Origin of the sequence: Salinibacterium sp. SWN248 (assembly GCF_015864575.1) — a bacterium.
GTDB lineage: Bacteria > Actinomycetota > Actinomycetes > Actinomycetales > Microbacteriaceae > Rhodoglobus.
On the sequence record NZ_JADYWW010000001.1, the window covers coordinates 1,080,080 to 1,136,900 of the forward strand.

53 protein-coding genes (2 of these 53 cut by a window edge) are annotated in these 56,821 nt (G+C 61.0%); 35 read left to right on the forward strand and 18 right to left on the reverse strand.

The window, feature by feature from the left end; translation table 11 throughout:
• On the reverse strand, positions 1-200 hold the beginning of the coding sequence (locus I6E73_RS05115) for a nucleoside triphosphate pyrophosphatase (protein WP_197123591.1). The gene continues 445 nt to the left of window position 1, outside the view; only the first 200 of its 645 coding nucleotides appear in the window; the start codon lies at positions 198-200; the stop codon falls past the left edge of the window.
• 21 nt (positions 201-221) lie between these two features.
• Here I6E73_RS05115 and I6E73_RS05120 point away from each other — a divergent pair, with 21 nt between their 5' ends.
• From I6E73_RS05120 to I6E73_RS05135, 4 genes are all read left to right on the forward strand, one after another.
• Positions 222-1,454, forward strand: coding sequence for a class I SAM-dependent RNA methyltransferase (locus I6E73_RS05120; RefSeq protein ID WP_197123593.1), 1,233 nt, complete (start codon positions 222-224; stop codon positions 1,452-1,454).
• Between the two features lie 81 nt (positions 1,455-1,535).
• Positions 1,536-2,246 carry a response regulator gene (locus I6E73_RS05125; protein ID WP_197123595.1) on the forward strand — a complete coding sequence of 237 codons (711 nt, stop codon included), beginning with the start codon at positions 1,536-1,538 and terminating at the stop codon, positions 2,244-2,246.
• Entirely contained in the window at positions 2,236-3,525 is a 1,290-nt protein-coding gene (locus I6E73_RS05130) for a sensor histidine kinase (RefSeq protein WP_197123597.1), read from the forward strand. Before I6E73_RS05125 ends, I6E73_RS05130 begins: the two co-directional genes overlap by 11 nt.
• Positions 3,522-4,571: a hypothetical protein gene (locus I6E73_RS05135; protein WP_307784227.1), complete on the forward strand. Its 1,050-nt coding sequence runs from the start codon at positions 3,522-3,524 to the stop codon at positions 4,569-4,571. Before I6E73_RS05130 ends, I6E73_RS05135 begins: the two co-directional genes overlap by 4 nt.
• 487 nt (positions 4,572-5,058) lie before the next feature.
• Here the strand turns inward: I6E73_RS05135 and I6E73_RS14585 are convergent, their stop codons facing one another.
• Positions 5,059-5,295 (reverse strand): acyl-CoA carboxylase epsilon subunit, encoded by a 237-nt coding sequence (locus I6E73_RS14585; protein WP_197123599.1) that lies wholly within the window; start codon positions 5,293-5,295, stop codon positions 5,059-5,061.
• Entirely contained in the window at positions 5,292-6,863 is a 1,572-nt protein-coding gene (locus I6E73_RS05145; RefSeq protein WP_197125145.1) for an acyl-CoA carboxylase subunit beta, read from the reverse strand. Before I6E73_RS05145 ends, I6E73_RS14585 begins: the two co-directional genes overlap by 4 nt.
• Positions 6,864-7,015: 152 nt before the next feature.
• Between I6E73_RS05145 and I6E73_RS05150 the strand changes: the two genes are divergently transcribed.
• From I6E73_RS05150 to I6E73_RS05160, 3 genes are all read left to right on the forward strand, one after another.
• Entirely contained in the window at positions 7,016-7,792 is a 777-nt protein-coding gene (locus tag I6E73_RS05150; protein WP_197123601.1) for a biotin--[acetyl-CoA-carboxylase] ligase, read from the forward strand.
• Between the two features lie 3 nt (positions 7,793-7,795).
• Entirely contained in the window at positions 7,796-8,335 is a 540-nt protein-coding gene (locus I6E73_RS05155) for a PH domain-containing protein (RefSeq protein ID WP_197123603.1), read from the forward strand.
• 84 nt (positions 8,336-8,419) lie between these two features.
• Complete coding sequence (locus I6E73_RS05160; protein ID WP_197123605.1) at positions 8,420-9,721, forward strand: UDP-glucose/GDP-mannose dehydrogenase family protein; 1,302 nt, start codon at positions 8,420-8,422, stop codon at positions 9,719-9,721.
• Here the strand turns inward: I6E73_RS05160 and I6E73_RS05165 are convergent.
• Entirely contained in the window at positions 9,620-10,237 is a 618-nt protein-coding gene (locus I6E73_RS05165) for a GtrA family protein (RefSeq protein WP_197123607.1), read from the reverse strand. The genes I6E73_RS05160 and I6E73_RS05165 overlap by 102 nt on opposite strands.
• 103 nt (positions 10,238-10,340) lie before the next feature.
• Between I6E73_RS05165 and I6E73_RS05170 the strand changes: the two genes are divergently transcribed.
• Genes I6E73_RS05170 through I6E73_RS05180 form a run of 3 tightly spaced genes read left to right on the forward strand, consistent with a single transcriptional unit; the run spans position 10,341 to position 13,326 of the window.
• Positions 10,341-11,459: a 5-(carboxyamino)imidazole ribonucleotide synthase gene (locus I6E73_RS05170; protein WP_197123609.1), complete on the forward strand. Its 1,119-nt coding sequence runs from the start codon at positions 10,341-10,343 to the stop codon at positions 11,457-11,459.
• Positions 11,460-11,467: 8 nt separating this feature from the next.
• A complete protein-coding gene (gene purE / locus I6E73_RS05175) occupies positions 11,468-11,971 on the forward strand; it encodes a 5-(carboxyamino)imidazole ribonucleotide mutase (RefSeq protein ID WP_197106210.1) in 504 nt (167 codons plus the stop codon).
• Positions 11,968-13,326 (forward strand): LCP family protein, encoded by a 1,359-nt coding sequence (locus tag I6E73_RS05180; protein WP_307784229.1) that lies wholly within the window; start codon positions 11,968-11,970, stop codon positions 13,324-13,326. The genes purE and I6E73_RS05180 overlap by 4 nt, the downstream gene beginning before the upstream one ends.
• Before the next feature lie 35 nt (positions 13,327-13,361).
• On the opposite strand, the gene I6E73_RS05185 is transcribed toward I6E73_RS05180, so the two are convergent.
• Genes I6E73_RS05185 through I6E73_RS05205 form a run of 5 tightly spaced genes read right to left on the reverse strand, consistent with a single transcriptional unit; the run spans position 13,362 to position 18,307 of the window.
• Positions 13,362-14,492, reverse strand: coding sequence for a glycosyltransferase family 1 protein (locus I6E73_RS05185; RefSeq protein ID WP_197123611.1), 1,131 nt, complete (start codon positions 14,490-14,492; stop codon positions 13,362-13,364).
• On the reverse strand, positions 14,489-15,343 hold the full coding sequence (gene rfbD / locus I6E73_RS05190) for a dTDP-4-dehydrorhamnose reductase (RefSeq protein ID WP_197123613.1): 855 nt from the start codon (positions 15,341-15,343) through the stop codon (positions 14,489-14,491). The genes I6E73_RS05185 and rfbD overlap by 4 nt, the downstream gene beginning before the upstream one ends.
• The gene (rfbB, locus tag I6E73_RS05195) at positions 15,340-16,323 is read right to left on the reverse strand and encodes a dTDP-glucose 4,6-dehydratase (protein ID WP_197106207.1); all 984 of its coding nucleotides are present in this window, start codon (positions 16,321-16,323) and stop codon (positions 15,340-15,342) included. Before rfbB ends, rfbD begins: the two co-directional genes overlap by 4 nt.
• A complete protein-coding gene (locus I6E73_RS05200; RefSeq protein ID WP_197123615.1) occupies positions 16,320-17,333 on the reverse strand; it encodes an NAD(P)-dependent oxidoreductase in 1,014 nt (337 codons plus the stop codon). Before I6E73_RS05200 ends, rfbB begins: the two co-directional genes overlap by 4 nt.
• 35 nt (positions 17,334-17,368) lie before the next feature.
• Positions 17,369-18,307, reverse strand: a complete 939-nt coding sequence (locus tag I6E73_RS05205; protein ID WP_197123617.1) for a glycosyltransferase family 2 protein — start codon at positions 18,305-18,307, stop codon at positions 17,369-17,371.
• Positions 18,308-18,373: 66 nt separating this feature from the next.
• Here I6E73_RS05205 and I6E73_RS05210 point away from each other — a divergent pair, with 66 nt between their 5' ends.
• From I6E73_RS05210 to I6E73_RS05235, 6 genes are read left to right on the forward strand one after another with little or no spacing between them, the layout of a single operon-like run.
• Complete coding sequence (locus tag I6E73_RS05210; protein WP_197123619.1) at positions 18,374-19,366, forward strand: glycosyltransferase family 2 protein; 993 nt, start codon at positions 18,374-18,376, stop codon at positions 19,364-19,366.
• A 53-nt stretch (positions 19,367-19,419) separates the two neighbouring features.
• Entirely contained in the window at positions 19,420-20,031 is a 612-nt protein-coding gene (locus tag I6E73_RS05215) for a dTDP-4-dehydrorhamnose 3,5-epimerase family protein (RefSeq protein WP_197109607.1), read from the forward strand.
• Positions 20,031-20,900, forward strand: coding sequence for a glucose-1-phosphate thymidylyltransferase RfbA (gene rfbA / locus I6E73_RS05220; RefSeq protein WP_197123621.1), 870 nt, complete (start codon positions 20,031-20,033; stop codon positions 20,898-20,900). The genes I6E73_RS05215 and rfbA overlap by 1 nt, the downstream gene beginning before the upstream one ends.
• A complete protein-coding gene (locus tag I6E73_RS05225; protein WP_197123623.1) occupies positions 20,897-22,252 on the forward strand; it encodes a glycosyltransferase family 4 protein in 1,356 nt (451 codons plus the stop codon). The genes rfbA and I6E73_RS05225 overlap by 4 nt, the downstream gene beginning before the upstream one ends.
• 47 nt (positions 22,253-22,299) lie before the next feature.
• Positions 22,300-23,832: a DUF2142 domain-containing protein gene (locus I6E73_RS05230; protein WP_231600562.1), complete on the forward strand. Its 1,533-nt coding sequence runs from the start codon at positions 22,300-22,302 to the stop codon at positions 23,830-23,832.
• A 14-nt stretch (positions 23,833-23,846) separates the two neighbouring features.
• Positions 23,847-25,436 (forward strand): DUF2142 domain-containing protein, encoded by a 1,590-nt coding sequence (locus tag I6E73_RS05235; RefSeq protein WP_197123626.1) that lies wholly within the window; start codon positions 23,847-23,849, stop codon positions 25,434-25,436.
• Between the two features lie 166 nt (positions 25,437-25,602).
• On the opposite strand, the gene I6E73_RS05240 is transcribed toward I6E73_RS05235, so the two are convergent.
• The 3 genes from I6E73_RS05240 to I6E73_RS05250 all read right to left on the reverse strand — a co-directional run bounded on the left by I6E73_RS05240 (position 25,603) and on the right by I6E73_RS05250 (position 28,054).
• Positions 25,603-26,901, reverse strand: a complete 1,299-nt coding sequence (locus tag I6E73_RS05240) for a nucleotide sugar dehydrogenase (RefSeq protein ID WP_197123633.1) — start codon at positions 26,899-26,901, stop codon at positions 25,603-25,605.
• Between the two features lie 69 nt (positions 26,902-26,970).
• The gene (locus I6E73_RS05245; protein WP_197123636.1) at positions 26,971-27,336 is read right to left on the reverse strand and encodes a DUF2304 domain-containing protein; all 366 of its coding nucleotides are present in this window, start codon (positions 27,334-27,336) and stop codon (positions 26,971-26,973) included.
• A gap of 10 nt (positions 27,337-27,346) precedes the next feature.
• The gene (locus tag I6E73_RS05250; RefSeq protein ID WP_197123638.1) at positions 27,347-28,054 is read right to left on the reverse strand and encodes a glycosyltransferase family 2 protein; all 708 of its coding nucleotides are present in this window, start codon (positions 28,052-28,054) and stop codon (positions 27,347-27,349) included.
• 74 nt (positions 28,055-28,128) lie between these two features.
• Between I6E73_RS05250 and I6E73_RS05255 the strand changes: the two genes are divergently transcribed.
• From I6E73_RS05255 to I6E73_RS05275, 5 genes are read left to right on the forward strand one after another with little or no spacing between them, the layout of a single operon-like run.
• Positions 28,129-28,737 carry an acyltransferase gene (locus I6E73_RS05255; RefSeq protein WP_307784230.1) on the forward strand — a complete coding sequence of 203 codons (609 nt, stop codon included), beginning with the start codon at positions 28,129-28,131 and terminating at the stop codon, positions 28,735-28,737.
• On the forward strand, positions 28,734-29,834 hold the full coding sequence (locus I6E73_RS05260; RefSeq protein WP_197123640.1) for a DegT/DnrJ/EryC1/StrS aminotransferase family protein: 1,101 nt from the start codon (positions 28,734-28,736) through the stop codon (positions 29,832-29,834). The genes I6E73_RS05255 and I6E73_RS05260 overlap by 4 nt, the downstream gene beginning before the upstream one ends.
• The gene (locus I6E73_RS05265) at positions 29,834-30,820 is read left to right on the forward strand and encodes a Gfo/Idh/MocA family protein (protein WP_197123642.1); all 987 of its coding nucleotides are present in this window, start codon (positions 29,834-29,836) and stop codon (positions 30,818-30,820) included. The genes I6E73_RS05260 and I6E73_RS05265 overlap by 1 nt, the downstream gene beginning before the upstream one ends.
• A gap of 3 nt (positions 30,821-30,823) precedes the next feature.
• Complete coding sequence (locus tag I6E73_RS05270; RefSeq protein WP_197123644.1) at positions 30,824-32,071, forward strand: glycosyltransferase family 4 protein; 1,248 nt, start codon at positions 30,824-30,826, stop codon at positions 32,069-32,071.
• The gene (locus tag I6E73_RS05275; RefSeq protein ID WP_197123646.1) at positions 32,068-33,846 is read left to right on the forward strand and encodes an ABC transporter ATP-binding protein; all 1,779 of its coding nucleotides are present in this window, start codon (positions 32,068-32,070) and stop codon (positions 33,844-33,846) included. Before I6E73_RS05270 ends, I6E73_RS05275 begins: the two co-directional genes overlap by 4 nt.
• 15 nt (positions 33,847-33,861) lie before the next feature.
• On the opposite strand, the gene I6E73_RS05280 is transcribed toward I6E73_RS05275, so the two are convergent.
• Complete coding sequence (locus I6E73_RS05280; RefSeq protein WP_197123648.1) at positions 33,862-34,368, reverse strand: hypothetical protein; 507 nt, start codon at positions 34,366-34,368, stop codon at positions 33,862-33,864.
• Entirely contained in the window at positions 34,365-35,687 is a 1,323-nt protein-coding gene (locus I6E73_RS05285; protein WP_197123650.1) for a glycosyltransferase, read from the reverse strand. Before I6E73_RS05285 ends, I6E73_RS05280 begins: the two co-directional genes overlap by 4 nt.
• A gap of 79 nt (positions 35,688-35,766) precedes the next feature.
• Between I6E73_RS05285 and I6E73_RS05290 the strand changes: the two genes are divergently transcribed.
• The 5 genes from I6E73_RS05290 (at position 35,767) to galE (ending at position 42,294) form a co-directional block, all read left to right on the forward strand.
• Positions 35,767-36,867: a hypothetical protein gene (locus tag I6E73_RS05290; RefSeq protein ID WP_307784231.1), complete on the forward strand. Its 1,101-nt coding sequence runs from the start codon at positions 35,767-35,769 to the stop codon at positions 36,865-36,867.
• On the forward strand, positions 36,864-38,093 hold the full coding sequence (locus tag I6E73_RS05295; RefSeq protein ID WP_197123654.1) for a glycosyltransferase: 1,230 nt from the start codon (positions 36,864-36,866) through the stop codon (positions 38,091-38,093). Before I6E73_RS05290 ends, I6E73_RS05295 begins: the two co-directional genes overlap by 4 nt.
• A gap of 146 nt (positions 38,094-38,239) precedes the next feature.
• A complete protein-coding gene (locus I6E73_RS05300; RefSeq protein ID WP_197123656.1) occupies positions 38,240-39,394 on the forward strand; it encodes a glycosyltransferase in 1,155 nt (384 codons plus the stop codon).
• 157 nt (positions 39,395-39,551) lie between these two features.
• Positions 39,552-41,237, forward strand: a complete 1,686-nt coding sequence (locus tag I6E73_RS05305; RefSeq protein WP_197123658.1) for a cell wall-binding repeat-containing protein — start codon at positions 39,552-39,554, stop codon at positions 41,235-41,237.
• A 79-nt stretch (positions 41,238-41,316) separates the two neighbouring features.
• Positions 41,317-42,294 (forward strand): UDP-glucose 4-epimerase GalE, encoded by a 978-nt coding sequence (galE, locus tag I6E73_RS05310; protein WP_231600564.1) that lies wholly within the window; start codon positions 41,317-41,319, stop codon positions 42,292-42,294.
• Here the strand turns inward: galE and I6E73_RS05315 are convergent.
• The 3 genes from I6E73_RS05315 to I6E73_RS05325 are packed head-to-tail and all read right to left on the reverse strand — an operon-like array spanning position 42,291 to position 46,111.
• A complete protein-coding gene (locus tag I6E73_RS05315) occupies positions 42,291-43,592 on the reverse strand; it encodes an O-antigen ligase family protein (RefSeq protein ID WP_197123660.1) in 1,302 nt (433 codons plus the stop codon). The two genes, galE and I6E73_RS05315, sit on opposite strands and share 4 nt — an antisense overlap.
• Complete coding sequence (locus tag I6E73_RS05320) at positions 43,589-44,917, reverse strand: O-antigen ligase (protein ID WP_197123662.1); 1,329 nt, start codon at positions 44,915-44,917, stop codon at positions 43,589-43,591. Before I6E73_RS05320 ends, I6E73_RS05315 begins: the two co-directional genes overlap by 4 nt.
• Positions 44,918-44,926: 9 nt before the next feature.
• Positions 44,927-46,111 carry an acyl-CoA dehydrogenase family protein gene (locus I6E73_RS05325; RefSeq protein WP_197123664.1) on the reverse strand — a complete coding sequence of 395 codons (1,185 nt, stop codon included), beginning with the start codon at positions 46,109-46,111 and terminating at the stop codon, positions 44,927-44,929.
• Between the two features lie 108 nt (positions 46,112-46,219).
• Between I6E73_RS05325 and manA the strand changes: the two genes are divergently transcribed.
• From manA to I6E73_RS05360, 7 genes are all read left to right on the forward strand, one after another.
• On the forward strand, positions 46,220-47,404 hold the full coding sequence (gene manA, locus I6E73_RS05330) for a mannose-6-phosphate isomerase, class I (RefSeq protein ID WP_197123666.1): 1,185 nt from the start codon (positions 46,220-46,222) through the stop codon (positions 47,402-47,404).
• A 10-nt stretch (positions 47,405-47,414) separates the two neighbouring features.
• Entirely contained in the window at positions 47,415-48,683 is a 1,269-nt protein-coding gene (locus I6E73_RS05335; protein ID WP_197123668.1) for a polysaccharide biosynthesis protein, read from the forward strand.
• Between the two features lie 114 nt (positions 48,684-48,797).
• A complete protein-coding gene (locus tag I6E73_RS05340) occupies positions 48,798-49,787 on the forward strand; it encodes a GDP-mannose 4,6-dehydratase (RefSeq protein WP_197123670.1) in 990 nt (329 codons plus the stop codon).
• Complete coding sequence (locus tag I6E73_RS05345; protein WP_197123672.1) at positions 49,784-50,731, forward strand: GDP-mannose 4,6-dehydratase; 948 nt, start codon at positions 49,784-49,786, stop codon at positions 50,729-50,731. Before I6E73_RS05340 ends, I6E73_RS05345 begins: the two co-directional genes overlap by 4 nt.
• A gap of 140 nt (positions 50,732-50,871) precedes the next feature.
• Entirely contained in the window at positions 50,872-51,198 is a 327-nt protein-coding gene (locus I6E73_RS05350) for a WhiB family transcriptional regulator (RefSeq protein ID WP_197107160.1), read from the forward strand.
• 104 nt (positions 51,199-51,302) lie between these two features.
• Positions 51,303-54,113, forward strand: coding sequence for a glycosyltransferase family 2 protein (locus tag I6E73_RS05355; protein ID WP_197123674.1), 2,811 nt, complete (start codon positions 51,303-51,305; stop codon positions 54,111-54,113).
• On the forward strand, positions 54,110-55,693 hold the full coding sequence (locus tag I6E73_RS05360; protein ID WP_197123676.1) for a DUF5719 family protein: 1,584 nt from the start codon (positions 54,110-54,112) through the stop codon (positions 55,691-55,693). The genes I6E73_RS05355 and I6E73_RS05360 overlap by 4 nt, the downstream gene beginning before the upstream one ends.
• A gap of 3 nt (positions 55,694-55,696) precedes the next feature.
• Here I6E73_RS05360 and I6E73_RS05365 read toward each other — a convergent pair whose 3' ends face one another.
• Complete coding sequence (locus I6E73_RS05365; RefSeq protein ID WP_197123678.1) at positions 55,697-56,140, reverse strand: metallopeptidase family protein; 444 nt, start codon at positions 56,138-56,140, stop codon at positions 55,697-55,699.
• Between the two features lie 63 nt (positions 56,141-56,203).
• Between I6E73_RS05365 and I6E73_RS05370 the strand changes: the two genes are divergently transcribed.
• Both I6E73_RS05370 and I6E73_RS05375 read left to right on the forward strand, forming a co-directional pair.
• A complete protein-coding gene (locus tag I6E73_RS05370) occupies positions 56,204-56,419 on the forward strand; it encodes a DUF3499 family protein (RefSeq protein WP_197106176.1) in 216 nt (71 codons plus the stop codon).
• A protein-coding gene (locus I6E73_RS05375) for a phosphomannomutase/phosphoglucomutase (protein ID WP_197123679.1) crosses the window boundary here: on the forward strand, positions 56,406-56,821 show its 5' portion. Its footprint extends 1,009 nt past the window's final position; only the first 416 of its 1,425 coding nucleotides appear in the window; it begins with the start codon at positions 56,406-56,408; its stop codon lies off the right edge, out of view. Before I6E73_RS05370 ends, I6E73_RS05375 begins: the two co-directional genes overlap by 14 nt.

A 56,821-nucleotide genomic window follows, 5' to 3' on the forward strand; every position in this document is an offset into this window, starting at 1 on the left:
CCGTTGACGAGAGCACCAACGACAGCTTCCGCCTTGGCGCGGGCCAACAACTCAACAAGTCCGGGGCCATCGAGCGGGCCAGGGGCTGCAGCAGCAACCGCTTCTTCGTCGACGCCAGAGGCCAAAAGCACGGGGTCGACGCCCGCCGCGCGCAGGGTTGCGAGTCGCGCAGGAGAGGTGGACGCAAGATAAAGGCGCACAAAGGCTCCTATGCTCAAGGGATGGGTGAATTGCTTGGCGAAATGATCGAAGTAGACGTTACCAACATTGCGCACGGGGGTGTCAGTGTGGCGCGGCACGACGGCCGTGTCGTGTTCGTCTCCGACGCGATCCCGGGTGAACGCGTGCAAGCGCGCATTACCGACGACAACAAGAAGTCGTTCTGGCGCGCCGAAACGGTGAAGGTCGTCACGCCGAGTGAGTACCGCCAAGAGCATGTGTGGTCAGCCTCGAGTGTTGACCGCGACCCCGACAATCGCGCCGGTGGCGCCGAGTTTGGCCACATCGAGCTCGGTCATCAGCGTGTGCTCAAGGCACAGATTCTCCACGAATCGCTCGAGCGCATGGCCAAAGTCATGCTCGCGCCCGTCGTCGAAGCCGTTCCCGGTGACGATGAACGCAAGGGACTCGGATGGCGCACCCGCGTCAGCCTGCACGTTGACGAACACGGAAATGTTGGCCCGTTCGCGGCCCGTTCGCACCGCGTTATCTCGGTCGCCGACCTGCCGCTCGCCACTCCAGAGCTCTCTGCCGGTGCACCGCTCGGTGAAAACTTTGATGGCTTCGAGCGCGTAGACATCCTGAATCCCAGCTCGGGCGGAGTTCGCCTGATCATGGGTAAGCAGAAGCCGCAGGTCATCACCGAAACTGTGGGGGAGCGCGAATTCACACTGCTCGATTCCGGATTCTGGCAAGTGCACCACGGCGCTGCCGCGATGCTGACGTCTGCCGTGCAAGACGCGATCGATCCCGCTCTGTTTGACCCTGCGGCATCCAACCTCGATTTGTATGGGGGAGTCGGGCTGTTCGCCGCCGCGGTGGGCGACAAATTTGGTCCAACGACCAAGATCACTACCGTCGAAGCCGAGTCGTCGGCAACCGATCACGCCGCCAATAATCTCTCGGACTGGTTGGGCGCCCATGCCGAAACTGGCCGCGTTGACCGGTGGCTGCGTCAGCACCTCAAAGAAGCTACGGCTGTTGAGCGTGACCGTCTGGAACGCTCCACGATCATTCTCGACCCGCCGCGGTCGGGTGCTGGTCGGGAAGTTGTCGACCTCGTTGCCAAGGCGCGCCCTGCGCAAATTGTGTATGTTGCGTGTGACCCTGTCGCCTTCGCGCGGGATGTTGCCTTCTTCTCCGAGCGCGGCTACGAACTCTCGGGAGTTCGAGCGTTCGATCTCTTCCCGCACACTCACCATGTCGAGGCTGTGGGAACGTTCACACGTAACTAGCTCAGTGTGTTGGGCTGACAAAGCCGCATGTTCGCGCTCTCTCGCACTACTATGGGGGACAGAAACTCAGGAGGACGCCACATGGCCCAGACAGAACCATCCGGGACAGAAACGCCCAGTGAGAGTGCCCAGCGCAATATCACCGTCGCTGTCGTCGATGACCACGAATCAGTGCGATTGGGCCTCAAGGCTGCCTTTATTGACGAGGGATACGACTTCGTTCTCGCCGCAGCAACCGTGAAAGAACTTGTAGAAGGCCTCAACGGCCGTGAAGTCGATGTCGTTGTGCTCGACCTGTCACTCGGTGATGGCTCGACCGTCACCGACAACGTCAAGAATGTTCAGGCCACTGGCTCCGCCGTGCTCGTGCACAGCATCGCTGACCGAGTCGCCAGCGTGCGAGAAGCGCTTGCTGCCGGCGCCGCCGGAGTGATCCCTAAGTCGTCGGCTACCAAGACCGTGCTCGCCGCCGCTGCAACCGTCGCCCGCGGAGAGGTGCTCAACAATCTTGAATGGGCCACCGCTATTGACGCCGACCGCGACTTCTCCAAAGCACAACTCGGTCGCCGCGAGCGTGAAATCCTGCACCTCTACGCCTCGGGACTGCCGCTCAAGCTTGCAGCCCAGCAGCTCGGCATCGGTTACTCAACCGCTCGCGAATACCTCGACCGCATTCGTGTCAAGTACGTCGAGGTCGGACGCCCAGCGCCCACCAAGGTAGATCTATTGCGCCGCGCAGTCGAAGACGGCATCCTGCCGGGACTCGATTCTGAAGGCGGCGATGGCCACTAGCCTGGCGGTGGCGCGACCCGCGCCGACGGCAAAGCAGCCGCGAAACCCGATCAGCCGCAAACAGGTTGAGCGGGTTATTTCGCGTTCCGTGGCCGTTATTGGCCTGGTCTTTGGCGCCCAAACGCTGCCGTGGCTACTCGCCCAAACGAGCGAAGCCCAGCCGTGGTGGTTGCTGATTTTTGTTCCGGCGTTGTTCGGAATGCTCATCGTGGTTGTCGTTGCCTCGTTTGCCAACAAAGCAGTGCGTGCGGCGCACGGTACGTTCGCCGTGATCTACTTTCTTGCTCTGCTGAGTTGGCCGTTCACGGTGATCCCTGGCGTGGAAGTCTTCAGCGGAATCCATTGGCTCAACTACCTCATCACGGTAGCGACGGCCATGGCAGCAATTTCGTTCAGCCGAGTGCTTGCTACGATCTACCTCTTTGCTGCGCCGTTGGTGTACCTCATCGTGCGCATTCTCCCAGTGGGCGGTGGGGCGCCGTGGCAACTTGCAGTGCTCGAAACGTTCTACGCCCTCATTCTCGGCAGCGCGATCATGATTATCGTCACGATGCTTCGGCAGGCAGCATCCAACGTCGATAGTGCGCAAGCGACGGCGCTATCGCGGTACGGCAATGCTGTGCGCCAGCACGCTACAGAAGTGGAACGCGTGCAGGTGGACTCAATCGTTCACGACAGTGTGCTCACGACGCTCATCTCAGCGGCTCGCGCCTACACACCCGAAGCTGAGCGGCTCGCGGCAGTCATGGCCGGCAATGCAATTGGCCATTTGCGTGAAGCCGCGGCAACGTCGCCCGACGACATCTCAACCGTGCAGGCCACTGATCTTGCACAACGGGTCGTCACCTCGGCAGAACTGCTCGCCTCTAATTTCACGTGCGCCGTTCGCAGCGTTGGCGCTCGCTCGCTCCCTATGGTCGCGGCAGAAGCAGTCCACTCTGCTGCGGTGCAGGCAATGATGAACAGCATCCAGCACGCGGGCGGCTCTGACATTCAGCGCAGTGTCGAGGTGCGCGGTCTTGAAGGCAATGGCATCGAAGTTCTTGTCACCGATACCGGGGCGGGATTCGATCTGGACTATGTGCCGCAAGAACGTCTCGGGGTTCGGGTATCGATTGTGGAACGAGTGGCGAATGCCGGTGGTCGAACGGCTATTGCCTCGGTTCCCGGTGCGGGAACACAAATCTGCATCCAGTGGCCGCACGGCAATCGCAGTGACGAAGTAAATACTGAAAGCGTGCGCACGATCGAGAACGACGCCCAGGGGGATGAGCTGTGAACATCGGAGTCCCTCGCTACCTGATCGTCGGCATGGCGGCGCTCTTCTCGGCGTACCACATTGTTTTGGCGAACTACACGATCGATATCCCTGACACACCCGGTCCGATCTACGTTGCCATGGTTCTTTACGGTGTGGCTACGATCGTCAGCCTGTTGCCGTGGGGCCCCGTGCGGATGCCCGTCTGGATGGCGACCTTCAACTTCGCCACCGTCGTCGCGATCTCACTGCTCGTCGCCAACGAGCTCGACTTCACTCGCGAGGGTGGCACCGGTTACGCAACGTGGTACGTCGCCGCGAGCGGAACCCTGTTGACGATCACCTCGACCCGTGGGCGCCACACCTTCGCCTGGTTAGGCATCGGGTTTCTCGTGGCACACACGTTTAGCCTTGGCCCCGTTGGGCCAGCTGGTCTCTTCAGCCTGGGCATCATCGGAAGCGCGTCCTGGGTTGCTGTCTCGCACGTGCTCTCGAGTGGACTGGCGAAGGCATCCAAGGATGCTCAGCGGTTCGTTCTCGCTGAGCAGGAAGCGACCGACTGGCAGGCGGCGCAAGATGCCCACGTGCACGAACGGCAATTCCGGCTCGAGCAGACCGGAATGATGGCGCTCGACATGCTCGAACGAATTCGGGAAACCGACGGTGATTTGTCGGAAGCCGAACGCCGAGAGTGCCTCAACCTTGAGGGAGCCATCCGCGATGAGATTCGCGGTCGCAAACTCCTGAACGATGCCGTGCGCGACCAAGTGATGATCGCTCGTCGCCGTGGAGCCACGGTGACCCTGCTCGATGAGGGCGGGATTGACGACCTGTCAGATGAGGACCTCGATCGGGTGCTCAACCGCCTTGCGCAAGCGATCCAGTCGACGAGCGCAGACAAGGTGATTGCGCGCACCGTTCCTGAGGGATCGGATGTCGCGATTACGGTGGTGGGGTTGCACAGCGCCGGCGATGGCGAATCAAGCGCTCTCGGTCTGGATTCACTCGAAGAGGATGTCGTTGACATCTGGCTCGAGATCCCGCGCGTCGACAGCATCAGCGTCTAGCGGCACTGGTCGCGCCCTCTGCGTGTGGCGGGCTGAGCGCGTTGTCGTGTGCTCAAACGTGGTTCTAACGCCGGAGAGCCCCGCTGAAGGCTCTGCGTGGTGCGTGTGCTGGCGGTGGGCCGACTGGTTAAAGGCGGAAGGACCGGAGTGGCTATAAGAAGCACTTCTCCGGTCCTTCGCTAGAACCCGGATCAGGACGATAACCCGAATACCGTCCTGATCCGCCCCCAAAGAATTGGCCCGCTTACCCTAGTCGGCCAATCTTTGGCGGTGTAACTCCTATGGAGATCCACCTAGCAGTTAATATTCTGCATCATGCAAACAACTAACAAAGTCGGTTTTTAGGGGGACTCTCGGGGGACAATTCGTCAATTCAGGTGACAAAGTGGCCCTAATTTACAGTTTTCGACGAAATCCGCACCCCGCGAACGGGGTACGACTACGAAACCACATGTTTTCGTCAAAAGGCGGTGCAAAAGCGCCGTCGCTAGCGGCGAGCGCTCGCCTTCCATGCCCCAGGACCGGGAGTGAGCGGTTGCCGAATCGGTCGTTGGCTGCGGGCCCATGCCGTGATCGGGGCCATCTCATCGGCTCCTGCAAGTTCTGCGGACTCGAGCAGGGCGGCACGAACGACCGCCGTAACTGCTGCGGCCTCCTCTGTCGTGACGTTGCGCGAGACGATGCGGATGTCGGCCGGCTCGTCCTGCGTGTGCTTGCCGGTCACAGCGGAATGTTTCCGTGCTTCTTGGGCGGCATGCTCGCGCGTTTGGTGCGCAGTGCGCGCAGTGCCTTGACGACCTGCACGCGAGTGGCAGCGGGTTCGATGACTCCATCGAGCTCTCCGCGCTCGGCCGCGAGGAACGGGCTAGCAACGTTGTAGGTGTACTCGTTGGCCAAGCGAGTGCGCACGGCTGCGACATCCTCACCAGCAGCCTCCGCGGCCTTGATCTCACCGCGGTACAGGATGTTGACGGCGCCTTGGCCACCCATGACGGCGATCTCCGCGGTCGGCCATGCGTAGTTGAGGTCGGCACCCAATTGCTTGGAGCCCATGACGATGTAGGCCCCGCCGTACGCCTTGCGAGTGATGACGGTGACGAGCGGCACTGTTGCTTCGGCGTAGGCGTAGAGGAGCTTGGCGCCACGGCGAATAACGCCGGTCCACTCCTGATCGGTGCCCGGCAGGTAACCGGGAACGTCGACGAGAGTGAGGATCGGGATGCTGAACGCGTCGCAGAAACGAACGAAGCGCGAAGCCTTCTCGCCAGCCTCGATATTGAGGGTTCCGGCCATAGCCTGCGGCTGGTTGGCGACGATGCCCACCGAGCGGCCTTCAACGCGACCGAAACCGACCACGATGTTGGGGGCGAAGAGAGGCTGGGTTTCAAGGAAATCGCCGTTGTCGACGATGTGCTCGATAATCGTCTTCACGTCATAGGGCTGGTTGGGGCTGTCGGGAATGATCGCGTTGAGCTTGCGATCCTCATCCGTGATTTCCAACTCAACTTCACTCTCGTAGATGGGAGCATCCGAGAGGTTGTTGTCGGGCAAGAAACCGACGAGGGTGCGGGCGTAGTCGAGAGCATCCTCTTCATCGCTCGCCAGGTAGTGGGCAACGCCCGAAACCTTGTTGTGGGTGAGCGCGCCGCCGAGCTCTTCCATGCCGACGTCTTCACCCGTAACGGTCTTGATGACGTCGGGGCCGGTCACAAACATTTGGCTGGTCTTGTCGACCATGATCACAAAGTCGGTGAGCGCGGGGGAGTACACGGCGCCACCGGCGGCCGGGCCCATGATGATCGAGATCTGGGGGATGACACCCGAAGCCTGAGTGTTGCGGCGGAAAATCTCGCCGTACTTGCCGAGAGCAACAACACCCTCCTGGATGCGAGCTCCACCGGAGTCGAGCATGCCGATGATCGGAACGCCGGTCTTCATGGCGTGATCCATGACCTTGATGATCTTTTCGCCGGCAACCTCACCGAGCGAACCGCCGAAGATCGTGAAGTCTTGGGCATACACGGCAACTTGGCGGCCGTGGATGGTGCCGACACCCGTGACGACAGCGTCACCGTATGGACGCTTCTTTTCCATGCCGAACGCGTGGGTGCGGTGGCGAACGAACTCGTCGAGTTCCACGAACGAGCCGTGGTCGAGCAACTGCTCGATGCGCTCTCGGGCGGTCATCTTGCCCTTGGCGTGCTGCTTTTCAATGGCCGCGTCACCGCTGGCAGTTACGGCTTCGTGGTAGCGGTTCTTGAGATCGGCGATCCGGCCGGCGGTCGTGAACATGTCTGGAGTCGAGTTGTCTTCGGTCACTGTGTCACTTTACCCACCCATCCCGTGCTTGTGTGGTTGGCGGAACCCACAAGTTTTAGGCCGGTTTCATTGAGGAAACACTAGAGACGGCATCCGCAGGCGCTTCGGCGCTCTACGCTGAAGCGATGCACTTGCCATTGAGTACCGCCGTTCTGCCGCTGCTTGAGCATGTTGATGAAATCGGCTCGACCAACCAAGAACTCTTGGCGCGCGCCGCCCGGGGCGAGACTGAACACCTTTCGGCTCTCGTGACCACCAATCAGACGGCCGGTCGCGGACGCTTGGGGCGAGAATGGGTGGCCCCTCCGGGAAAAACATTCGCCGTTTCCGTGCTGGTGGCGCCCGAAAATGCGCCCATTGAAGCACTGTCGTGGATGCCCCTCATCGGCGGGCTGGCGATGGCCCGCGCCGTGCGCAGCTTCGTCACTGACCGCGAGGTGACCCTCAAATGGCCCAATGACGTGCAGATCGAGGGTCTGAAAGTGTCGGGGTTGCTCTCGGAACTCGTGGCGGGCGGCACCGGAGTGATCGTGGGAGCGGGACTGAATCTCACCATCGAGCGCGACGAGCTGCCGACATCCGTCGCCACTTCTCTCGTGTTGGAAGGCGCCGAGCCCAGCTTCGATGAGGCGCTGAGTCGCTACTTGGCCGAACTCGCCCAACTTGTCGAACAATTTATTGCTGCTGGACTCGATCCGGTACGAAGCGGTGTCGCGGATGCCGTGCGGGCCGAGTGCGGAACTATCGGTCGTCGAGTGCGTGTGGAGTTGCCTGGCGGCGCCCGAATCTTTGGAACGGCCGAAACCGTCGACGATAAGGGCCAACTCGTGGTTAAGGATGATGCGAACGGCCTGCTGCAGCACGTCGCGGCCGGCGACGTCACTCACCTGCGGTATGAATGATCTATGCCGAATGAGATGAGCGTTCAGCGTGAGGCTATTGTTGCCCGCGTTCGCTCTCACGCGCGTGCACTGGCGTTCCCGGGCATCGTTTTCGTGGCGACGGCGGGTGCTCTCGGCTATTTCTTCGGCAGTTTCCCGGAGGATTGGCAGAATCTCGCGCTCCTCACCGCTGGGCTGCTCCTCATTGTCGTGGCGTGGTTCTTGCCCTTCTTTGGCTGGCTTGCCCGCAATTACACGATCACGACGCGGCGCGTGGTGCTCTCGAGTGGAGTCTTTGTGCGCATCCGGCAAGAGTTGCTGCACAGTCGTGGCTACGACGTCACGGTGCGTCAGTCCTGGATTCAGCGGATGTTCGGCAGCGGTGATCTGCTCATCAACGCCGGTCACGATCACCCCGTCGTGCTGCGCGACATTCCCTCTGTCGCGCTCACGCAAGCAGCTCTGCACGACCTTATGGAGAACAACCAAAACGTGGTTTCGCTGCGTCGGCAGCGGGAAGAATCGCAGGCGTCAGACGAGACCGCCGTGTGGGGAACCCGCTAAAGCGCAGCCTTTCCGGCGACGTTGGCGCGGCATCCGCGTGAGCAAGTTACTCGGCGTCAACTCTCATCAGATAGGCTGCCCGGCGTGAAGATTTCTGTAATCGGTTGTGGGTATTTGGGCGCCGTTCACGCGGCATCGATGGCAAAGCTTGGTCATGAGGTTGTCGGTATCGACATTGATGCGGCAAAAGTCGCGTCACTGTCGCAAGGACTAGCTCCTTTCTATGAACCCGGATTGCCGGAGTTGCTGAGCGAGACCGTTGCCGCTGGCTCGCTCGAGTTCTCAACGGAGATGTCTCGCGCTGGCGATGCACTCGTGCATTTTGTCGCGGTGGGAACACCGCAGATGGCCGATTCGAACGCGGCCGATCTGCGTTTCGTCGATGCAGCCTTCGACGCATTGCTGCCGTTCATCGGCCCGGGTCACGTTGTCGTGGGCAAATCGACTGTTCCCGTGGGCACTGCCCAGCGACTGGCCGATCTGGTTGAAGCCACCGGCGCACGCCTCGCGTGGAATCCAGAGTTCTTGCGTGAAGGCTTCGCCGTGCAAGACACGATTGCACCCGATCGACTCGTTTACGGCGTTCGTGACGGCGACGAGTTTGCAGCGAATGTTCTCGACGAGGCATATGCCTCTATCTTGGAGCGCGATACCCCCCGAATCATCACGGACTTTGCAACAGCGGAACTCGTTAAGGTCGCAGCGAACGCGTTCCTCGCCACCAAAATTTCGTTCATCAACGCGATGGCTGAAGTGGCCGAAGTTGTCGGTGCCGATGTCACTCAGCTTGCTGACGCCATCGGGCACGACCAGCGCATCGGTCGTCGTTTCTTGAACGCCGGTCTCGGTTTCGGCGGTGGCTGCCTGCCGAAGGACATCCGTGCTTTCATGGCGCGCGCGTCAGAGCTCGGTGCTGGCGATGCCCTCAGCTTCTTGGGCGAGGTCGACGCGATCAATCTTCGCCGACGCGAGCGCATGGTTGATCTGTGCCGCGAAGTGCTTGGCGGAACGATCAAGGGCGCACGAGTCGCCGTCTTGGGGCTCGCTTTCAAGCCTGATTCCGATGACGTTCGTGATTCACCAGCGCTCGATGTTGCAGCCAAGCTCGCGGAGCTGGGTGCTCACGTGCGGGCCACTGACCCTCAAGCAATCGAAACCTCGCGTCGAGTACGTCCCGGTCTTGACTACGTCGAGACCGTGGAAGAAGCGGCGAAGGATGCCGATGTCGTTCTCGTGCTCACCGAATGGCGCGAGTACCGTGCCATTGATCCGAGCACTCTTGACTCAATCGTTTCGGTGCGCGCGATCCTCGATGGGCGAAACTGCCTGGACCCGGTGCAGTGGCGAGAGGCCGGCTGGACCTACCGCGCGCTCGGTCGTCCCTAGCGCGGCGTCTGCCGCGGCATCCACTGCGATGTGAGCGGCATGGGTTGCGGCTCGTGCTGACTGCGCGGCGGCGTGCTCGGCAGCAAGAACACCGCGGCTGGGGCTGAATACCCACCAGCGGTAGAGCGCAAAACGGAATACCGCACCGAGAGCGAGACCGACGACGTTGGTCGCGATGTTATCGGCGAGCAGCGACGTGAAGTCGAGCACGTAGTGCGACACCCACAGGCACAGTAGGCCGATTCCCATTCCGGCGACGCTCACTACCGCGAACTCAGCACCCTCGCGCGTGGCGCCAGTGCGGCCGGTCGTGGCGAATGTCCAGCGACGGTTACCGATCCAGTTCGCGCCGATGGCGAGAGTGGTGGAAATCACTTTGGCGACCACAGGGCCTTCGTGCAGCACATCAGGTGAGAGAATTGTGAGCCGCAACAGATTGAATACTGCGACATCGATCACAAGCCCACCGAGGCCCACTACGCCGAAACGTAGAAACTGGCCGAGCAGCTTTCGCATGTGATCTCTCCAGTAGACAAGAATGGGGCAGGGCGGTTGGAAGTCTAACCCGCCAACCTAAGCCCGAAACTGGGCATCATCCTAGATAGTGCAGGAGTCTTGAATGCGACCTATCGTCGGCGTCATTGGCGGAGGCCAGTTGGCCAGAATGATGATCCCGCGTGCCATCGAGCTCGGTTTCGAGCTGCGCGTACTGGCAGAGACCGAAGGAATGTCGGCCTCCCTCGCCGCCACAGCGGTCGGCGATTACACGGATGCCGCGACGGTCCTAGAGTTTGCCCACGACGTTGATGTGATCACCTTCGACCACGAGCACGTGCCTCAGGATGTGCTTGCTGCTCTCGTGGAGGCTGGCGTCGCCGTGCATCCGGGGCCCGCTCCGCTCGCTGTTGCTCAAGACAAGATTCTGATGCGCCAGGAGCTGACGCGCCTGGGGCTGCCGGTTCCTGTCTGGGCCAGTGTCTCGAACGCAGCCGAGCTCGACACGTTTATTGCGGAAAACGGTGGTCGCGTCATCGTGAAGACACCGCGTGGCGGATACGACGGCAAGGGCGTCCGCATCGTGGCCGCCGCCTCCGAGGTGGCTGACTGGTTCGAAGCCGGCAACCCGCTGCTGGCCGAAGAACTTGTCTCGTTCACTCGCGAGCTTGCCCAACTGGCTGCTCGAAGCCCCAGCGGAGAAGTAGCGCTCTGGCCTCTCGTGGAGTCCATCCAGCTCGATGGCGTCTGTGCCGAAGTGATTGCTCCCGCTCCCCGAGCACAAGCGTCCCTCTCCGAAGCCGCCGCCGCCATTGCTCGCGCGGTCGCCGAGAAACTCGGCGTCACGGGTGTGCTTGCCGTAGAGCTCTTCGAAACGACCGACGGTGAATTGCTCATCAACGAACTCGCAATGCGCCCGCACAACAGCGGACACTGGACGATGGATGGCGCGGTCACGAGCCAATTCGAACAGCACGTGCGTGCCGTGCTCGATCTTCCGCTCGGCTCGACAGCCGCCCGCTCACCGTGGACGGTCATGATCAACGTTCTCGGCGGCCCCACTTCGGGCACTATCGCTGAGCGTTACCCGCTTGCTCTCGCCAACCAACCGACAGCAAAGTTCCACGAATACGGCAAAGCGCCGCGCCCCGGCCGCAAGGTGGGGCACGTGAATGTGAGTGGCGACGACCTCGACGACGTCATGTACCGGGCGCGTGCCGCAGCAGCATTTCTGAAGGATTGAGACCTAGCATGGGTTCCGTGACTCAACCGCAAGTAGCTGTCGTAATGGGATCAGACTCCGACTGGAAGGTCATGGTCGACGCTTCGGCGGCGCTTAAGGACTTCGGGATCGAGCACGAGGTCAGTGTGGTTTCGGCGCACCGCAGTGCTGAGAAGATGATTGCGTTCGGCAAAGAGGCTGCTAGTCGCGGCATCCGGGTGATTATTGCCGGTGCGGGTGGGGCAGCTCACCTTCCTGGCATGCTCGCTTCGGTAACGACGCTGCCGGTGATCGGCGTTCCCGTTCCGTTGTCGCGTCTTGATGGCATGGATTCGCTGTTGTCCATCGTTCAAATGCCGGCCGGCATCCCGGTCGCCACGGTGTCCATTGGTGGAGCGCGCAATGCGGGCATCCTCGCCGCTCGCATTCTTGGTTCAGGCGATGCCGAACTCACGACGAAGCTTGCGGACTACGCTGCCGGGCTTGAAGCCATGGTGGCTGAGAAAAACGCTGCATTGAACGCGAGCCTGTGAGCGCAACAAGTTCCCTTCGTCAGCCCGCCGATCGCTCAGCGGCGACGATGACGAAGCGCGCGTGGTGGTTGCTCGGGCTCAACATTCTCATTCCCGGTTCGGCCCAATTGTTGGCCGGAAACCGCAAACTTGGGCGCTTTGGTGTCGTCGCCAGCTTGATCTTTGTGTTGCTGGTAGTGGTGGGGCTTGTGCTCTCGGTAGCGTCACCGGGCACTCTCTTTACGATCGGCAGCAGCACGATCGGTCTCTGGGCGATTGCGCTGGTCCTCGTCTTTTATGCCGTGTTGTGGATCGTGCTGACTCTCAACGCGTGGAGTATTTCTGGACTTGGCCGCGCGACACCGAGTGGCCGCGCGATCGTTGCCGCCTTCAGCGCGCTCGTGCTCGTCGCCATCGCCGGGACCGCAGGCTACGGCGCCTATGTCGCGACCACGGCGAGCACTTTCTTGAGTGATGTCTTCGTCGCAGCGCCGACCAAAGAACCCATCGATGGGCGCTACAACATTCTCTTGCTCGGCGGAGACGCCGGAGCAGACCGCGACGGGCTTCGACCTGACAGCATCACCCTCGCGAGCATCGACGCCGAAACCGGCGAAGCGGTACTGATCGGTTTGCCCCGCAACATGGAACGCATCCCGTTCGTTGAGGGGTCGCCGCTGGCGGCTAAGTATCCAGACGGCTACGGAGTCTACGGCTGCGACGTCGACGTGTGTCTGTTGAACTCGGTCTACACCGAAGTTGAACTTAACACCCCTGAGTTATATCCGGATGCCGTAGCGAACGGCAGCACGCCCGGAATCGAAGCAATGCGAGACGCTGTCGAAGGCATCACCGGTCTCAGCATCCAGTACTACGCCCTCATCGATATGCAGGGCTTCTCAGACCTTATCGATTCACTCGGCGGAGTCACGATCAATGTCGAAGAGGCCGTGCCGATTCATGCGGATGCGGAATTCACGATCGTTGCCGAATGGATCCCCGCTGGCGTGCAGGTCATGGACGGCTATCACGCCCTCTGGTACGCCCGCTCGCGCCACGACACCACCGATTACGACCGGATGGAACGCCAGCGTCAGTTGCAGCAGGCAGTCGTCGAGCAGTTCACGCCGTCGAATGTGCTCACCAAGTTTCAGGCCATCGCGTCGGCGAGTTCGCAGGTCGTCACGACCGATATTCCGCAGGGAAGTCTGGGCTACTTCGTGAACCTGGCCTCTAAGACGCGCTCGCTGCCGATCGGTTCGCTCGAGTTGGTTCCTGCCAACGACATCGACCCCGAATACCCCGACTTCGAGTACGTGCGCGAACTCGTTGCCGGTGTCACCACCTCGAGCGTGCCTGAGGAAGGCGCCGAGTAGCGAGCGCTACTCAGCGGCGTCGTGTTGTGCGGCCCTTAGAGGTCAGCGTGGAGCTGCCAGACCTTCTCGGCTGACATGCGCCAGCTGAAGGCCCGCGCGCGGTCCTGGCCGGCGTAGAACAAGCGCTCAGCGAAGGGGGCATCGTTGAGCACTCGATTGATTCCCTCGGCGAGAGCTTCGGGGTATCCCTCGGCTGGTTCGCGCTCGATAACTACTCCCGCATCGGCGGCGAGTTCGAGCAGAGCGGGCGCATCGGAATGTACGACCGGGATGCCGAAAGAGAGCGCTTCAAGCACGGGCATGCCGAAGCCGACATCGAGATTGGGGTAAATGAAGGCCGCGGCGTGGTCGAAAATGACCGAAAGATCGTCGTTGCTCACGGTTCCCATGCCACGAACACGTTCGGGGCTGATCTTTTCGGCGGCGAGAAACTCGGCGATGCTTTCGTCGTCGGGCTCAGGGCCCACCAGAAGCAGCACAACGTCCTCATCGATTTCTCGGAGGCCCCGGATGAGGTGGTCGATTCCGCGGTGCGGGTCGAGGCCACCGATCGCCAGCAAGAATCGCTGCGGGAGGTCGAGTTCGTTGGCGCGTTCGTCGATGTTCTCGGGAATGCGCAGGCTTGCGCTTGCTGCACCGCTGATCACGCGCACGCGGTCGCCAAAGTTGGCGATTCCTTCGAGTTGCTGCGCGACGGTGTGGCTGGGCACCACGATCGCGTCGGCATACTTTTCTGCGCGCTTGAGCATCGCGCGGGCCCACCCGGCTTGCCTGCTGCCGAGAGATTCGGGACGCGTCCAGGCGACAACGTCATGCACGGTGACGGCGATTTGTTCGCCACGGTTAAGGCGGTCGTGGCGGCGTAACGGAGCCATCAGGCTGGGGGCATGCAGCATTCCGTGGCCGGGAATCTTCGTGAAACCGTGATGCCACGACGCGCGCAGCTCTCGGCGACTGAGGGCACTTTTGTGCAGTTTCGCCAAATTGGGGAGGCGGTCAGCGATGAGGTCATACTCGGTCTCGGTCGACGCTGAGACGAACGCTTCAACCGTGCAGTTGGCGGGGGCGACGTTGATGAGTTCTCGAGTCAACTCTTCGGTGTACCGGGCAACACTGCCGGGGGTCGGCGAGAGCATCTCATCGATGATGACGCGGAGAGTGGTCATTCGGCAGTCAACGCTCCTGATTCAAAGGCGGCTTTAAGGGCCTGCTTCCAATCACGCATCGGATCAATCCCCGCATCGAGCCATGCATGGTGACCCAAAACAGAGAAGCCCGGTCGCGGAGCAGGCCGCGTGAAAGCTGAACTGTCGGTCGGCTTGACCCTATCAGGATCGAGCCCAGCACAGACGAATACGGCTTGAGCAAGATCGAACCAGCTAGCGCGGCCCGAGTTGGTGCCGTGGAAGATGCCAGCGGGTGTGCCAGCGTCGACGAGAGTAACAAGTTGAGCGGCGAGATCGCCCGTCCACGTGGGTTGGCCGTGCTGATCGTTGACTACCTCAAGAGTGTCGCGGTCAGCGGCCAGCTTCAGCATGGTGCGCGGAAAGCTGGAGCCGTTCTTGCCATACAGCCATGCCGTGCGCACGATTGCCGTGCGACCGGGGTTGTGCTCGAGTGCGAGCAACTCGCCGGCCGCCTTCGTGCGACCGTACGCCGATACCGGATGCCTAACCGCGTCTTCCGCGTAGGGCTCGGTAGCCGTGCCGTCGAACACGTAATCCGTGGAGAGCTGCACGAGGCGTGCTCCGTGCGCTGCCGCGGCGAGGGCGAGGTTGTGGGGGCCGACAGCGTTGACGAGGTGAGCGTTCTCTTCGTCAGTTTCAGCGTCATCCACCCGGGTGTATGCGGACGCGTTGATGATGACATCGAATCCGCCCAGTACATCGAGGGCTGCGGCAGCATCGGTGATGTCGAGTTCGGCTCGCGTGAAACCGGTTGCATCGTGCTGCGCGAGAGCGAGCATGAGGTCGGTGCCGAGCATTCCGCCCGCACCGACAACAGCAATTCGGGTCACAACGCAGCCTTTTCCTTGAGGGGTTCCCACCACTGGCGGTTATCCCGGTACCACTGCACAACGTCAGCGAGGCCCTGTTCGAACGGCACTTGGGGTGCGTAGCCGAGCTCTGACTGGATCTTGGAAATATCGACGCTGTAGCGCAGATCGTGGCCGAGGCGGTCCTCAACGCGATCAACCGACGACCAGTCTGTGCCGGTGTGGTCGAGCATCATCTGAGTGAGCTCCTTATTGGTGAGCTCAGTGCCGCCGCCAATGTTGTAAATTTCACCTGCGCGGCCGCCAGTGACGACGAGCGCGATGCCGCGGCAGTGGTCGTCGACATGCAGCCAGTCACGGATGTTGTTGCCCTCACCGTAGAGAGGCACGTGCTTGCCGTCGATCAAGTTTGTGACGAACAGCGGGATCAACTTTTCAGGGAAGTGATACGGGCCGTAGTTGTTCGAGCACCGTGTGATCGACACGTTGAGACCGTGCGTGCGGTAGTAGCTGCGCGCCAACAAATCGCTGCCCGCTTTCGACGCGGAATACGGGGAGTTGGGCTCGAGCGGCTGGAGTTCATCCCATGAACCTTCGGCAATCGAGCCGTAGACCTCATCCGTCGACACATGAACGAATCGAGGCGTCTTCGCGCGGAGTGCAGCGTCGAGCAGGCGTTGGGTGCCAAGAACGTTGGTCTCGACGAATGCGCTCGCATCGCGCACCGAGCGATCGACGTGGGACTCGGCAGCGAAGTGAACGATCGCGTCGATGTCGCCGAGAAGAGTGTCAAGAAGGTCGGCATCACGAATGTCGCCCTCGACGAAGCTGAAGCGAGGGGAATCGGCGACGGGAGCAAGATTTTCTAGGTTGCCGGAATAGGTGAGGGCATCGAGCACCACAACATCGGCGCCAGCGAGCCCGGGGTACTCATCCTGAAGGGTGCGGCGAACAAAGTTCGAGCCAATGAATCCGGCGCCGCCGGTCACGAGAAGCTTCATGAAGGGTTCCTGTCGTTCGAGGGCGTGGAGCCGGTGGTGGATGCCGCAGCACCCGTGTGGGGGAACTCCGAAGCAAGCGTGCGCTTGAGTGCATCCTGCAAGGAGTACGTCGCGGTATAGCCGGAGCTGCGCAAGCGATCGGTGTTCACTGTCGTGTCGGCCGCAAACTTGCGAATACGCACCGCGCTGATCGGAAACGTGCGTCGGGTGATTTTAGCCGCAGCATCGAAAACATAGCCCGCAGCTATCCCCAAGGGGAGCGGCAAACGAAGGCCGCTGGCGGCGTGCACGTTCATTTCGTCGCGCAGGATCGAGATGAGTTCCTTGGTGGAGAGGTCGGGCTTGTCTGCGAAGTTTCGGATCTCGATGCCGGTGGGGGCATCCAGCCGGCTCGCGATGTAGCCCACGATGTTGCCGACATACGACATCGACTTCTTGTTGTCGCCCTTGCCGACCATGATGAAGCGGCCAGACGAGACTTGCTTGGCGAGGTTGTAGACGTTGCCACGGTTGCCCTCGCCGAAAACGACAGAGGGACGCACAATAGCCAACGAGCGTGAGGCATCCGCGTTCGCCCAAGCACTGAACACGCCTTCGGCGGCCAACTTGGAGCGGCCGTATTCATTAAACGGTTCTGGCACGGAGTCTTCGGCCGCGTCATTCTTGTCGAGGCCATAAATTGCAACGGTGCTGGTGAAAACGATACGACGGATGTCGTTGGCTTCGGCAGCAGCAATGAGAGCGTGCGCTCCGCCGACATTCACCTCGGTGTAGAGGCTCAGTGGGGAGACATCGTCGCGGTGTTCGGCGGCAAGATTGATGATTGCGTCGTGACCAACACTGGCGGTCGTGAGTTCATCCGCCGAGCGCACGTCTCCGGTAACGGACTGTTCAGGAAAGAGCGCGGAAACCTGGCGGTCAAAGTTGGTGAATGTGTGGCCCTGTTCGTGCAGGGTTTCGAGCAGGCGAGTGCCGATAAAGCCACTACCGCCGACGACGAGAATCTTCATAATGTTGTTTTCTCTCTTTGCGACAGATTTTTTGTTCACCAGACACCCGTGCTGATCAACAGCGCAATTATCCACTGATCTCTTGGGCGTCGCCTGAGTTGTGACGCGCGGCGAGCGAGAGCAAAGCGGGCACGCAGGTTTCGTTTCTCGACGAGCTCACTCATCCGCTCGATTTCGGGTCGATGAGCATCGTCAGCCACACGGAGCGCGATGCCGGCCAAGAGTCGTGCTTGACCGCGGTGCCACTGCTCTCGCACGAGTGCTAGACGGGAGAATGCGGAACGCGCACCGACGTTGGCGCCCATGACGTTGGCGTCATGTTGGCGATATTCCACGGTGGGTACCGCATCGATGTGCCAGGTCCAGCCCTTGGCGCGGGCCACAACGTAGAGCAACCAGTCGTGATACTGCGGCAGCGGGGCGGCGTCGGCAGCATCGAGCAGCTCACGCGTGACCGCAACGAGGCGGTTCGACATCAGAAAGGTGGAGCCGGGGCCGGGGCTCTCAAGCAGGTAGTCAAAGCGGCGCTGCGGAAAATCCTTCTTGACGAGGCTGCGTTCGCCCTCGGCAGTGAACGACGTGACGTTTGAGGAGACTCCGTCGGCACCCAACTCTTGGCTCAAGCGCACGTGGGTCGCAAGTTTCGTCGGGATCCAAATATCGTCTTGATCGCAGAATGCGTAGAACTCGCGGTCAGCGGGGGAAAGTTGCACGAGGCGGTAGAAGTTCGCGGCGGCACTGCCCGAAGCACCATCACTCGGGATGACGGTCAGGCGTGGCTCGGAAGCGGCGCGGTCGACCAACCACTCGGCGGTGCCATCGGTCGAGGCGTCATCGCGGGCGAAGATTTCGACCTCAACACCCTCTTGAGCGAGCACACTATCGAGCTGCTCGGGAAGCCAGCGACGACCGTTGTGGGTCGCCAGCAGTACAGCGACGCGGGGGAGCACCCCAGGGGTGAGATCGGCAGGCATAACTCACCAATGATAGTTGGCTTGGCGCTGCGCGCGACGGAAGACGCTGCGCCTTAAGCTGGAGCCATGAGCGCGCCCGAGTCCACCCCCAGCATCTCGGTGGCTCTGTGCACCCACAATGGTGCCGCGTATATCGAAGAACAGCTCGTCAGCATCCTCGAGCAGCAGCCTGGGCCGACGCAATTAGTCGTGTCGGATGACGCCTCACTCGATGATACGATTGTTCGCGTTCGCGAGGTTGCAGCCCGCTATCCCGCGGTGCAGCTCACGGTGTTCGAAAACACCCCACCCCTCGGCGTGACCAAAAACTTCGAACAAGCGATCCGCGCGTGCACGGGCGACCTCATTGCGTTGAGCGATCAGGATGACGTCTGGCACGCGGGCCGGCTCGCGCTTTTTGCGGCCGAGTTTGTGGCGCATCCGGCCGTGGCGCTCATTCACAGCGACGCGCGTCTCGTTGATGGTGGGGGAGCCCCGCTCGGGCACACGCTGTCGGGAGCGCTCGGAGTGAGCAGTGGCGAAGTGGCGAGCATCCATGCAGGCGACGCGTTCTCGGTGATGCTGCGCCGCAACCTGGTCACGGGCGCCTGCACCGTTTTTCGTCGTAGCCTCGTCGAGTTCGCGGCGCCATTCCCGCCGTCGTGGGTTCACGACGAATGGCTCGGCATCATCGCGGCAGCCGTGGCGTCAACAGACTTCGTCGAGCAACCCACGATCGACTACCGGCAACACGGATCGAACCAGATTGGCGCGACGAAGCTCTCGCTCGCCGGAAAATTCGGGCGCATGATGGAGCCTCGGCGTGACCGCAACGCCCGTCTAGAAACGAATATGACCGTGCTGGTCGATCGTTTACAGCGGCTCGGAGCACGCGTCAGCGATGACAAGGTGAATCGCGCACTGGCCAAGCTGGAGCACGAACGCATGCGCAATGCGCTGCCGGAAGGGCGGCTGCGTCGTATTCCTTCCGTGGCCCGCGCCTTCGTTGCCGGCCAGTACGGCCGCTACTCGCGTGGCCCGCTCGACGCCGTACGTGACGTTCTTCAGCCCGTCGACTAACTCTCTGAGCATCCTGAACCGCCCGCTAAGGCTCGCCGGGTAGGATTCCGGGTGTGCAGATACGTGAACTCTCGGTGCCTGATTCCTACGAAATCACCCCCAAACAATTCGCTGACGACCGCGGCGTTTTCTTGGAGTGGTACCGCTTCGACAAGCTTGAAGAGGTAGTGGGGCACCCGCTCGACCTTCGGCAGGCCAATACTTCGGTCTCTCAGCGTGGCGTTGTGCGGGGCATCCACTATGCGGATGTTCCTCCCGGGCAAGGCAAGTACGTCACGGTCACGCACGGCCGCGGCATCGATTTCGTTGTCGATATCCGCGAAGGGTCGCCGACCTTTGGCCAGTGGGACTCGGTCATCCTCGACACCGTCGACCGTCGTGCCGTTTATGTTGCTGAGGGTCTTGGCCACGCGTTCATCGCGCTCACTGACGACGCCACTCTCACCTACCTCGTAAGCGACGTGTACAAGCCAGGAGCCGAACACGACATCAACGTGCTCGACCCGGAGATCGGCTTGGTCTTCCCGCCCGAGCTCGGTGACCTCGTTCTCTCGCCCAAAGATAAGATTGCGCCCACCCTTGCCGAACGCCTCGCCGATGGCTCACTGCCGTCGTACGCGGCCGTCAAGGAGTACTACGAGGCGAACCGAAAGGAACGCAACTAATGCGCGGAATCATCCTGGCCGGCGGTAGTGGAACGCGCCTCTGGCCCATCACCAAGGGCATCTCCAAGCAGCTCATGCCCATCTACGACAAGCCGATGGTCTACTACCCCTTGTCGACGTTGATGAGTGCGGGCATCCGCGAAATTTTGATCATCACGACTCCGGATGACCAAGCCCAGTTCCAGCGCCTCTTGGGCGATGGCAGCGAGCTCGGCATCGAACTGTCGTATGCCGTGCAGCCCTCGCCGGACGGGCTCGCGCAGGCATTCATCATTGGCGAAGAGTTCATTGGCGACGAAAAGGTCGCGCTCGTCTTGGGCGACAACATTTTCCATGGCATGGGGCTCGGTTCGAACCTGCGCCAGCACAACGACATCGACGGTTCGCTGATCTTCGCGTACCACGTGCGCAATCCGCGCGCCTACGGTGTCGTCGAATTCGACGAGAACTTCATCGCGCAGTCGATCGAAGAGAAGCCGCTCGAGCCCAAGAGCAACTACGCGGTGCCCGGCCTCTACTTCTACGACAACTCGGTGATCGAGATCGCCAAGTCGATCACGCCGAGTGCTCGTGGTGAACTCGAAATCTCGACCATCAATGAGCGCTACCTCAGTGAAGGCAAGCTGCAGGTCAACGTGCTTGACCGTGGTACGGCCTGGCTCGACACCGGAACCTTCGAGTCGATGGTTCAGGCCACCGAATTCGTGCGCGTCATTGAAGACCGCCAGGGCTACAAGATCGGCTGCATCGAAGAGATCGCGTGGCGCGCTGGCTGGATTTCGGATGACCAGCTCGCCGCCCTCGCCGCCCCTCTCGTCAAGAGTGGGTATGGCGTTTACCTCGAAGGACTGTTGGCGGCAACGAAGTGACTCGCGTACTGATCATCACGGGTGACCCAATCGGTCCCCGGATGGCCGGCCCCGCGATTCGCTCGTGGAACATGGCTCTCGCGCTCGCCGAAGCGGGCAACGAGGTCACGCTCATGACGACGACCAAGCTTCAGCCGGTGGATGCTCCCTTCGAGCTCACGCTCGTCACGCCGGGGGAGAACGACGCCTTCGCGAAACTCGAACAGTGGTGCGATGTTGTGGTCTTCCAAGGCCACGCCATGCGCCAGTTCGAGGTGTTGCGTACGACAGACAAGATCACCGTCGTCGATATTTACGACCCCATGCATCTCGAAATGCTTGAGCAGGGACGCGAACTTGCGCGTGCCACGTGGGAGCTTCGCGTCACGACCGCTACTGAGGTGCTCAACGAGCAGCTCGCGCTCGGCGACTTCTTCATGTGCGCCTCCGAACGCCAACGCCTGTTCTACTTCGGCCAGATGGCCGCCCTCGGGCGCCTCAGTCCCACTACGTACGAAAATGACCCGCACCTCGAAGGCCTTCTCAGCGTGGTGCCGTTCGGGCTCGAAGGCACACCACCCGCCCACGAGCGCAACACCCTCAAGGGTGTTCTGCCGGGCATCAACGCCGACGACAAGCTCATGATCTGGGGCGGCGGCGTCTACAGCTGGTTCGACCCCAAGACTCTGATCCGCGCCGTCGCGAAGCTGGCTGAAACTCGCGACACGGCCAAGCTCTACTTTCTCGGCACCCGGCATCCGGGAGTCGACCAGATGGGCATCGTGCGCGAATCACACGATTTGGCGAGCGAACTCGGCGCACTCGACACCTCGGTGTTCTTCAACGAGGAGTGGGTCGACTATGCCGACCGCCAAAATTATCTGACCGAAGCGGATGCCGGCGTCAGTACCCACATGTCGCATATTGAGACCACGTTCTCGTTCCGCACTCGCATCCTCGACTATCTCTGGGCTGGCCTGCCTATGGTGGTTACCGAGGGCGACAGCTTTGCTGATCTCATCGAGACCGAGGGCCTTGGTCTTACCGTTCCCGCCCGGGACGTGGATGCTCTCGCCGCAGCCCTCGACCGGGTGCTGTACGACGACGCCTTCATCGCCGAGTGCAAGCGCAACGTCGCGCGCGTTCGTGAAGACTTCTACTGGAAGCGCACCCTTGAGCCTTTGGTGAATTTTGTGGCGAACCCGCAACACGCCGCAGACCACGCCGAAACGCGTCGTCGTGGGGTTGCACTCGGAGGCAAGGTGCGCAAGCCCTACGGCCTGCGGCACGACCTCCGGATGGCGTGGCATCACTTGCGCCATACCGGCGTGAAGGCGACTCTGGGCAAGGCGGTTGCGCGGCTGCGTCGCTAGCTTTCTCTCACAGCGTTCTCCCGACTTCGGGGCGTTAGCTTTGTCGAATGTTGACTGGCGTGCGCTCTGTGCTGTCGCGAACACACCGTCAGTTCGGGATGTTCGTGGCACCCCTTCTGGTGTTCGTCGCGCTCGCCGCTTGGGCACTCTCCTCGCCAGTTGGCGCGAGCCCCGACGATGACTTTCATCTCACCAGTATCTGGTGCGCGACCGGCGATTCTCAGTACTGTGCTCCCAGCGGAGACCCCGGCACCAGGCTCCTTCCCCCGGCGGTAGCTAACCCGGCCTGCTTCGCGTACGACGCTGACAAGAGCGCCGGCTGTCAGAACCGCATCGACTTCACCGCTGGTGCCACTGAAGAAACCGAGCGCGGCAACTTTGCTGGCGGCTACCCGGTCGTCTACTACGGCACCATGAGCATTTTTGTGGGCCCGGATGTTCACGCCTCCGTGCTCGTGATGCGACTGGTCAATATCGCTCTCTTCGTTGGCCTAGGCACTGCGCTCTATCTGCTCCTGCCCGTCAACCGCCGCCAAATTTTGATCTGGCAGTGGGCACTCACGACCGTCCCACTTGGGCTATTCGTGCTCGCATCCAACAATCCGAGCTCATGGGCCATCATGGGCGTTGGCTATGGGTGGCTCGCTCTGCTCGGCTTCTACGAGGCGCGCGGGCGCAAGCGGGTCGCGCTTGGCGCGCTCTATCTGCTGGGGGCTGTGATGGCATCCGGTTCTCGAAGTGACGCGACGGTTCTGTTCATTATCGCTACCTTCGCCGCAGTGCTTTTGTCTGCTCATCGCACGCGTCGATTCTGGCTGTCGTCGATTCTGCCGCTCGTGGGCTTCGCTATCTGTGCGTTGCTGTTTCGGGCTTCGAGGTCGACGGATGCTGTGACCAGCGGTCTCGGCGAGCAGCTGGGGGTCGGTGCGATCGTCCAGCGCATCGCCTACAACCTCACGGAGGTTCCCTCGATTTGGACCGGCATCTTCGGTCAGTCGTGGGGGTTGGGATGGCTTGATACATCAATGCCCGCAGTGGTCTGGGCGAGTGGCCTTGCCGCAATAATCGGTGCCGGGTTTGTTGCGGCGCGGGCGAGTTCAGCGCGCAAGTCTTTCGTGGTGGTGGTGGGGGCGACTGCGCTGGCATTGATTCCCGTAATTTTGCTTGTGCTCTCAGGAAAGGACGTCGGCGATGACTACCAGCCGCGCTATCTCCTTCCTCTCATCGTCGTTTTCATCGGAGCCGTATTCTTCACTGGAGGGACGCAGCAGGTGCGTCTCTCGCGCGTGCAAACGTGGCTCATCGTCGTTGCCCTGTCGGGAGCACAATTCATTGCGTTGTATCTCAATACGCGTCGTTACGTCACGGGAATCGATGCGCTGAGCCCCGATCTCGATGCCGGTCGTGAGTGGTGGTGGAATCTCATCATCACGCCCAACATTGCCTGGATCGTCGGGTCTCTCTGCTTCGCCGGGGCGCTTGCCCTGTTACTTCCCGCGCACCGGGCCACCCGTCTCACCGCAAATGGCGGTGAGACGGTGAACAATTCAGAACCGCCGCGCGTCGTTAGTGGTCTCTGAGATAGCCTGTACGGATGGGACCCGGCCGCTCTGCACCTATTGATGCGTCCGCGCGAACCCGCTTTCTGCGAGGCTTCCGCCTGATCTACTTGGCACCGGTGTTGGCGTTGCTTGCACTTTCGGCGTGGGCCTTTGCCTCGCCGATGGGCGCTGCCCCCGACGACGACTACCATCTCGTCAGTATTTGGTGCGCTACTGGTGACTCCGCAGTGTGCCAACCTGGCGAATCATCCAAAACTCGGTTGGTTCCTTCTGCCGTGCTGCAATCGCCCTGCTACGCGTTTTACAGCGATGAGAGTGCGGCTTGCCAGTCACGACTGGATTACACCGACAGCAAACTCGCTGAAACCAACCGTGGCAACTTTGTGGGAGCCTACCCGCCGCTCTACTACGCGGTGATGAGCAATTTCGTAGGCGAAGATGTGCTCGCGTCAGTGATGGCTATGCGCTTGTTCAACGTTGCTCTCTTCGTTGCACTCACTTCGGCTCTCTACGTCCTCTTGCCTGTCTCCCGGCGCCCGGCTCTGGTGTGGGGGTGGCTACTGACAACGGTTCCCCTCGGCCTCTTTTTGCTTGCCTCAAATAACCCAAGCGGCTGGGCTGTTGCCGGCGTCGGCAGTGCGTGGCTTGCTCTACTCGGCTATTTTGAAACCCCCCACCGCGCCAAACGCATTGCTCTAGGCGCGCTGTTCGTGCTCGCAGTGTTCATGGCGGCTGGTTCCCGGGGAGATTCAGCCCTGTATGTCGTCGGAGGCATCGGTGTCGCCGCGATCATCGCTTTCGAAAATTCGCGACGCTTCTGGACGCTCGCGATTCTCCCGCTGATCATGATCGGCGTCTCGGCCGCGTACTTCCTGAGCGCGCGTCAGACAGCGAGTGGAATTAGTGGCTTCAGCAGTCAGGATGCCGTTCCCGCCTCAACGGAACAGGCCGCCGGTGCTGCAGCGAACCTTGCCGGATTCGGGCTGCTCGCGTACAACTTCCTCAACGTCCCTTCGCTATGGGTAGGGGCATTTGGTGGCTGGGCGCTGGGCTGGCTCGATACGCCCATTCCGGAGTCTGTCACCTTCCTCGCACTCTCCGCGTTCATCGGCGTGGGTTTCGTCGGGCTGTCTGTCTTGAACGGTCGAAAGATTTTCGCCGTAGCCGGCGTGGGTTTCGTGCTCTGGTTACTGCCGACCTATGTGCTCACTCAGGGCGGCGACAAAGTCGGAGAACAGGTTCAGCCCCGCTATATCTTGCCGATCATGGTGATTATGGGCGGGCTGTTGGTTCTTGAGGCCGGGGCCAAACGGTTCCAGCTCGGACGAGTGCAGACTGTCGCCGTAGTCATCGCGCTGAGCGCGGCAAACCTGGTCGCGTTGCACATGAACATGCGTCGCTACGTCACCGGCAACGACGTGCCGGGGTGGAACCTCAACGCGGGCGCCGAATGGTTCTGGTCTGGCGCTCCAGCCCCCATGGTGGTGTGGGGTGTTGGCTCACTCGCTTTCGCCGGCATGGTCATTATTGTGGCGCGGGAAATGGCGCGTGCTGCGGCCATTCGGACGGTGGAGTTAGAACCACAATCGGAGCAGGCGAAGCCGGTTGCGACCGCGGTCTAGCGTTCGCACCGCTTGCTGCGCGTCGATCAATTGCCGCGCAGCACGGCGGAGAGCACGAAGATAAGAATTCGGAGTCGCGAGCTTATCCCGGCAGCGTGACGACGCTAGGAATGCAGCAGAGCACTACGCCGAAGCGGCCCGCCTAGGGAGCCCCGCAGTCGACGAACTAGTCGGACGACCCACTACCGATGATGCGGTAGGTCACTCCTGGCCACTGTTCGGCGCTGCTTACGCGGCGACCGTCAACAAAGGTGCGGATCCCGGGCAGCTGTTCTGCATTCAGGCTGCGGTACTCGTGGTGGTCGGCCTGCACGACGGCAGCGTCCACCGGGTCTCCGTAGCGGTACGGAGTGAAGCCGAGCTTCGTGAGTTCTTCGTCGGTGTAGAGCGGGTCATGCACGAGCACTGTTGCTCCGCGCGACGTGAGCGCATCAACGGCGGCGAAGACTCCGGAGAACGCGGTCTCCTTCACTTCTCCGCGGTAGGCGGCTCCGAGCACGACGACGCGTTCTCCCGCGAGGTCGCCGTGGGCGCCCTCGAGCAGACCGATCGTGTAGTCGGGCATCCCTGCGTTTGCTTCGCGCGCAGCACGCACGATGGTGGCGTCGGGGTCGTTCCACAGATACAGGCGAGGGTAGACGGGGATGCAGTGGCCACCAACGGCGATGCCGGGCTGGTGAATGTGGCTGAACGGCTGTGAGTTCGTAGCCTCAATGACCGCATAGACATCGATGCCGTTCTTGCCGGCGAATCGAGCGAACTGGTTGGCGAGCCCGATGTTGACGTCGCGGTACGTCGTTTCGGCGAGCTTGGCGAGTTCGGATGCTTCGGCCGAACCAAGATCCCAGACGCCGTTTTCGCGTGCGAGGTCGGGGCGCTCGTCAAAGTCGAGTACTTCGTTGTAGAACGCGGTCGCCTGCTTGGCACCTTCAACGGAGAGACCACCAATGAGCTTGGGGTATTTGCGCAGGTCCTCGAAGACTCGACCGGTGAGAACACGTTCGGGCGAGAAGACGAGGTGGAAGTCTTTGCCCTCGGTAAGGCCAGAGACTTCTTCGAGCAGCGGCTTCCACCGGTTGCGGGTCGTGCCAACCGGCAGCGTGGTCTCGTAAGACACGAGAGTGCCAGCAGTGAGGTGCTCGCCAAGGGAGCGCGTGGCGACATCCATCCAGCCGAAGTCAGGCTTAGCGTCTTTGTCGACGAACAGCGGGACAACCAGAACGACAGCATCCGCGCCGGGAATAGCGTCGGCGTAGTCAGTCGTGGCACGCAGTTTGCCTGCGGGAACGAGTTCGCTCAGCTTCTCTTGCAGGTGTGCTTCGCCGGGGAACGGCTCGATGCCTTTATTGACGAGGTCGACGAATGCGGCGTTGATGTCAACGCCAACAACGTCGTGGCCCTTCGAAGCGAATTGAACAGCCAAAGGGAGGCCGATCTTACCGAGAGCAACAACTGCGATTTTCACGAGAGAACGAGTCCTTTGATTGAAAGTGGTCCGCGATTCGTGCGCACCGAAGTGGATCAGTAAACGACTTTAGTCGTCGGAATTGGAACCCTGCCGAGAGATCTCATCCTGCAGGCGAGCCTCAGCGAGAGCGAGCTGGCGAGCAAGTTGAGTGTTAGCCCGGCTGAGTTGAGTTGAACGCTTGAAATCAGTGACCACGTAGAGCAGGAACGCCACGATGAAGCCGTAGAGCAACAGGTCCGTACCGCGGCCGATGCCTACGGCATTGGCCACTGCGGTCAGCAAGCCGGGGGAAAGGATGACGACGACCCCGCCGATCACGGCAAGGAACACCAGCATGCGCCGAACAGCGAGGTGACGTGCGCTGGGTGTCGCCCGAATGAGGTAGAAGGCGATCGCCAATAACGCAACGATCAGAATGATTTGAATGAGCATGCGCGTATCCCTAGTTCACTACGAGATCGAAAAGAATATTGATCGAGTTGAGAAGCGACTGTCCTTTTGCTTTGGAGTAATCCGTGTAAAGCACTTCGACAGGGCTCTCGCCCCAGGGCAACCCGGTTCGACCCAGTTGCAGCACGATCTCTGTCGCGTGGGCCATGCGGTCTTGTTGAAGAGTGAGGCGGGATGCCGCTTCGAGGCTCAACACCCGAAGTCCGTTGTGCGCATCGGTGAGTTTCAGCCCGGTCGTCACGTTGGTGACGCCGACCGCAGTTTTGAGAACGATGCGCTTCAAGATGCCGGGATTGGTGCGGTCGTCGAGAAAACGGGATCCGAACACAATGTCGAGCTTCTCTGTGCGAGCCCGCTCCAGCATCTGGAGCGCGTCAATAATCCGGTGTTGGCCGTCGGCATCGAAGGTGATGATGTGTTCGCAGCCGGGCTGTGCCACGGCGTAGGAAATGGCGGTCTGAAGAGCGGCACCCTGTCCGAGATTCAGCGGGTGGGAGATGACTCGTGCTCCGGCGGCGGCGGCGGCGTGCGCCGAACCATCGGTGCTGCCGTCATCGACGCACACAATGTTGGCAAAGTGGCCTCGAAGCTCGGAGACGACGCCGCCAATCACTGAGGCTTCGTTGTAGAGGGGGATAACGATCCAAGTCGAGGTGTCGAGTCCAGACTGCGAGGCCTCGTTGCTTGATTCGGTATGCATAGCGTCCATTCTGTCAGAACGCGATAACCTTGGAGTTCGGCATTCCCGCCGCAATTTTTGGAGTCACATTTCCTGTGGATGAATTGTCAGATGCGAAGGTTGACCCCTCGGCAGATGTAGCAGCTACGGCGCAAATTGGTCCGGGAAGCTCTGTGTGGCATCTGGCCCAGGTTCGGGAGAACGCCGTGCTCGGTTCTCAGTGCATTATTGGCCGCGGCGCATACATCGGTTCCGGTGTTGTTCTTGGCGACAATTGCAAGGTGCAGAACTACGCGCTGGTCTACGAGCCCGCGATTCTCGAAGCCGGTGTCTTTATCGGGCCAGCCGTTGTACTAACCAATGACACCTATCCGCGAGCGATTTCCCCTGACGGCTCGATCAAGAGCGCCCACGACTGGACACCGGTGGGCGTCACGATCAGAACGGGAGCCGCTATCGGCGCTCGAGCAGTGTGCGTTGCGCCCGTCGAGATCGGCCGATGGGCAACCGTGGCAGCAGGAGCAATCGTCACTAAAGACGTGCCTGCCTTCGCCCTTATGGCAGGAGTGCCCGCGCGGCGCATCGGCTGGGTCGGCAAGTCAGGCTTGCGTCTCGTCGAGTCGGAGTCGGGCTGGGTATGCCCGCAGACCGGCGAGAAGTACATCGAGATTGACGGAGTTTTGAGAGAGGAAGTGGACGCATGAGCCTAGAACTCATCCCCGCAGCGAAACCAATCATTGGCGACGACGAGCGAGCAGCTGTCGACCGGGTAATGCGCAGTGGCATGATCGCCCAAGGGCCAGAGGTGGCCACTTTCGAGCAAGAGTTTGGCGAGCACTTCGTCGAGGGACGCCAGTGTGTCGCTGTCAACTCTGGCACCGCGGGCCAACACCTCGGCCAGCTTGCTGCCGGTATCGGCCCCGGTGACGAAGTTATCGTTCCCTCCTTTACGTTCGCAGCGACGGCGAACTCTGTGGCGCTCACGGGTGCGACTCCCGTGTTTGTCGATATCGAACCCGACTATTTCAGCATTGACCCCGCAGCGGTCGAAGCGGCGATTACGCCGCGCACCCGCGCGATAATGCCCGTACACCTCTATGGGCATCCCGCCGTCATGAACGAACTTGTGGCAATCGCCAAGAAGCATGACCTGATGATTTTTGAGGATGCTGCTCAGGCTCACGGAGCCTCGCTCGGCGGTCGCAAGGTTGGCACGTTCGGAACCTTTGGCATGTTCAGCCTGTATCCGACGAAGAACATGACGAGCGGAGAGGGCGGAATGGTCGCGTGTGATTCTCCCGAAATCGTTCGCGCCACGAAGCTGTTGCGCAACCAGGGTATGGAACGCCAGTACGAGAACGAAGTCATCGGCTTCAACGCTCGAATGACCGACATCCATGCCGCCATCGGACGTGTCCAGCTCACGAAGGTGGACGCCTGGACAGCGACACGGCAATCGAATGCTGCGTTCTTCAACGAAAACCTCCGCGGGGTTGTCGTACCTCCTGTTGCTGACGACGCCGTCCACGTGTACCACCAGTACACAATTCGGGTCGAGAGCGACCGCGATAATTTCGCCAAAGCGCTGCGGGAAGAATTTGCGGTGGGCTCCGGTATTTACTATCCGATTCCGAACCACAGGCTTCCCTCGCTCACGCAGTTCGCACCCGATCTTGACTTGCCGCAAACAGAGAAGGCCGCTCAAGAAGTGCTCTCGCTCCCGGTTCATCCCTCGCTCTCGCAGGATGACCTCGAGCGCATCGTAACGGCGGTTAACTCCCTCGCTCAGGCAGGAAGCTAATGGCCGCGCTACGGGCCGGGCTGCTCGGCGTCGGCATGATGGGGCGACACCATGCCCGCGTTCTTCGAGAGATAGACGGCGTGGAGCTTGTGGCGATTGCTGACCCAGGAGGCGACCCACACGGAGTAGCGGGTGACCTGACGGTACTGCCCGACATCGAGTCGCTTATCGCAGCAGGACTCGACATCGCAGTCGTTGCCGTACCCACGCGTTTCCATGAGGACGCAGCGCTCAAGCTTGCCGCCGCCGGTGTTCACACCCTCGTGGAGAAGCCAATTGCCGAGACTGTCGAAGCTGGGCAGCGCATGGTGGAAGCGTTCGAAGCTGCCGGCCTTGTCGGTGCAGTCGGACACATTGAGCGTTTCAACCCGGCACTCCAGCAGCTGCGCAAGCGAATCGAAGCGGGCGACCTGGGCGAGGTATTCCAGATTGCTACGCGCCGACAGGGACCGTTCCCGTCGCGCATCGCGGACGTTGGGGTCGGCAAAGACCTCGGTTCGCATGACATTGATCTCACCGCTTGGGTCGCACAGAGCACGTATGCCACCGTCTTTGCGCAGACCGCTCTCAAGAGCGGGCGTGAGTACGAAGACATGATCATCGCGTCGGGGCGCCTAGCCAATGGCATCATCGTCAACCACGTGGTGAACTGGCTCAGCCCGATGAAGGAACGTATCACGATCGTCACCGGAGAGACCGGCACGTTTGTGGCCGATACCTCTACGGGCGATCTCACTCTGTTCGCCAACGGCACCTTCCCGCTTGAGTGGGAGTCTGTCACTGCGTTTAGAGGCGTAAGCGAAGGCGACGTCACCCGGTTCGCGTTCCCGAAACGAGAGCCCCTTCGCGTTGAGCATGAAGCATTCCGGGATGCTGTTCTAGGTTTGCCGAGCGAGATTGTCACCATGCAGCAGGGCCAGCGCACTCTCGCTGTCGTTGAGGGCGTTATCGAGTCCGCTCGAACGGGACAGTCCGTGAGCTTTTGAACGATGGATCCGAAGTCCACCGTGCAGCGTGATGGGGGAGTGCTGAGCACGACAGGCACCGTCGCGATTGCGTCGCGAATTTTTGCTCCAGAGCCGGCGGCGGCATCCTTTCGGCTCACGGCATTGGCCAATGCGTTGTCGCGGGCCGGCACTCGCACCGTAGTGATTACGTCTACGTTCACCCCTGAGACTAATGACGCGACGGATGCCGTCGATCAGAGGGTCATCGTTCGCCGGTTCCCTGTGTTGCGCAATCGCGACGGATACGTCCGGGGATACTTGCAGTATCTGAGCTTCGATATTCCACTCATTTTCCGCTTGCTTTTCGCGCGCGGAATAGACGCGGTAGTCGTCGAACCTCCACCGACGACAGCGGCGGTGGTTCGCGTTGTGTGCGCGATCCGAAGAATTCCCTATTTCTACTATGCGGCCGATATTTGGGCGGATGCCTCAACAACGGTAGCGAGCAGCATGGTGGTGCGCGTCGTCCGTGCGGTAGAGGGCTGGGCGCTTCGCGGCGCTCGCGGAGTGCTCTCCGTCTCATCGACCGTCACTGTCAGGCTCAAAGAGCTCGGAATCTCGACGCGAGTGTTCGAGGTGGGCAACGGTGTCGACACTGAGTTGTTCGCTCACGAGGGCGCTGCGTACGCCGATGATTCGCCGTATTTTCTGTATGCGGGAACGGCTTCTGAGGTGCACGGCGCCACCATTTTTGTTGATGCGTTGAGTTCTGTGCGTGAGACATATCCGAACGCGCGCATCATTTTCGTCGGCCAGGGTTCTGATCGTTCAGAGCTTGAGCGCCTCGGCAAGGAGCTGGGCGATGACGCTGTTGAATTTCTCCCTAGGGTTCCTCCTGCACGGGTCGCGGAGATGTTGCGCTCGGCGGTAGCGTCGCTCGCCAGCGTGAAGCCGGGAGTCGGGTATGACCTCGCCTTCCCGACCAAGCTCTACGCCTCGGTTGCGTGCGGTACTCCCGCAGTCTTTGCGGGAGCGGGCCCGGCTGCGCAATTCGTTTCTGATCTCGATGCCGGTTGGGTTTGTGGCTATGACGCGGCTGACGTTGCCGCGGCAATGACCGCAGCCCTCGACGCCGAACGCACGACTTTAGATCGCGCGGCTCTGGCTGCTCGCGCCGCACAGGCAGTTTCTATTACATCAATCGCGCACGCAGGTGCACAGTTCATTATTGACAATACGTTTGACTCACGCGCGAGCGATGAGCCTCCAGCAAGGAACACCACACCATGAGATTGATACTGAAGACGCTTCGGGAACTCGTCCCGCTTCTGCCCGACCGCGCCCAGCGATTCTTGTGGGGCTACATTGTGGCATCAACGTCGTTGGCAATCCTCGACATCGCGGCCCTCGGCCTCCTCGCTATCTCGCTGAGTTCGATGGTGGCGAACCTGCCAGTACAGCTTCCCCTCATTGGCGCGGTTCCCACCGAAAGCTATGTCTGGATCGTGCTGACGGTCTCCCTGCTCATCATCACGAAGTCGATCTTGAGCATCAGCCTTCAGTGGGTCGCCACCCGCCGCTTTGCCTCGTACGAACTTGAAATTGGCGACAAACTCTTCAACGCCTACATTCGGGCGCCCTGGTCTGACCGTCTGAAGCGCAGCACCGCACAGTTGGTTCGCTTGGCCGATGTCGGAATCGCGAACACGATTTCTTCGTTCCTGCTGCCTGCCATGACGATGCCGACGCTCGTGATAACGGCGGTGTCCATTTTTGCGGTTCTCGTCATTGCGCAGCCTGCTACGGCTCTCATCACTGTCGTGTACCTCGGCGGGATGGCTGTGCTGCTTGCTGCCGTCGTCTCGCGCAAGTCAGTTCAGGCGGGGCGGGCGAACCGCGACTACTCGTTCGCCGTCGCGACTCTGATGACCGACATGGTGTCAGCTCTCAAAGAGATCACGCTCCGCAACAAGGCCTCCGAAGTGGCAGAAGTCGTTCACTCGAATCGTATTCACACCACGAGAGCCCGTGCGAACATCAACTTCTTGTCCGCCGTGCCGAAGTTTGTCTTGGATGCGGCTCTGATCGGTGGATTCTTACTGGTCGGAGGGTTCGCCTATATCGGTGGCGGCCTTCCCGACGCACTCGCAGCGGTTGCAATTTTTGGCGTTGCAGGCTTCCGGCTAGTGCCGGCTCTCACTGGTTTTCAGTCGGTTCTCACCGTTACTCACGCGAGCTCGCCGCACGTGCAGGCAGTCATCGACGACATTTACCAGTCGCGCGTCTACATCGAGCGTGCGGAGACAATTGGGCACGACCCGATCGGGGAGTCACCTCGCTCGCTCGAGCTTGAGAACGTCAGCTTTACCTATGACGGCTCAACGCTGCCGGCGATCGACGAAGTCAATTTGACGATTCCGATGGGCAGCACACTGGGTCTGGTCGGATCATCCGGAGCGGGTAAGAGCACGCTGGTCGACATCCTTCTGGGGCTTCTGGTTCCCTCGGACGGTTCCATTGAGCTCGATGGCGAACCGCTGGAAAATGTACTCGCTTCGTGGCGGGCACGCGTTGGTTATGTGCCACAGGATGTAGCGATTTTTGAGGGTTCGATTGCTCAGAACGTCGCGCTCGTCTGGAACACCGCGTTTGACCCCGAGCGCGTGGAGAGTGCGCTTCGCCGCGCACAACTATGGACAACAGTGGAGTCTCGCCCCGACGGCATGAACTCGCCAGTGGGCGAACGAGGAATGTCACTGTCTGGTGGGCAACGACAACGACTCGGAATCGCTCGCGCTCTGTACGCCGATCCCCTGATTCTCGTGCTCGATGAGGCAACGAGTGCGCTCGACACTAAAACGGAGTCGGATGTTGCTGCCGCGATTCGATCGCTGCGTGGCGAAATCACGATTGTTTCTGTTGCGCACCGCCTGTCAACGATCCGCGACAACGACCAGGTGTGCTTCATGCGTGATGGTCGGATCGTCGCTGTGGGAAGCTTCGATGAACTCGTGGCTCAGGTGCCGGAGTTCGCAGAGCAAGCAGCTCTCGCTGGCATTAGCTAACGCGCCGGGAGGGTTCTAGCGTTTTTCGCTCAGGTACGTAAGAGCTGCGGCGTCTCCAAAGACGGCCCCGGCCGAGCGATGACGCTTATTGAGCAGCCAGGCGGTGCGGATCGCGGCCACGTCGAGGGCAATCACAAGGTCAAACTTGTGCGAGACCGTGACCGGCGTGTGGCGGTAGGCCCGCGCAAAAACGCGCGAGGGATCGGTGGGGCTCAGAGAGTTTATGAGTCGGCCGAGTGGCGTTCTGGTGAGGGCGGCGCGAAGCTGGGGGGCCTTCACCGCTGCCAGAAGACGATCCGCAAACGGCGCTTTATTGCTGTGCAGCGAATGGATGGTCGCACTCTGGGCGTAGGGCTTTGTGGCGTGTTTCGCAGGCTCTCGTGTCGCGATCGTGAGGCTCACCTCTCGCTGCGCGGCGGCGGCAAGTGCATCCACCAACCCCATTGCGGAATAGTTGCTGTCGAGTCGCTCAAGAACTTCGGCGTCGTTTGATACCAGCACGAGCACTGTTAAAGCGGTCATCGGGGGATGCTCCCTGGCGTAACACGGTTGGTCCACTCCGAAATGCGGGGCTCGAGTTGCTTGAGACGCTCGAAACGCACGGCAGACTCTTTCGCCTCGGACTGCGCCTGCGGTCCCGAGCTAACAACCAGCTCGCTCAGTTCGATGAGGGCTGTAGCAAAGCTCTCGGCTGACACCTCGGCGGCAGCCACCCACCGAGGGTAGTCCTGAAGAACCGTGGTCGACGCGGTTTCTGGGTGATGCAGCGACGCGATGGGCAGACCGGTTCCGGCATACTCATAAACTTTGCCACTCGAAATATAGGTGCTCTGGCCCAGCACAAGTAGCAGCGCATCAAAGCGGGAATAGACCTCAGCCACGTTCGTCTTGCTCACAATGCCCATGTAGCGGACACCATCCGCGGCATAGCTCTCGATCAGTTCGAGCATCTCTGCGTTGGGAACTGAATAGTGGCCAAGTCGGCCGTGAATTTCCAGCGTCGAATTGGCGAGGAGGGGAGAGCGCGAGCGCGCGTGACGCCATCCCTCGAGAGTTTCCCGAACCGGCATGGGGCCGTAGATCGTTCCTAGATAGCCAAAAGTGAGGCTGCCCTGAGGTGCCTGTCGGTCGATCTGCCCCGCCAGAAATTCGGGGTCGAATCCGTTGGTGACGACCTGAAACTTTGAGGCATCGGGGGGGAACTCGCGCGCATGCCAGTCGAGAATTGGCTTGTTCACAAACCACACTTCGCTTGCACTGGCGATTAGCTTCTTTTCCCAGCGAGCGGATCGAGAGAAACGGGAGCCAATACGCGAGCCTCGGTACATGTCCAGGTGCCAGGTGTCGCGGTAGTCCATGACAAAAGGAACGCCGTAACTTTTGTGGAGGTAATAGCCGGGAAGAAAATCGACGTTGGGGTTTGCTGTGCCGATGACGAGATCTACCGGCGTCGTGCGGTGCACCTCGCGTGCAGCCGAAACGAGCGGACCGCGCCAGGAGCCATAGCGGGGCTCGGGGAAGGCGATTCGTTCGCGAAGTGCGGTGAGAAAACTCCAGAGCAGTGGAGATTCGACGCGGAGACGACCCCAACGTGACAGGTCGGTCTCGCCGCGGGAGAGGTCAAAGGGAACCCGAATCACTGAGATCGACGGGTGGATCTGCTTCTCGGCGAGTTCGTCAGTGCCCGTGAGCGACTCGAACGTCTCGCGAGTGGCGGTGAGGACGGTGACGCGCCATCCTGCTTGCGCATACATGTTGGCGGTTGCGAGTGCTCGGTACATTCCTGCGCCGCGAGCGGGGGGATAGCCCCAAGCAATGTAGAGCAGGTGAGGTTTAGGCACTCATGAACCCTACTATTGAACTATGGCGCCGCTCCGGATTCTCTGCATTTCGTTTTCTCCGATCGAACGGGACGCACGCGTGTTGCGACAGCTCGGAGTGCTCGCTGAATTCGGCGACGTCACGACTGTGGGCTACGGCTCTCAGCCCTCAGATGCCGCGGCTCACGTGGAGATCCCCGCGAATCTGCCGTCGCTTCCGCAGACGGTGGGTGGAGTCGCGCTCCTTGCGCTTCGCCAATGGTCGCGAGCTGAACTCGCCGCTCCCGCAGTGCAATTTGCTCTCAGCGCTCTCGCCTCCGAACGGTTCGACCTCATCGTGGCGAACGATGCGAGGGCGATCCCCGCTGCTCACGCGCTTGCTCACGGGGCTCCAGTGTGGGCTGACCTCCATGAGTGGGCGCCGGAGGAACGTACTCACGTGCTGTCCTGGCGACTTCTTGTTGCCCCGTTGATGCGTCATATCTGCGCCACGTATCTCACCCGCTCAGCTGCTGTTTCGACAGTGTGTGACTCGATCGCGGGTCTCTATGAGCGCGACTACCTCGTCCGCCCCACGGTGGTGCGCAACTCAACGCATTGGCGAGATCTTTCGCCGTCACCTGCAGATCCCACGACGATCCGCATGGTTCACAGCGGAGCAGCAATCCACGGGCGGAATCTTGAAGCAATGATCGATACCACTCGCGAGTTGGGGGAGGGCTACTCGTTAGACCTGTTCCTTGTCGCTGGTGGTGACGGAGGGGCCTATCTCCGCAAATTGAAGGCACGAGCCGAGGGACTAGCTTCCGTGCGCTTCAATGCACCGGTGACCCCAGCGGAACTTCCCGGAGTGTTGAACGCGTTCGATATCGGCGTGTTCTGGATTCCCCCGACACACACCAACGCGCGCTATACCCTTCCGAATAAGTTCTTTGACTATGTCCAGGCCAGACTCGCGATTGCGGTTGGACCAAGCATCGAGATGCGACAGCTGGTCGAGAGCAAGGATCTAGGGGTGGTGAGCTTGGGTTTTGAGGTTGCCGACTGTGTGGCATCCATTCGTTCATTGACGATGAATGACATTGCAGAAATGAAGTTGCGCGTCGACGCGGCCTCGAGAGAGCTGAGCTTCGAGCACGATGGCGAAGTGATGCGGTCAATCGTTCGCCGTGCAGCGCTGACGGATTCGACGGCCACGTGAGTTCTACACCCGGGATTGCCCGGCGACTGATGCGCGGGCTCAAGATCGGCGTGAAGCGGGTCGTCATTGGGCTGTTGTTGGCCTTGCCGCCCGCCGTCCAGCTGAAAGTATTGCCAGCATCTCAACGCTATGACGCATCCCAGATTCCTGAGCCCGCGAGTGTTGATCGGGATGCTCGTGCGCGGTTGTTCATCGCACCAGCAAACTCAGCCGGCCAGGGATGGGCCTGGGCGCACGCAGTAAATAACTTTGTAGACGGTAGCGTGTCAACAAATATGGCGGTTGTCGGGCCTCACGATTTCGGGTTTGGATGTGGCGAGCCGGTGCCTCTGGGCACCTATCGGTGGTCACGGCGTTGGCAGCGGGCTCAGCGCGCGGCGGTTCCGGCCCAGTTCACTCACGTGCTTGTCGAATCTGACCGGCCTCTCTTTGGCGATGCTCACGAGCGCACCGCGGCAGCGGACATTGATGATCTGGTCGCTGCCGGTGTTTCTGTCGGGTTGCTGTTCCACGGCAGCGACATTCGTTTGCCGAGCCGTCATGCCGCAAGGATGACATGGTCGCCATTTCACGGGGATCGATGGTCGCTCACCCCGGCACTGCAACAGCGTGCATCCGAACTCCAACGGCGGCTTGCGGAGTCACCTTTGCCCATCTTCTATTCGACCCCCGATCTGGCTCTGGACGTTCCGAACGGAAAATGGCTTCCTGTGGTTGTCGACCCATCCGCGTGGGAGGTCGGTGAACCGGCGTTGTCTCATGGCGGCGTTCCTGTTGTCGCACATGCCCCGAGCAAGGCTGCCGTGAAGGGGTCAGACCTTGTCGATCCTGTGATGGCGAAGCTCGACGCCGAGGGGCTTATTCGTTATGTCCGCGTGGAGAATGTTCCTTCCGCCCGCATGCCCGCCGTGTACACGTCGGTGGACATCGTTCTTGATCAATTCAGCTTGGGGATCTATGGAGTCGCCGCCTGTGAGGCAATGGCAGCAGGGCGCGTTGTGGTCTCTTTTGTGTCGGATCAAGTGCGCGAATTCGTCTCAGCCGCGACGGGGTTGACGCTTCCCATCATCGACATTTCGCCTGATGCGATCGAGGCAGAAATGCGCGCGCTTGTGGCTGATCCTGAACGGATGCTCGAGAGCGCACGCCGAGGACCGGAGTTCGTGCGCACGGTGCACAACGGTCGGCTGAGCGCGAAAGTGCTCGAAGAGTTCCTCGAGCGCTAACGGGGTAACTAACTCTGCGGGCGACACAAAACATTAGGCTGGCTTCGGCGAAAGATGCTGAGCTGGCGTCAGGCCGCGTGTGTTGTGCAAGAGATACGGCGAAGGGAATGCGTCTAGTGCAGGCTGTAACCAGAGCAGTGGCGGCGATGATCGCGTTGCTCCCGGAGCGAGTGAGCGCTCGGCTGCGTGCGAAAAACTACCGCTATAGCGTTGCCGACGTTCCTGCCGCCCCCGTGGCCAAGGACACTGCTATTCGCCTTTATATCGCCCCGGTCAACTTTGCGGGTCAAGGTTTTCAATGGGCTCGTGCGGCGGAGAAGCTCCCGAACGTATCGGCGATCAGCATGCACTACGTGAAACCGGGGGATTTCGGGTACCCGGTCGATAACCCAGTACCGGTGAACGTGACTCGATTTTCTCGCTCCTGGCAGCAGCGGCAGTTTGCGGCAGTGAGTAACAACTTTTCTCACGTGATCGTCGAAGCAAACCGCGCAATGTTTGGAACGCTGTTCGATTCTGAGACGGAAAAGGAAATACGCGCTCTCCGAGCAGGAGGAGTTGCGGTCGCGGCCCTGTGCCACGGCACGGAACTACGTCTTCCGAGCCGTCACCAGAAAATCGATCAGTGGTCGCCGTTCAACGATGTCGAGTGGCCGTTGATTCCTGAGTTTGAGCGCAAGGCGATGCTGACGCGTCAGGTCTTGAGTTCGACGGGCATTCCGGTATTCGTTTCAACGCCCGAGCTGCTTCTTGACTGGCCGGAGGCGCAGTGGCTTCCGATTGTCATTGACATCGAGCGGTGGGTGCGAACAGACGCGCCGCTCCAACATCCTGTACTTCGAGTCGTACACGCGCCCTCAAAAGATACGGTCAAGGGAACCCACTTGATTGACGAAACCATGCGTCGACTCCACGAAGAAGGAGTGGTCGATTACCGAGTTGTTCGAGGTATTCCCGCGGCAGAAATGCCGGCAGAAATTGGCAAAGCGGACATTGTGATCGATCAGTTCAGGATCGGAAACTACGGCACGGCCGCGATCGAAGCGATGGCGGCTGGTCGGCTGGTGATATCGCATGTGCACGACCAAGTCAGGGACCACGTGCGAGCGGTGTCGTCTAGAGAACTGCCCACCGTTGAGGCGACGCCCGATTCGCTCGAGCACACAATTCGCGATATCGCAGCTCGTCGAGAGCGCTATCTCCCTGTCGCGGCCGCGGGACCAGAGTTTGTGCGCGAGCTACACGATGGCCGTCTGAGCTCCCGGATCCTCGCCTCGTTTCTCGGGCAACCCACCCTTTAGAGCGCCGCTGTCGCTCGTTTGGGGGAGCCCTGTGCGGACCGCTGGCTATATCGTGGTTTCAACTATTGGTTTAGAGTTATCTGAAGTGTGTTGTCCGAGGGGGACTGAATTGGTTGCAATATCTGACGTAAAGCGGGGCTCATTCCGAGCCCTTGGCATGGGCTTAGCTTCGCTGCTGCTCGCGACAATCATGGTCTCGCAGGCAGCGCCACAGCAGGCATCTGCTATTTCCGGCAGCGAATTCGACCCCGGAAACATCATCAGTGATGCCGAGTTCTACAACGGAAACGCGATGACTGAAGCAGAGATTCAGTCGTTCCTCAACTCGAAGTCGGGGATCTTGAAGACCCTCCGTCAGACGGTCAGCACTCGTGACCGAGAAGTCTCGCAAACCACGGGAAACCTCATTTGCGAGGAGATTAAGGGCGGCAGCAACCTGCTGGCATCGACGATGATTTATCGCGCCCAGGTGGCGTGTGGCATCAGTGCCAAGGTGATCCTTGTGACCCTGCAAAAAGAGCAGGGGCTGATCACTAATTCCAGCCCGACGTACCACAACATCAACTTCGCTCTCGGCTACGGTTGCCCCGATACCCCGGCGGGCTGCTCCGGCAGTTACGAAGGCTTCGGGTACCAAGTCTTTACGGGTACTCGCCAGTTCAAGGCCTACAAAGCCGCGAATTTCGCCAAGCAGCCTGGCACCCACACCATTGCCTACTTCCCGAACAATTCTTCGTGTGGCAGCAAGTCGGTCAAGGTCACCAACTATGCGACGGCGGCTCTCTACAACTACACCCCTTACGTTCCGAATTCGGCAGCGCTGGCTAATCTGGGCGGTCTCGGCGATGACTGCTCTTCCTACGGAAACCGCAACTTCTGGTACTACTACTACTCGTGGTTCGGCAATCCCACCGATATCAAGCCCACCGCCGCTGTGGACCGTATCGGTGGCGCGAACCGCTATGAGACCTCGTCTCTGCTGGTGAACGAGAGCTACCCCGACACCGGCGTGGACAAGGTGTACATCGCTACTGGCGCGCAGTTCCCGGATGCGCTGAGTGCGTCGAGCGCGGCCGCAGTGTCGGACGCTCCGCTGTTACTGGTGTCGACGAACTCGGTGACCAGCACGATCAAGAATGAGCTTGTGCGCTTGGCTCCCAAAGAGATTATTGTTCTCGGCGGTTCGTCGATCGTCTCAGACTCCGTGTTTGCCACCCTGCAAACCCTCTCGCCCTCGGTATCGCGTGTCTATGGCAGTAACCGCTATGAGACTTCGAGATTGATCGCAGCCGCGACGTTCCCGGCGGGTTCCACCACGACCGCATTCATTGCAACGGGCAGCACATTCCCGGATGCTCTTTCCGCAGGTCCGGCGGCGGCGGCCGCCGGCGGCCCCATGATCTTGGTCAAGGGGAGCGCCGACACCCTTGACGCCCCGACGCTCGAACTTCTCGCGAGCCTCGGCGTGACCAACGTCTCCATTGCAGGCGGCACCGGTGCTGTTTCTGCGGGAATCCAAAGCCAACTTGGTTCATTGTTCGGCGCAGGTAATGTCGCCCGCTATGGCGGCGCCGATCGCTACGCTACCTCGGCCGCGATCAACGAATCGGGCTTCGAAGCAGCCGACACCGTGTACTTTGCCACGGGCAAGAATTTTCCAGATGCGCTCTCGGGCGCGGCGGCAGCGGGAGCGCAGGGTGCTCCGCTGTATGTGGTTGGAACGTCGTGCGTACCTAAGGCAGCGCTGCAGGCGGTCATCGATCTTGGTGCCACAAAGGTGGTCGTTCTGGGAGGCACTGGGGTTCTGACCTCGGACGTAGCGCGCTACAAGAACTGTTCCTAACAGACAGTCATGCCTGTTCAGCGGATGCTTTCGCTGAACAGGAGCCGTGCTCGTGAATTCCACTCGTAGACTTGACCACATGAGAGTAATGGTTACGGGCGGCGCAGGATACATCGGGGCGCACACCTCGCGACTCTTAGCTGATCGTGGCGATTATGTCCTTGTCGTTGACGATCTCGTGACAGGGTCTGCCGACCGTATTCCGGGGATTCCCGTAGTCAGTTTCAACTTGGCAAACGGCTCGTCGGCGCGGCTCGAGAGCTTGATGCGTGAACACCGCATCGATGCGGTCATCCACTTTGCTGCGCAAAAGCAAGTCGGCGAGTCAGTGGAAAAACCTGCGTGGTACTACGAGCAAAACGTCGGTAGTGTCGCTCAGCTGTTGATGGCGATGCAGCAGGCCGAAGTGCACAAGTTGGTCTTTTCGTCGTCGGCCGCGGTCTACGGCGAAGCCTCCGGGACCATCACTGAAGACGCGGTAGCGCGCCCGATCAACCCCTACGGAGCGACCAAGCTCGCTGCAGAACAGTTGATATCGGCATCCGCTCTCTCGTGGCCCCTGCGCGCCGCCAGTCTTCGCTACTTCAACGTGGGCGGTGCTGGCCGTCCCGAGCTTGGGGACACCCAGACGCTCAACCTCATCCCGATTTGTTTTGAGCAGATTGCTGCGCATAAATCTCCGCTCATTTTTGGGAACGACTATGACACAGTCGATGGCACGTGCGTTCGTGATTACGTTCACGTGAGTGATGTCGCGGATGCCCATCTTGCGGTTCTTGATGCCCTTCCCGACGAACCTGGCAACGAAGTGCTCAACATCGGCACGGGGGTGGGAACGTCGGTTCGCGAAATGGTGGATGCGATTCTCGCGGTGAGTGGAAGTGACCTTATTGCGGAGGTTCGCGAACGTCGCAGGGGCGACCCAGCAGCGGTCGTGGGGGCAGTGGACCGTATGAAGGAACTCACTGGCTGGAGCGCCACGATGAGCGTTGCCGACATCGTTGAATCAGCGTGGGAGTCGCGCCAGTACTTTGCAGCGCTCGCGCAGCGCTCCTAGACCCCCGACTGAGGCTTGGTGTCGAGGGCGTTTCGCCAGCTGAGCTCACGGGCTGCTTTGACACAGCACACGACGAAGGTGAGCCAACCGAACTCGATCAGCAGCGAGCTCTCTGCGAATGCGCTCACGATGAGCGCAAGCAGTACAAGAGCCGGCCAAGCAAAGACAATGCTGCGCCGGCGCGAGGCAAGCAACCACGAGCGCATAAAAGCCAGACCGAGGAGTCCTAAGAAGATCAGGAATCCCACGAGGCCGAGCTGGAACCACACGTCGAGATACGCGTTGTGGGCAGAGTCGGGAACACGCCCACCGAAGTTGCCGAACGCGGTGAACGGCGCAAGCTCGTCATTCCACGGACCGATCCAACCCCAGCCTTCGAGGCGGTGGACTTCTCCGAGATCCCAGAGCTGTCGCCAGACTCGCAGTCGGTAGGTCAGGTCGCCACTGGCGTCGAAGGACGCGACGATGGCAACTCGCGAGACCCAGCTGATAATCGCAACGGTCGCCACGAATCCGATGAGCACAATTTGCCAGTAGCGCCGGCGGCCGGAAGGAACGCGACGTAGCGCGTAGAGCGCTGCGCTCGCCGCGAGGATGACGAGCGCGACCCCGAAAGCGAGGGGCGATTGCGAGAGCAGCAAAACGACGCTCGCGAGCACGAGGGAGCCGATCGCGAACCCGCGTTGCAAGGATTTCGTTCGCAACTCTGTCGCGAACGTAATGAGTGCAATCACGGCAATGATGCCGAGTTGGTTGCGCGATCCAAGGATTCCTTGGATGGGGTCAGTGGTCCCCAGATTTCCGGCAATCGAGAGGGCTTGGAGGGAAGTGTCGAACACGAGCCCGGTCAGAATTTCAAGCCCAAGGGAGACCACCAGAACAAACCTCAAGACATCGCCAAAAGCCCGAACGATCTGGATGGTGTCCCGTACCAAGGCGATGTAGATGCCGAGCACAGTGAAGATGAGCATGTAACTCACCGCACCGATCGACTCAAGCGTGTATTGACTCCAGAAGACAGATAGCCAGGCCCAAGCGGTGAACGCCATGAGCGAGATGGGAACGAGCGCGCGCCACCCGATATTGCGCCATTGGGCGGCAAGAGACGTGGCGACAAGTACAACAAGGCTCAGCACGATAGCGAGGAGTCCCGCATTGCCGATGGTCTGGCGAAGAGCGAATGCACACAGCGCGGTTCCCACGCTCGCGGTGGCGAGCACTGAGGAGACGCGGGGGGATCCGAGGATGGCGGCACCGGTGTCGATGGCGACTCGATAGCGCGGGGGAGGCTGAATCATGATGAGCGCACCATCCAATCGGGCCGTTTGGTCTTGACCGCAATAATCACCAGCAGTGCGAGAGCATACTCGCCGATGAGCCTGCTTTCGGGGATGCTCTGCACAACAAGCGCCACCATCACGAGAATAGGCAGAAGCGATAGCGGCGAGTAAGGCTCAACGCCAGCGGCCGCCTTCTGGGGTGGGTCGATCGCGGTGAACCATGCCCGCACGAGTGTTGACGCAACAAACACGGCGAACACGACGACTCCGACGATCCCGAGTTGCAGCCACACATCAAGCCAGGTGTCGTGCGCTTGAAGCTGCACGACACCGTTGCGGATGACGCGGTCCTTGAACGGTTCGACCCACGGCATCCAGAAACTGATCCAGCCCCACCCGAAGGCTGGACGCTGCTGAGCGAGCCCAATGACGGTCTGCCAAATTTCGGCACGCCCGGTAAGGTCACTGCTCTTGCCGAGCAACCCGAAAATTGTGTCACGGAGGGCGAATGCGGTTGCCGCTGCGGCAACGGCGAGCGCAACGAAACCAACTGCGGTGCGGTGTCGGGCGCGTTCGGTGCGGCGACGGCGGATGATGAGAAGTCCGAGAGCGGTGAGGGTGACGGCTGCCAGCGCGACGGTTACGGTCGCCGAGCGGGTGAAGAACAGCGTGAGCGCCGCGAGGGCGATCCACGTTATCGACCAGCGTTTGCTGACACTGCCGGTTGCCCATTGGATCGAGAAGGCAATAACGCCGAGCAGCGCCAAGAATCCCAGATGGTTGGCGTTGCCGACGATGCCTTGGATGCGCCCAGAGTCGAAGGTCTCAAACAGTTCGTTGCGCGACCAGTAGAGCATCTTGGGGATGGAGTCGTAGCCGGGCACTGCCACCGCTGGCTGGGCCGTCCACGGCAGGATAGGGCCTCGGACGATCGTCGCAATGATGAGCTCGAACAGCAGCGAGAGTGCAATCAGGATGCGCAGCACGCGGGCGAGACCGTCGAGCAGTTCTTGCCAGCTGAAACTGATGGCGAGGGCGAGCGCCCCCAGCACGGTCATCCAGGTCGTTGCGAGGCCGAGTGCTGTCGCTGCCGGGTATTGCGACCATGCCAGTGACACTGTGGCGAGCGCCATGAAGACGACGAAGGGGTAGGGCAGTCCGCCGATGCTCCAGCGGTGCCGAGCCTGAACCAGAATCACGACAGACGTGACAACAATTCCGGCCGCGGCAGCGCCCCAGACAACCCAACCCACCGAGTATCGCCAGGCGTCCCCACCAAAGAGGATCAGTAGCGACAGCGTGAGAAACCAGGCGCGCGCCCGTGGGTGCTCAATCAGTCGCATGACGCAAGATTAGACGAATGCTGCCTTACCTGTGATGGCGCGACCCACGATGAGCGTGTTCATCTCGCGAGTTCCCTCGTACGAGTAGATCGCTTCTGCGTCCGCAAAGTGGCGCATAACTCCGTAGTCGAGAACGATTCCGTTGCCGCCGAGCACTTCGCGGCACCACGCGACGGTCTCGCGCATGCGGCTTGCTGTGTATTCCTTGGCAAGGGCGGCGTGCTCATCCTTCTGGGTGCCCTCATCGAGCATTTCGGAGACGCGGGTAACCATGCCAATGGATGCGGTGATGTTGCCGAGGCTCTTGGCGAGGTGTTCTTGAACGAGTTGGTGGCTGCTGATGGTCTTGCCGAATTGGATGCGCTCGCCCGTGTATTTCACAGCGGCTTCGTAGGCTCCGATGGAGTTTCCGACCGCGGCCCACGCCACTTCGGCGCGAGTGAGGCGCAGCACGGCTGCGGTGTCGCGGAACGAGGTGGAATTCTGCAGACGGTTGCTCTCCGGCACGATGACGTCTTCGAGCACGATGTCGGCATTCTGCACAATGCGCAGTGCTTGCTTGTTTTCGATGCGGGTGGCCGAATAGCCAGGGGTGCTCGTGGGAACGATGAAGCCCTTGACCTGGTTGTCGGCTTCGTCGCGTGCCCAGATGATGGTGACGTCGCTGATGGAGCCGTTGCCGATCCAGCGCTTGGCGCCGTTGATGATCCAATTGTCGCCTTCGCGCTTGGCGACGGTCTGGAGGCCCTGGGCGGTGTCAGAACCCGAGAGGGGCTCGGTCAGGCCGAAAGCACCAAGCAGTTCGCCGGAAGCAAACTTGGGCAGCCACTCATCGCGCTGTTCTTGCGAACCAGCAACACCAATGGATCCCATGACGAGACCGTTTTGCATGCCAACGAGGGTGGCGGCGCTGGCGTCGACACGAGCGAGCTCTAGCGCCACCCAGCCACGGAAGACGGCTGAGTTGGGGAACTGCTGGGTTTCGGCCCAGGGGAGTCCAAAGAGTCCGAGGTCGGCGAGTCCCTTGACGATAACGTCGCGGTCGAAGAACTCCGCTTTAGCCCACAGGTCGTTGGCAATCGGGCGCACCTCTTTGTCGAGAAATGCGCGCAGCTTCAGGATGGTGTCTTTCTCCTGATCGGTCAGCGCATTCTCGTAGCCGTAGAAGTCGCTGCTGAGGGTCTCAAATGACATAGTCGTCGCTCCATTGCTTATCGAAATCACTGCGATCCTAAAGCGTGAGTACACGTCGCTTCTAGACGGTTGGTACTTTGGGCTAAGGCTTCGAGAAGAGTGGACTGAATGTTTGTAGGCATCACTAATACGCCCCGTGATTACGCGTGGGGCTCCGCTGGCGAAATCTCTGCGCTTCTGGGCACGGAACCGACGGGAAAGCCTGAAGCTGAGCTCTGGCTCGGCGCGCATCCGGGGAGTCCCAGCGTCATCCTCGACCCGACTCTGGCCGGCGGCGCCCGTGATCTGAACGAGTGGATCCAGCGCGATGGTGCGCGAGTTGTGGGCGCGGGAGTCGAACGGCTTCCCTTCTTATTGAAGGTGCTTGCCGCCGGTGCGCCCCTCTCCCTTCAAGCTCACCCCACTCCCGAGCAGGCTGCGGAGGGCTTCGCGCGTGAAAACGCAGCGGGCATTCCGTTGACCGCGCCGTACCGCAACTACAAAGACGCGTCCGCTAAGCCTGAGCTCATCGTTGCGGTGAGCGACACGTTTGAGGCGCTGTGTGGTTTTCGCTCCATGGCCGACACCCGAGCATCCATCGAGCGCCTTGCTGAATTGGATGCCGCCAGCAGTGCCCCTCGCCCGGCCCTGTTCGCCGAGTGGTTGGCTTTCGCTCGCACCGACGCCGACCTGCGTGCGATGTTCGAGTGGCTCATTTCGGCCGCAGCCCCGGTGCCGGAGCTCGTGCAGTGCGTCACGGCGCTCGCCGAAGCCGACCATGCCAGTGATGAGTTCGCCCTCGTGCGCACGCTTGCTGGCTACTACGCTGGCGACCCCGGCGTGCTCATTTCGCTGATGCTCAACCATGTGACGCTCGCCAAGGGTGAGGCGCTGTTTTTGCCTGCGGGCAACATCCATGCCTATTTGCGCGGCCTGGGCATTGAGCTCATGGCATCGTCAGACAACGTGATGCGTGGAGGGCTCACTCCGAAGCACGTAGACGTTCCTGAGCTGTTGCGCGTTCTGGATTTCTCGGCGAGCCCGGTGCCGTATCTCGCGCCCGAACCCGTCGGGGCAACAGCCCGAGTGTTCCGGCCACCCGTGCGGGACTTCCAACTGCTCGAAGTGACTGAAGATGCGTCGCTCGAGCTGCACAGCGCGGCGATCGTGTTGTGCACGGCGGGGCAATTCGTTGTCGGCGGCAGCGATCACTCGACGTCGCTCTCACGCGGCGAATCAATTTTTGTGTCCGGCGACGAGAGCACGCTCACAGTGCGGGGCGCCGGTCAGTTGTTTGTGGCGGCAACGCAATAGTGTTGCTCTCATGACCGCACGAGGAGGCTTCGCTAAACGCATCCTCGGTTTTGCTGGCCTGCCGTTTCTGTCGCTGATCACGCCCTTCCTGTTTCTGCCGATCTTGGCGAGGGTTGCGGGTGCTGATGCGTGGCTCGCCATCGCGGTGGGGCAATCGAGCGGTGGATTCTTTGCGCTCATTGTTGCGCTGGGCTTCAACACGGTTGGCCCGCCGCTGATTGCGTTGGCTGCTCCGAGCATCCGTCCCCGCATTTTGGTGACGAGTTTGCATGCCCGCGTGCTGGTGTGGCTGCCGAGTGCGGTGCTGGCTGCGGTAATCGCCGCGCTGGTGTCGCCGAGTGACTACCGGGTGGATGCCGCGGTGATGGCGATCGCGATGACCCTCACGGGGCTCTCGAGCGCGTGGTTCATGATCGGTCTTGGCCGCGCGAGCCTGATTGCGATTTACGAGATCTCTCCGCGAATTGTCGCGACAATCATTGCCGCCGTCGTGGTGCTGAATGCGGGGGATGTGCTCTGGTATCCGGTGCTGCTCGTGGCAGCCTCTCTGGTGAGCGTCGTCCTGTTTGCCCTGCGCACAGCCGGGGTGGCCGAACTCGTTCGCCGCGATGGACACGAGGTGCGCGAAGTGTTTCGCGCGAACCGTTCGGCGGTGACCACCGAGGTCGCTGGTGGCGCCTACAACTCGCTGGCCGTGACCTTTGTCGGAGCGACAGCGGCGAGTGCTCAAGCAGCCGCGTACGTCTCGGGAGACAAGCTTTATCGCATCGGCCAATACTCGGTATCTGCGCTGGGTAATGCACTTCAAGGCTGGGTCGTCGAGGAAGGCAATGCCGAATTCGGGCAGCGCATCCGCCGCTCCTTCGTCGTGCACGCCAGCCTCGGCCTGACCGGACTTGTCATGTTCGCCCTGCTCGGTCCGTGGCTGTCTGAGCTGCTGTTCGGTGCCGAAGTGGCGATCAACGAGGCGACGGCGCTCGGGCTCGGTGTTGCCACGCTCGGAATTGCGCTCGGCACAACGCTTGGCCGCATCACCCTCGTGGGGATGGGCGCGCGGCGCCAGTTCATGCTGAGCGTGCTGCTGGCTGCCGCCGTGGGTGTCCCGTCCATTCTGCTGCTCAGCGCCGCCTATGGGGCCGCTGGAGGCGCGTGGGGGCTCGCAATTGGTGAGACTGTCTCGGTGTGCACGCAAGCGCTGTTCGTCTGGCGGTTGCGCGTCAAGGCTGGCGCGTTCATTGTGGCGACGACGAAGCCGGATGCTGCGCCCACCGAGCTCTAGGCCACACGGCCATCCCCGACCCCTGCACGACCGTTCAAGTTCCAGTAGCGTAACTGTGGCCGACGTGTTGGTTCGGAACCTAGGCAGAACCGACCGCAAGCAAGAGAGATCACTATGAAGCGCGCATTCATTACCGGAATCACCGGCCAAGACGGGCTGTACCTTGCCGAGCTATTGCTCTCGAAGGGCTACACAGTTTTCGGCCTCATGAGAGGTCAGAACAACCCGAAGCGCGAAATGCTGGAGCGAGTGATTCCGGATGTCGAAATTCTTACGGGAGACCTCACCGACCTGTCGAGCCTCATGCGCGCCATGAGCGTTGCACAGCCCGACGAGTTCTACAATCTCGGCGCGATTTCCTTCGTCGCCTACTCGTGGGAAAACGCGCACCTCACCAGCGAAGTCACCGGCATGGGCGTGCTGAACGCCCTCGAAGCTGTGCGACTGCACACCGCCGCTACCGGCCAAGAGGTTCGGTTCTACCAAGCATCCAGCTCTGAAATGTTCGGCAAGGTGCAAACCGTTCCGCAAGACGAAGATACGCTGCTCTGGCCGCGCTCGCCCTATGGCGTTGCCAAGGTCTACGGCCACTACATGACCATCAACTATCGCGAGTCGTACGGCATGCACGCCTCGTCTGGCGTGCTGTTCAACCACGAATCCCCGCGCCGCGGCCCGGAGTTTGTGACCCGCAAAGTTACCCGCGCCGTAGCGCGAATCTCGCTCGGGCTCCAAGACACTCTCACGCTCGGCAATATCGATGCTCAGCGCGACTGGGGTTTTGCCGGTGACTACGTCGAAGCAATGTGGCTGATGCTGCAGCAGGATGAAGCAGACGACTACGTCATCTCGACGGGGGAGACCCAGAGCATCCGCGTGCTCCTCGATTTCGCCTTCGCCGCGGTGGGAATCGACGACTGGACCAACTACGTCACCTTCGACGAGCGCTTCATGCGCCCCGCAGAAGTTGACTTGCTGGTGGGAGACTCCTCGAAGGCGAAGGAGAAGCTCGGGTGGGAACCGCGAGTCAAATTCCCCGAGCTCGTCGCGATGATGGTCGAAGCCGACCTCGCTGAACAGAAAGCGCTCGCCGGTCTCGTATGACTCGTGCACTGATCACCGGAGTCACTGGCCAAGACGGTTCGTATCTGGCTGAGCTTCTGCTCGCGCAGGGCTATGAGGTGCACGGTGTCACCCGCGATGCCGGTGAACTGGTGACACCGGGAGTCGTCGCCCACGAGCTCGACCTCGCCGCGGATAGTGCAATCGGCGAACTCATCGAAGAACTGCAGCCGAACGAGATTTACAACCTGGCGGCGCTGAGTTCCGTGTACCAGTCGTGGCAAAATCCGACCCTCACGGCGCGGCTGAACGGCGCGGTCGTGGCAGAAATGCTCGCAGCGGTCAAGAACATTCACGACCGCGGCGACGCCGACATCCGCTTCGTACAAGCCTCGAGCGCAGAGATCTTTGGCGCGCCAACAGTCTCTCCCCAGAACGAGAGCACCTCAGTGCGCCCCACAAGCCCCTACGGCGCCGCTAAGGCCTATGCTCACGGACTCGTCGGCGCGTACCGCACAGCGGGCGTTGCAGCCTCTTCTGTGATTCTCTACAACCACGAGTCGCCGCGTCGCCCCGAAACGTTCGTGACCCGCAAGATCACCGCGGCCGCTGCGCGGATTTCTCGGGGGCTGCAAGACACTCTTGAACTCGGAAATCTGGATGCCCGCCGCGATTGGGGCTGGGCACCCGACTACGCGGATGCGCTCGTTCGAGCAGCGCAGCATCCACAAGCCGACGATTTTGTGATCGCGACGGGAGTTTCTCGCTCCGTGCGGGATTTCGTGGCCGCTGCATTTGGACGGGCGGGCGTTGACGACTGGTCTGAGCGCCTCACGGTCTCCGATTCTTTGCTGCGCACGGGGGATGCCGCCCTACAACTGGGGGATGCGAGCAAGGCTCAGCAGATTCTAGGTTGGTCTCCGCAGGTTAAGTTTGATGAAATTGTAGGAGCGATGGTCGATCACGATCTCGCTTTGCTGAGTTAATTTAAGTCACGGCGCGCCATAACCCTTAACTCGTAGTCGAGGCAATTATGATCTGCGACTTGACTCTCGCGAACTACACCGGTGTAATTATGTAACGCGATTTGATGCGAAGCATTAAAGGCGGAGGGGAGAAAGACCAGATGGGCAACAGCGGATACCGCGCGGGAGTTCCGGACGACTGGTTTGTTGACCCCGTACGACTTGGGGTTCCCGGAGTTCGTCAACCTCTCGCCGATGAAGACGGCAATGCGCTGTCCTGGCAAACAGACTCCCTCTGCGCACAAACAGATCCCGAAGCGTTCTTCCCCGAAAAGGGCGGATCAACTCGTGACGCAAAGAAGATTTGTTCCTCGTGTGAAGTTCGCAGCCAGTGCCTCGAATACGCTCTCGAAAACGATGAGCGTTTCGGAATCTGGGGCGGTCTCTCTGAGCGCGAGCGTCGCAAGCTCCGCAAGCGCGCGAGCTAGTTGTCCGAGTGGAGCCGTAACCCCGAATTGGGGCGGCTCTCAGACTCGCGGCTCTGCAGCGCGTCGAGTGCAAAACTGCGCTAGCGGCGCATAGTCTCAAACAAATGCAGCCGAGAGTCACCGCAGTACTAGTCGCCCGAAACGGTGCGAAGTATTTGCCACGAACACTTGCCGCGATCGCGGCCCAATCTCGACGACCCGATTCGGTCATCGTGGTTGATGCTGAGTCCAGCGATGAGTCGCTGGCTCTCATGGCAGACTCCGCTCCGGCGCAGATCGCAGACGCTCACGCGCACAAGACTTTTGGCGGCGCGATCGGAGCAGCGCTCTACACTGCTGCTCCTCAGGCCACAGAAAACGAGTGGTTGTGGTTGCTCGCGCACGACAGTGCGCCAGATCCGAATGCGTTGCGTGCTCTGCTCGGCGCGGTCGAAATTGCGCCATCGGTTGCAGTCGCTGGCCCCAAATTGGTGCGCTGGGATGATCCCGCCGTTATCTCGAACTTCGGCGAAACGCTGACGCCTCTTGGTCGATCTGTCGGTCTTGTCAATGACGAACTCGACCAGGCCCAACATGATGTGCAAACGGACGCGATGGGCGTGGCCGGCGCTGGCATGCTTGTGCGTCGCCAAGTGTGGACGGCGCTCGGCGGCTTTGATCCGAAACTTACCTCGGTGGATGCGGCACTCGACTTCTGTATTCGTGCCCGTTTGGCTGGCCACCGCGTCGTTGCTGTCGCGGATGCTCGCGTCGCAAGCTCTGGTGGCCCGGAACTATTCGGCAAGCGCACGATCTCGGCGGCGGCTCATAACCGCGTGCAACGTTTTGCGCAGCTTCACCGTCGACTCGTTTACGCGCCCGCGATCGCGGTGCCGTTGCACTGGCTGACGCTCTTGCCCCTCGCGATCTTGCGGTCACTCGGTCATCTCATCGCAAAACGTCCCACGGCAATCGCGGGTGAATTTGCCGCAGCCTTCGCCGCGATCTTCGACGGCGGCGTTGTTGCAGCCCGCCGCAACCTCCGACGCAACAAAAAGCTGGGGTTTGCGGCCGTTGACCCGCTACGGATGTCGTGGGCAGAGTTGCGCGAAATGCGGGCCCATGAACGTCACGGAGCGGCGCCCGATGCCGCGTTCGAAGTTGAGCGACCCAAGTTCTTTGGAAATGGCGGCGCCTGGGTCGTGCTGCTGGCTGGCATCCTCGGCATGATCAGCTTTTCCCGCTTTGTGGATGCTCACGCCCTCATCGGTGGCGGACTCCTGCCACTCTCGACAACCGTTTCTGAACTCTGGGCTCATGTCGGCTACGGCTGGAACGATCTTGCCCAGCAGGTAGTAGCGGCGGATCCGTTCGCCGCCGTTCTCGCAGCCTTGGGGGCGCTCACATTCTGGAATCCCTCGTTCAGCATCGTGATGCTGTATCTCTTGGCCTTGCCGCTGGCGGCGCTGGCGGCGTGGTTGTGTGCGGCAGCCATTTCGGAACGCACCTGGGCGCCAACCCTCGCTGCCGTTGCGTGGACGGTCGCTCCGAGCTTCTTGGTCGCTCTCGGCGAGGGGCAACTAGGCGCTGTTCTTGCTCACATTCTGCTGCCGTGGCTGATTCTCACCGCGTTGCGCGCTGCCCACAACTGGGCGATGGCCGCACTGGCCGCTCTGCTCTTCGCCGTAATCACGGCCTCGGCGCCAAGCTTGATTCCCGCTCTCGTGATCGGACTCGTAGCGTGGATTGTGCTTCGCCCCAAGTCGACTCATCGTCTGATCTGGATTGTTCTTCCCGCCGCTGCGCTGTTTGCGCCGCTCGTGATTCAACAGTGGGGTCGCGGCGCCCTTCTCGCGATTTTTGCCGACCCCGGACTGCCGGTAGCCCGCGTTGCCTCAAGCGGCTGGCAGTTGGCGATCGGCAGCGTCGTTCCCGGAACCAACGGGTGGAGCGAACTCCTTGCGACCCTCGGTCTCAACGATCGCTATGGCCCGCTCCTCGTAGCGCTACTGCTGGCACCATTCGCGGCCCTCGCCCTCATGAGCCTCTTTGTTCCCGGCACACGCCGCGCTGTTCCCGCTCTCGCACTCGCTCTGTTGGGCTTCGCGACCGCCGTCGCCGCGACGCACCTGACGGTGAGTGCTTCCGGCGAATCCGAAGTCACCGTGTGGGCCGGTGCCGGTCTTAGCCTGTACTGGCTCGGTCTCAGCGGCGCCGTGATCGTCGCGATCGATAGTCTTGGCCGTCATGCCGCCCTGCCAGCAGTGGTCGCCCTCGTCGGCATCCTCGGAATTTCTGCTGCACCGCTGTGGTCGCTCGCCTCGGGCAACGTGCCCGTCACGACGAGCAATGGGCGACTGCTTCCCGCCTTTGTCGCAGCAGAGTCAACACAGCGCGACGGACTTGGCACTCTCCAACTCACGGTGACCTCAGACTCCACTATCGCGGTCGATCTGCACCGCGGCCGCGGCTCAGGACTCGACGAGCAATCGACGCTCGCCGCAACAAGCACCGAACTTTCGGACGCCGAACTCGTCAACGCAACGCTCGCCGGCAACATTGCCTCACGCAGTGGCTACGCGATTGCGAACGAACTGAACGACCTTCAGGTCGCGTTCATCGTACTTACACCGGCAACTGATCCGGAGACCTCCGAAACACGTCAGCGCATCATCGAAGCCCTCGATGGCAACAGCCTCCTGAACCCCATTGGCGATACTGCCCAGGGCTACCTCTGGCACTACCCCGAACTGCGCGAAGCCGAGATTCCCGTCGGCGCAAGCAACACGGAAACTCGCTGGGGACAGATTGTGCTCGCCGGGCAGGCCACTGTCTTCGGTCTGACGCTTCTGCTCGCCATTCCGACAACTCGTCGCCGCCGTCTCAAAGCGGCCAAAGCGGAGAGCGCCGTCACCGTGATTGAGGCGAACCAATGATCGACAACGAACTCACCCCCGACGAGGCCGCCGCGCTGCCCGACCAGCCCACTGGCGAAGAATTCGATGATGACCACGAACTCACGGGAGCTCCTGAGCCAGAATCGAGCGCAAAACGGCCGGTCTCGGCGAAAGCCGCTGCTGCCGTCGGCGCGCGAGTCGTCGTCGGAGTACTCGGTATCGGAATTGCCGCCGCTGCGGTGCTCGGTTCGAGCTTTCTCGATCTTCCCTCGTACACAGCGACACCGCCAAGCGAGCTCGTTGTTCCGGTGCCCACAGCGCAGCAGCTGACGTGCCCCGGGCCACTCTTGCGGCTCTCGGACGAATCAGGAGCAGCGGCATCCGCCGTATTCACTCTCGGGCAAGCCCTCACACGTTTCTCCTCGAGCACGGGAACTGTTGAACAGTCCAGCATCTCCGCCTCGGATGCCCAAGCCGGTGAAGCCGTCGCGGAACCGTTGGTGTTGAGTGCTGCCCCTGACTCGCAATCTCCCGACTCGCTCGTGCGACTGAGTGGCGCGCAATCGCAATACGTGAACATCGGTGACTATGTTGGCTTCGCGGCTGCTGGCTGCCGTGCTGTCGGCGGCGATAGTTGGCTCGTTGGCGGTTCGACCACCACGGGGCGCACGACACTGATTTCGCTGACGAACCCCACCGAAGTTGCCTCGACAGTCACCCTCGATATCTTCGACGAGCGGGGGATCGTGTCAGCGGCCGGTACCACCGGAATCGTGGTCCCGCCCAATGGTCAACGCGTCTTGTCGTTGGCCGGGTTTGCGCCGGGCATTTCTTCTCCCGTCGTGCATGTGACGAGCACTGGTGGCCAGATCACGGCAGAACTGCAGCAGTCAATCGTGCGCGGGCTCGATGCTGGCGGTGTGGAGATCGTGGGCGCAAGCCAACCGTCATCTCGCTCGGTCGTAATTCCCGCGATGGTAGTGACCAGCCTCGAAGCCATTCAGGCTTTGCGCGGCACCGCAACCGAAACGGATGACGTGATTGCGGCGATCCGGGTGTTCGTGCCCGGTGAGGCACCGGCGACCATCACCACAACGCTGACACCGACGGATGCTGAGCGTGACCCTATTGAGTTCACTCTCGACCTGAGCGCTGGTGTTGTCACCGACATCCCGATCGAAGAACTTGCCACCGGAACCTACGCGGTTCAGATCGAATCGGACGAGCCCATCGTTGCCGCCGCCCGCACGACCTCCGCCGTAATCAGCGCGAGCGAAAAGATTTCGGCGACAGACTTTGCCTGGTTTACCTCGAGCCCGGCGCTCAGCGGTGACACCCAGTTCACGGTTGCTCCGGGGCTGGATGCCACCGTCAACGTGACTAATGCCGGCGAGACTGCAGTTGATGTTGCTCTCACCGCCGACGCGGGTTTCAACGAGGAGTACACGATCGAGGCGGGCAGCAGCGTAAGCGTGCCGGTGTCGAGCGGACGAACGTTCACGCTGACCCAGAGTGGGCCGGTCTATGTGAGTGTTACGCAGGCGGAGAACGGCTTCATCGCGGCGTATTCGATTGACCCGCAGACGCCAGGTTCTTCACCGCTGACGGTCTTTCCCTAGCGGTTAGAAATTGCGGAACCGCTCCGGGGCGAGTTCCCACGGTTCTTTGCCAATGTATTCGGCGACGGCCTGAAAAACACAACTTTCGATGAGCATCCGCTTATGAAGTTCGTCATCTCGGTGCAGCCTGGCCATCCGTTCGATGGGCAAGCGGTAGAGGATGATGCGCTTCTCATCGGGCAGGGCAGTCCAGCGCACGATCTTGCTGCCTTCGGGGCTGCTGCCGGGCATGAGCCCGAGCTCGAAGCGGGCACTAGCTAGCTCGTCTGGCCACATTTCTTTCAAGTACTGTGCGGCAGAAGCAACCGTGAGTTCAAAGTTTCCGTTGCGGCTGCTCAGCAGCGGAAGGTGCGGACCGGTAACGGCGGAGCGGATGCCGCGACCATGACGGTCGCGCCAGTTGCCCCGCACAGAGCGCGTCGACGCTCGCTTCGATGATCTAGCCACGTGCTCATTGTACGACCGCCAGTTGCCCATCTGTGGGCGCAGAGTCGTAGGCTAGGGCTCACAATGATCCAGCGCCCGTGCAGCAAGGTCGCCTGCAACTCCGAAGCAGTCGCCACTCTCACCTATGTCTATGCCGACTCGATGGCCGTTTTAGGGCCGCTGAGCTACAGCGCAGAACCGCACACCTACGATTTGTGCGACCGCCATGCTGAACGACTGTCCGTGCCTCAGGGTTGGCAGGTCGTTCGCCATGTAGTTTTGGGGCATGAGCAAAGCTAACCCCATCGATCTTGCACCGTTTATCAAGGCGTACGACGTTCGTGGCTTGGTAGGTTCGCAGCTCACCGACGACGTTGTTGAAGCGCTCGGCGCTGCTTTCGCTGACGAAGTGGATGCCGCCGGCCACGAAATCATCGTCGGCCACGACATGCGCGACTCCTCTCCGGGATTCGCTGCAGCCTTTTCGGCGGGCGCGCGCTCTCGCGGCGCCAACGTTGTTCTCATCGGGCTTTGCTCGACAGATGAAACCTATTTCGCTTCCGGTTCGCTCAATGCTCCGGCCGCCATGTTTACGGCCAGCCACAATCCGGCGACGTACAATGGAATTAAGTTCAGCAGAGCCGGTGCACAGGGGATCAGTTTCGCGACCGGTTTGAAGTCCATTCGTGACCGTGCCCAGCA

What these genes read in the sequence shown, in the direction of transcription:
- I6E73_RS05185 (WP_197123611.1), bottom strand. Translation starts at nt 14,492, where the DNA reads ATGACCACTCTCCGCGTCATCATCGATGAGATGCTCTCGCCGACCCCC.
- manA (WP_197123666.1), top strand. Translation starts at nt 46,220, where the DNA reads ATGTTTGTAGGCATCACTAATACGCCCCGTGATTACGCGTGGGGCTCC.
- I6E73_RS05275 (WP_197123646.1), top strand. Translation starts at nt 32,068, where the DNA reads ATGAGATTGATACTGAAGACGCTTCGGGAACTCGTCCCGCTTCTGCCC.
- I6E73_RS05345 (WP_197123672.1), top strand. Translation starts at nt 49,784, where the DNA reads ATGACTCGTGCACTGATCACCGGAGTCACTGGCCAAGACGGTTCGTAT.
- I6E73_RS05355 (WP_197123674.1), top strand. Translation starts at nt 51,303, where the DNA reads ATGCAGCCGAGAGTCACCGCAGTACTAGTCGCCCGAAACGGTGCGAAG.
- rfbB (WP_197106207.1), bottom strand. Translation starts at nt 16,323, where the DNA reads ATGAAGCTTCTCGTGACCGGCGGCGCCGGATTCATTGGCTCGAACTTT.
- I6E73_RS05245 (WP_197123636.1), bottom strand. Translation starts at nt 27,336, where the DNA reads ATGCTCATTCAAATCATTCTGATCGTTGCGTTATTGGCGATCGCCTTC.
- I6E73_RS05350 (WP_197107160.1), top strand. Translation starts at nt 50,872, where the DNA reads ATGGGCAACAGCGGATACCGCGCGGGAGTTCCGGACGACTGGTTTGTT.
- I6E73_RS05305 (WP_197123658.1), top strand. Translation starts at nt 39,552, where the DNA reads ATGGGCTTAGCTTCGCTGCTGCTCGCGACAATCATGGTCTCGCAGGCA.
- I6E73_RS05165 (WP_197123607.1), bottom strand. Translation starts at nt 10,237, where the DNA reads ATGCGAAAGCTGCTCGGCCAGTTTCTACGTTTCGGCGTAGTGGGCCTC.
- purE (WP_197106210.1), top strand. Translation starts at nt 11,468, where the DNA reads ATGGGTTCCGTGACTCAACCGCAAGTAGCTGTCGTAATGGGATCAGAC.
- I6E73_RS05265 (WP_197123642.1), top strand. Translation starts at nt 29,834, where the DNA reads ATGGCCGCGCTACGGGCCGGGCTGCTCGGCGTCGGCATGATGGGGCGA.
- I6E73_RS05300 (WP_197123656.1), top strand. Translation starts at nt 38,240, where the DNA reads ATGATCGCGTTGCTCCCGGAGCGAGTGAGCGCTCGGCTGCGTGCGAAA.
- I6E73_RS05270 (WP_197123644.1), top strand. Translation starts at nt 30,824, where the DNA reads ATGGATCCGAAGTCCACCGTGCAGCGTGATGGGGGAGTGCTGAGCACG.
- I6E73_RS05260 (WP_197123640.1), top strand. Translation starts at nt 28,734, where the DNA reads ATGAGCCTAGAACTCATCCCCGCAGCGAAACCAATCATTGGCGACGAC.
- I6E73_RS05315 (WP_197123660.1), bottom strand. Translation starts at nt 43,592, where the DNA reads ATGATTCAGCCTCCCCCGCGCTATCGAGTCGCCATCGACACCGGTGCC.
- I6E73_RS05235 (WP_197123626.1), top strand. Translation starts at nt 23,847, where the DNA reads ATGGGACCCGGCCGCTCTGCACCTATTGATGCGTCCGCGCGAACCCGC.
- I6E73_RS05200 (WP_197123615.1), bottom strand. Translation starts at nt 17,333, where the DNA reads ATGAAGATTCTCGTCGTCGGCGGTAGTGGCTTTATCGGCACTCGCCTG.
- rfbA (WP_197123621.1), top strand. Translation starts at nt 20,031, where the DNA reads ATGCGCGGAATCATCCTGGCCGGCGGTAGTGGAACGCGCCTCTGGCCC.
- I6E73_RS05335 (WP_197123668.1), top strand. Translation starts at nt 47,415, where the DNA reads ATGACCGCACGAGGAGGCTTCGCTAAACGCATCCTCGGTTTTGCTGGC.
- I6E73_RS05150 (WP_197123601.1), top strand. Translation starts at nt 7,016, where the DNA reads ATGCACTTGCCATTGAGTACCGCCGTTCTGCCGCTGCTTGAGCATGTT.
- I6E73_RS05210 (WP_197123619.1), top strand. Translation starts at nt 18,374, where the DNA reads ATGAGCGCGCCCGAGTCCACCCCCAGCATCTCGGTGGCTCTGTGCACC.
- I6E73_RS05250 (WP_197123638.1), bottom strand. Translation starts at nt 28,054, where the DNA reads ATGCATACCGAATCAAGCAACGAGGCCTCGCAGTCTGGACTCGACACC.
- I6E73_RS05370 (WP_197106176.1), top strand. Translation starts at nt 56,204, where the DNA reads ATGATCCAGCGCCCGTGCAGCAAGGTCGCCTGCAACTCCGAAGCAGTC.
- galE (WP_231600564.1), top strand. Translation starts at nt 41,317, where the DNA reads ATGAGAGTAATGGTTACGGGCGGCGCAGGATACATCGGGGCGCACACC.
- I6E73_RS05205 (WP_197123617.1), bottom strand. Translation starts at nt 18,307, where the DNA reads ATGCCTGCCGATCTCACCCCTGGGGTGCTCCCCCGCGTCGCTGTACTG.
- I6E73_RS05130 (WP_197123597.1), top strand. Translation starts at nt 2,236, where the DNA reads ATGGCCACTAGCCTGGCGGTGGCGCGACCCGCGCCGACGGCAAAGCAG.
- I6E73_RS05170 (WP_197123609.1), top strand. Translation starts at nt 10,341, where the DNA reads ATGCGACCTATCGTCGGCGTCATTGGCGGAGGCCAGTTGGCCAGAATG.
- I6E73_RS05340 (WP_197123670.1), top strand. Translation starts at nt 48,798, where the DNA reads ATGAAGCGCGCATTCATTACCGGAATCACCGGCCAAGACGGGCTGTAC.
- I6E73_RS05120 (WP_197123593.1), top strand. Translation starts at nt 222, where the DNA reads ATGGGTGAATTGCTTGGCGAAATGATCGAAGTAGACGTTACCAACATT.
- I6E73_RS05125 (WP_197123595.1), top strand. Translation starts at nt 1,536, where the DNA reads ATGGCCCAGACAGAACCATCCGGGACAGAAACGCCCAGTGAGAGTGCC.
- I6E73_RS05145 (WP_197125145.1), bottom strand. Translation starts at nt 6,863, where the DNA reads ATGTTCACGACCGCCGGCCGGATCGCCGATCTCAAGAACCGCTACCAC.
- I6E73_RS05360 (WP_197123676.1), top strand. Translation starts at nt 54,110, where the DNA reads ATGATCGACAACGAACTCACCCCCGACGAGGCCGCCGCGCTGCCCGAC.
- I6E73_RS05155 (WP_197123603.1), top strand. Translation starts at nt 7,796, where the DNA reads ATGCCGAATGAGATGAGCGTTCAGCGTGAGGCTATTGTTGCCCGCGTT.
- I6E73_RS05320 (WP_197123662.1), bottom strand. Translation starts at nt 44,917, where the DNA reads ATGCGACTGATTGAGCACCCACGGGCGCGCGCCTGGTTTCTCACGCTG.
- I6E73_RS05230 (WP_231600562.1), top strand. Translation starts at nt 22,300, where the DNA reads ATGTTGACTGGCGTGCGCTCTGTGCTGTCGCGAACACACCGTCAGTTC.
- I6E73_RS05280 (WP_197123648.1), bottom strand. Translation starts at nt 34,368, where the DNA reads ATGACCGCTTTAACAGTGCTCGTGCTGGTATCAAACGACGCCGAAGTT.
- I6E73_RS05325 (WP_197123664.1), bottom strand. Translation starts at nt 46,111, where the DNA reads ATGTCATTTGAGACCCTCAGCAGCGACTTCTACGGCTACGAGAATGCG.